Origin of the sequence: Pseudomonas sp. UMAB-40 (assembly GCF_900095275.1) — a bacterium.
Lineage (GTDB): Bacteria > Pseudomonadota > Gammaproteobacteria > Pseudomonadales > Pseudomonadaceae > Aquipseudomonas > Aquipseudomonas mandelii_B.
In genome coordinates this window covers 107,768-161,466 of sequence record NZ_LT607564.1, presented here as the reverse complement: position 1 = coordinate 161,466, position 53,699 = coordinate 107,768, and the positions used below count along the sequence as shown (strand labels likewise).

71 protein-coding genes (2 of these 71 running past the window's edge) are annotated in these 53,699 nt (G+C 53.8%); 23 read left to right on the top strand and 48 right to left on the bottom strand.

The genetic code is table 11. The annotated features are described in order from the left end of the window. The 3 genes in view from K0F88_RS20455 to K0F88_RS20445 are tightly spaced (at most 3 nt apart) and all read right to left on the bottom strand, a layout consistent with a single transcriptional unit that may run on beyond the window. Positions 1-427, bottom strand: partial view of a DotG/IcmE/VirB10 family protein gene (locus tag K0F88_RS20455; RefSeq protein ID WP_219096315.1) — the 5' end (the start) only. 848 nt of this gene lie to the left of the window's left edge; the window shows 427 of its 1,275 coding nt (coding positions 1-427); the start codon lies at positions 425-427; its stop codon lies beyond the left edge, outside the window. Continuing rightward, positions 427-1,413 (bottom strand): DotH/IcmK family type IV secretion protein, encoded by a 987-nt coding sequence (locus K0F88_RS20450; RefSeq protein ID WP_219096314.1) that lies wholly within the window; start codon positions 1,411-1,413, stop codon positions 427-429. The genes K0F88_RS20455 and K0F88_RS20450 overlap by 1 nt, the downstream gene beginning before the upstream one ends. A 3-nt stretch (positions 1,414-1,416) precedes the next feature. Continuing rightward, complete coding sequence (locus tag K0F88_RS20445) at positions 1,417-2,151, bottom strand: DotI/IcmL family type IV secretion protein (protein WP_219096313.1); 735 nt, start codon at positions 2,149-2,151, stop codon at positions 1,417-1,419. A gap of 184 nt (positions 2,152-2,335) precedes the next feature. Between K0F88_RS20445 and K0F88_RS20440 the strand changes: the two genes are divergently transcribed. After that, positions 2,336-3,361, top strand: coding sequence for a DsbA family protein (locus K0F88_RS20440; RefSeq protein WP_219096312.1), 1,026 nt, complete (start codon positions 2,336-2,338; stop codon positions 3,359-3,361). Positions 3,362-3,434: 73 nt separating this feature from the next. Here K0F88_RS20440 and K0F88_RS20435 read toward each other — a convergent pair whose 3' ends face one another. The 5 genes from K0F88_RS20435 to K0F88_RS20415 are packed head-to-tail and all read right to left on the bottom strand — an operon-like array spanning position 3,435 to position 11,458. Beyond that, positions 3,435-7,907, bottom strand: coding sequence for an LPD1 domain-containing protein (locus K0F88_RS20435; RefSeq protein WP_219096311.1), 4,473 nt, complete (start codon positions 7,905-7,907; stop codon positions 3,435-3,437). 10 nt (positions 7,908-7,917) lie between these two features. After that, the gene (locus tag K0F88_RS20430; RefSeq protein WP_219096310.1) at positions 7,918-9,249 is read right to left on the bottom strand and encodes a hypothetical protein; all 1,332 of its coding nucleotides are present in this window, start codon (positions 9,247-9,249) and stop codon (positions 7,918-7,920) included. A gap of 10 nt (positions 9,250-9,259) precedes the next feature. After that, positions 9,260-10,324 carry a hypothetical protein gene (locus tag K0F88_RS20425; protein WP_219096309.1) on the bottom strand — a complete coding sequence of 355 codons (1,065 nt, stop codon included), beginning with the start codon at positions 10,322-10,324 and terminating at the stop codon, positions 9,260-9,262. After that, positions 10,314-10,952 (bottom strand): hypothetical protein, encoded by a 639-nt coding sequence (locus K0F88_RS20420; protein ID WP_219096308.1) that lies wholly within the window; start codon positions 10,950-10,952, stop codon positions 10,314-10,316. Before K0F88_RS20420 ends, K0F88_RS20425 begins: the two co-directional genes overlap by 11 nt. Next, positions 10,949-11,458 carry a hypothetical protein gene (locus K0F88_RS20415; RefSeq protein WP_219096307.1) on the bottom strand — a complete coding sequence of 170 codons (510 nt, stop codon included), beginning with the start codon at positions 11,456-11,458 and terminating at the stop codon, positions 10,949-10,951. The genes K0F88_RS20420 and K0F88_RS20415 overlap by 4 nt, the downstream gene beginning before the upstream one ends. 102 nt (positions 11,459-11,560) lie before the next feature. Here K0F88_RS20415 and K0F88_RS20410 point away from each other — a divergent pair, with 102 nt between their 5' ends. After that, a complete protein-coding gene (locus tag K0F88_RS20410; RefSeq protein ID WP_219096306.1) occupies positions 11,561-12,088 on the top strand; it encodes a hypothetical protein in 528 nt (175 codons plus the stop codon). Then, positions 12,075-14,468, top strand: a complete 2,394-nt coding sequence (locus K0F88_RS20405; protein WP_219096305.1) for a DotA/TraY family protein — start codon at positions 12,075-12,077, stop codon at positions 14,466-14,468. The genes K0F88_RS20410 and K0F88_RS20405 overlap by 14 nt, the downstream gene beginning before the upstream one ends. Before the next feature lie 79 nt (positions 14,469-14,547). On the opposite strand, the gene K0F88_RS20400 is transcribed toward K0F88_RS20405, so the two are convergent. Further along, entirely contained in the window at positions 14,548-15,423 is an 876-nt protein-coding gene (locus tag K0F88_RS20400) for a hypothetical protein (protein WP_219096304.1), read from the bottom strand. Positions 15,424-15,575: 152 nt separating this feature from the next. Here K0F88_RS20400 and K0F88_RS20395 point away from each other — a divergent pair, with 152 nt between their 5' ends. Next, entirely contained in the window at positions 15,576-16,043 is a 468-nt protein-coding gene (locus K0F88_RS20395) for a hypothetical protein (RefSeq protein WP_219096303.1), read from the top strand. Between the two features lie 34 nt (positions 16,044-16,077). Here the strand turns inward: K0F88_RS20395 and K0F88_RS20390 are convergent, their stop codons facing one another. From K0F88_RS20390 to K0F88_RS20370, 5 genes are all read right to left on the bottom strand, one after another. Then, on the bottom strand, positions 16,078-16,599 hold the full coding sequence (locus K0F88_RS20390; protein ID WP_219096302.1) for a hypothetical protein: 522 nt from the start codon (positions 16,597-16,599) through the stop codon (positions 16,078-16,080). Between the two features lie 28 nt (positions 16,600-16,627). Continuing rightward, positions 16,628-17,692, bottom strand: a complete 1,065-nt coding sequence (gene parM / locus K0F88_RS20385) for a ParM/StbA family protein (RefSeq protein WP_219096301.1) — start codon at positions 17,690-17,692, stop codon at positions 16,628-16,630. Between the two features lie 22 nt (positions 17,693-17,714). After that, complete coding sequence (locus K0F88_RS20380; protein WP_219096300.1) at positions 17,715-18,014, bottom strand: hypothetical protein; 300 nt, start codon at positions 18,012-18,014, stop codon at positions 17,715-17,717. Further along, a complete protein-coding gene (locus K0F88_RS33015) occupies positions 18,011-18,727 on the bottom strand; it encodes an ATPase, T2SS/T4P/T4SS family (protein WP_374039729.1) in 717 nt (238 codons plus the stop codon). The genes K0F88_RS20380 and K0F88_RS33015 overlap by 4 nt, the downstream gene beginning before the upstream one ends. 479 nt (positions 18,728-19,206) lie before the next feature. Then, positions 19,207-19,971, bottom strand: a complete 765-nt coding sequence (locus K0F88_RS20370) for a type IV secretory system conjugative DNA transfer family protein (protein ID WP_219096298.1) — start codon at positions 19,969-19,971, stop codon at positions 19,207-19,209. Between the two features lie 1,001 nt (positions 19,972-20,972). Between K0F88_RS20370 and K0F88_RS20365 the strand changes: the two genes are divergently transcribed. Together K0F88_RS20365 and K0F88_RS20360 are read left to right on the top strand one after the other, a co-directional pair. Next, positions 20,973-22,304 carry a hypothetical protein gene (locus K0F88_RS20365; protein ID WP_219096297.1) on the top strand — a complete coding sequence of 444 codons (1,332 nt, stop codon included), beginning with the start codon at positions 20,973-20,975 and terminating at the stop codon, positions 22,302-22,304. A gap of 1,030 nt (positions 22,305-23,334) precedes the next feature. Beyond that, entirely contained in the window at positions 23,335-24,060 is a 726-nt protein-coding gene (locus K0F88_RS20360; protein WP_219096296.1) for a hypothetical protein, read from the top strand. A gap of 3,478 nt (positions 24,061-27,538) precedes the next feature. Here the strand turns inward: K0F88_RS20360 and K0F88_RS20355 are convergent. Then, positions 27,539-28,477, bottom strand: coding sequence for a helix-turn-helix domain-containing protein (locus K0F88_RS20355; protein ID WP_219096295.1), 939 nt, complete (start codon positions 28,475-28,477; stop codon positions 27,539-27,541). 629 nt (positions 28,478-29,106) lie between these two features. Between K0F88_RS20355 and K0F88_RS20350 the strand changes: the two genes are divergently transcribed. Beyond that, positions 29,107-29,592 carry a hypothetical protein gene (locus tag K0F88_RS20350; protein WP_219096294.1) on the top strand — a complete coding sequence of 162 codons (486 nt, stop codon included), beginning with the start codon at positions 29,107-29,109 and terminating at the stop codon, positions 29,590-29,592. A 48-nt stretch (positions 29,593-29,640) separates the two neighbouring features. Here the strand turns inward: K0F88_RS20350 and K0F88_RS20345 are convergent, their stop codons facing one another. Further along, entirely contained in the window at positions 29,641-30,204 is a 564-nt protein-coding gene (locus tag K0F88_RS20345) for a hypothetical protein (protein ID WP_219096293.1), read from the bottom strand. Positions 30,205-30,207: 3 nt separating this feature from the next. On the opposite strand from K0F88_RS20345, the gene K0F88_RS20340 reads away from it, so the two are divergent. Beyond that, positions 30,208-31,224: a hypothetical protein gene (locus K0F88_RS20340; RefSeq protein ID WP_219096292.1), complete on the top strand. Its 1,017-nt coding sequence runs from the start codon at positions 30,208-30,210 to the stop codon at positions 31,222-31,224. A gap of 24 nt (positions 31,225-31,248) precedes the next feature. Here K0F88_RS20340 and K0F88_RS20335 read toward each other — a convergent pair whose 3' ends face one another. From K0F88_RS20335 to K0F88_RS20305, 7 genes are all read right to left on the bottom strand, one after another. Next, the gene (locus K0F88_RS20335; RefSeq protein WP_219096291.1) at positions 31,249-31,611 is read right to left on the bottom strand and encodes a hypothetical protein; all 363 of its coding nucleotides are present in this window, start codon (positions 31,609-31,611) and stop codon (positions 31,249-31,251) included. A gap of 41 nt (positions 31,612-31,652) precedes the next feature. Continuing rightward, positions 31,653-31,931: a hypothetical protein gene (locus tag K0F88_RS20330; protein WP_219096290.1), complete on the bottom strand. Its 279-nt coding sequence runs from the start codon at positions 31,929-31,931 to the stop codon at positions 31,653-31,655. Between the two features lie 104 nt (positions 31,932-32,035). Next, positions 32,036-32,218: a hypothetical protein gene (locus K0F88_RS20325; RefSeq protein ID WP_219096289.1), complete on the bottom strand. Its 183-nt coding sequence runs from the start codon at positions 32,216-32,218 to the stop codon at positions 32,036-32,038. Positions 32,219-32,244: 26 nt separating this feature from the next. Next, positions 32,245-32,490: a hypothetical protein gene (locus K0F88_RS20320; protein ID WP_219096288.1), complete on the bottom strand. Its 246-nt coding sequence runs from the start codon at positions 32,488-32,490 to the stop codon at positions 32,245-32,247. Positions 32,491-32,537: 47 nt separating this feature from the next. Continuing rightward, complete coding sequence (locus K0F88_RS20315) at positions 32,538-32,759, bottom strand: hypothetical protein (RefSeq protein ID WP_219096287.1); 222 nt, start codon at positions 32,757-32,759, stop codon at positions 32,538-32,540. A 63-nt stretch (positions 32,760-32,822) separates the two neighbouring features. Continuing rightward, positions 32,823-33,125 (bottom strand): hypothetical protein, encoded by a 303-nt coding sequence (locus K0F88_RS20310; RefSeq protein ID WP_219096286.1) that lies wholly within the window; start codon positions 33,123-33,125, stop codon positions 32,823-32,825. A gap of 56 nt (positions 33,126-33,181) precedes the next feature. Next, complete coding sequence (locus K0F88_RS20305; protein ID WP_219096285.1) at positions 33,182-33,355, bottom strand: hypothetical protein; 174 nt, start codon at positions 33,353-33,355, stop codon at positions 33,182-33,184. Between the two features lie 160 nt (positions 33,356-33,515). Between K0F88_RS20305 and K0F88_RS20300 the strand changes: the two genes are divergently transcribed. Next, complete coding sequence (locus K0F88_RS20300) at positions 33,516-33,821, top strand: hypothetical protein (protein ID WP_219096284.1); 306 nt, start codon at positions 33,516-33,518, stop codon at positions 33,819-33,821. A 51-nt stretch (positions 33,822-33,872) separates the two neighbouring features. Continuing rightward, positions 33,873-34,115 (top strand): hypothetical protein, encoded by a 243-nt coding sequence (locus tag K0F88_RS20295; protein WP_219096283.1) that lies wholly within the window; start codon positions 33,873-33,875, stop codon positions 34,113-34,115. Positions 34,116-34,220: 105 nt separating this feature from the next. Here the strand turns inward: K0F88_RS20295 and K0F88_RS20290 are convergent, their stop codons facing one another. Further along, entirely contained in the window at positions 34,221-35,048 is an 828-nt protein-coding gene (locus K0F88_RS20290) for a hypothetical protein (protein ID WP_219096282.1), read from the bottom strand. Between the two features lie 188 nt (positions 35,049-35,236). On the opposite strand from K0F88_RS20290, the gene K0F88_RS20285 reads away from it, so the two are divergent. Beyond that, positions 35,237-36,253 carry a hypothetical protein gene (locus K0F88_RS20285; RefSeq protein ID WP_219096281.1) on the top strand — a complete coding sequence of 339 codons (1,017 nt, stop codon included), beginning with the start codon at positions 35,237-35,239 and terminating at the stop codon, positions 36,251-36,253. Positions 36,254-36,273: 20 nt separating this feature from the next. On the opposite strand, the gene K0F88_RS20280 is transcribed toward K0F88_RS20285, so the two are convergent. The 5 genes from K0F88_RS20280 to K0F88_RS20260 all read right to left on the bottom strand — a co-directional run bounded on the left by K0F88_RS20280 (position 36,274) and on the right by K0F88_RS20260 (position 38,508). Further along, the gene (locus K0F88_RS20280) at positions 36,274-36,522 is read right to left on the bottom strand and encodes an antirestriction protein ArdR (protein ID WP_219096280.1); all 249 of its coding nucleotides are present in this window, start codon (positions 36,520-36,522) and stop codon (positions 36,274-36,276) included. A 109-nt stretch (positions 36,523-36,631) separates the two neighbouring features. Further along, a complete protein-coding gene (locus K0F88_RS20275; protein ID WP_219096279.1) occupies positions 36,632-37,135 on the bottom strand; it encodes a hypothetical protein in 504 nt (167 codons plus the stop codon). A 13-nt stretch (positions 37,136-37,148) separates the two neighbouring features. Then, positions 37,149-37,793: a hypothetical protein gene (locus K0F88_RS20270; protein WP_219096278.1), complete on the bottom strand. Its 645-nt coding sequence runs from the start codon at positions 37,791-37,793 to the stop codon at positions 37,149-37,151. A gap of 37 nt (positions 37,794-37,830) precedes the next feature. Further along, positions 37,831-38,085, bottom strand: a complete 255-nt coding sequence (locus K0F88_RS20265; RefSeq protein WP_219096277.1) for a hypothetical protein — start codon at positions 38,083-38,085, stop codon at positions 37,831-37,833. Between the two features lie 132 nt (positions 38,086-38,217). Beyond that, complete coding sequence (locus K0F88_RS20260; RefSeq protein ID WP_219096276.1) at positions 38,218-38,508, bottom strand: hypothetical protein; 291 nt, start codon at positions 38,506-38,508, stop codon at positions 38,218-38,220. Positions 38,509-38,510: 2 nt separating this feature from the next. Between K0F88_RS20260 and K0F88_RS20255 the strand changes: the two genes are divergently transcribed. The 10 genes from K0F88_RS20255 (at position 38,511) to K0F88_RS20210 (ending at position 43,339) form a co-directional block, all read left to right on the top strand. Continuing rightward, positions 38,511-38,804: a hypothetical protein gene (locus K0F88_RS20255; RefSeq protein WP_219096275.1), complete on the top strand. Its 294-nt coding sequence runs from the start codon at positions 38,511-38,513 to the stop codon at positions 38,802-38,804. Between the two features lie 478 nt (positions 38,805-39,282). Continuing rightward, the gene (locus K0F88_RS20250) at positions 39,283-39,588 is read left to right on the top strand and encodes a hypothetical protein (RefSeq protein ID WP_219096274.1); all 306 of its coding nucleotides are present in this window, start codon (positions 39,283-39,285) and stop codon (positions 39,586-39,588) included. A gap of 87 nt (positions 39,589-39,675) precedes the next feature. Continuing rightward, positions 39,676-39,930, top strand: coding sequence for a hypothetical protein (locus K0F88_RS20245; protein ID WP_219096273.1), 255 nt, complete (start codon positions 39,676-39,678; stop codon positions 39,928-39,930). Further along, complete coding sequence (locus K0F88_RS20240; protein ID WP_219096272.1) at positions 39,927-40,472, top strand: hypothetical protein; 546 nt, start codon at positions 39,927-39,929, stop codon at positions 40,470-40,472. Before K0F88_RS20245 ends, K0F88_RS20240 begins: the two co-directional genes overlap by 4 nt. Positions 40,473-40,640: 168 nt before the next feature. After that, positions 40,641-40,964, top strand: a complete 324-nt coding sequence (locus K0F88_RS20235) for an adhesin biosynthesis transcription regulatory family protein (protein ID WP_219096271.1) — start codon at positions 40,641-40,643, stop codon at positions 40,962-40,964. 89 nt (positions 40,965-41,053) lie between these two features. Next, positions 41,054-41,416 (top strand): TrfB-related DNA-binding protein, encoded by a 363-nt coding sequence (locus tag K0F88_RS20230; RefSeq protein ID WP_219096270.1) that lies wholly within the window; start codon positions 41,054-41,056, stop codon positions 41,414-41,416. 114 nt (positions 41,417-41,530) lie between these two features. After that, positions 41,531-41,779, top strand: a complete 249-nt coding sequence (locus K0F88_RS20225; protein WP_219096269.1) for a hypothetical protein — start codon at positions 41,531-41,533, stop codon at positions 41,777-41,779. Between the two features lie 107 nt (positions 41,780-41,886). Continuing rightward, entirely contained in the window at positions 41,887-42,375 is a 489-nt protein-coding gene (locus tag K0F88_RS20220; protein WP_219096268.1) for a hypothetical protein, read from the top strand. Positions 42,376-42,501: 126 nt separating this feature from the next. Beyond that, the gene (locus tag K0F88_RS20215) at positions 42,502-42,723 is read left to right on the top strand and encodes a hypothetical protein (protein ID WP_219096267.1); all 222 of its coding nucleotides are present in this window, start codon (positions 42,502-42,504) and stop codon (positions 42,721-42,723) included. Between the two features lie 313 nt (positions 42,724-43,036). After that, entirely contained in the window at positions 43,037-43,339 is a 303-nt protein-coding gene (locus K0F88_RS20210; protein ID WP_219096266.1) for a hypothetical protein, read from the top strand. A 128-nt stretch (positions 43,340-43,467) separates the two neighbouring features. On the opposite strand, the gene K0F88_RS20205 is transcribed toward K0F88_RS20210, so the two are convergent. The 11 genes from K0F88_RS20205 to K0F88_RS20155 all read right to left on the bottom strand — a co-directional run bounded on the left by K0F88_RS20205 (position 43,468) and on the right by K0F88_RS20155 (position 48,323). Continuing rightward, positions 43,468-43,902 (bottom strand): hypothetical protein, encoded by a 435-nt coding sequence (locus tag K0F88_RS20205; protein ID WP_219096265.1) that lies wholly within the window; start codon positions 43,900-43,902, stop codon positions 43,468-43,470. Positions 43,903-44,019: 117 nt separating this feature from the next. Then, complete coding sequence (locus K0F88_RS20200) at positions 44,020-44,283, bottom strand: hypothetical protein (protein WP_219096264.1); 264 nt, start codon at positions 44,281-44,283, stop codon at positions 44,020-44,022. Between the two features lie 113 nt (positions 44,284-44,396). Further along, positions 44,397-44,849 carry a hypothetical protein gene (locus K0F88_RS20195; protein ID WP_219096263.1) on the bottom strand — a complete coding sequence of 151 codons (453 nt, stop codon included), beginning with the start codon at positions 44,847-44,849 and terminating at the stop codon, positions 44,397-44,399. 106 nt (positions 44,850-44,955) lie between these two features. Further along, positions 44,956-45,228 (bottom strand): hypothetical protein, encoded by a 273-nt coding sequence (locus tag K0F88_RS20190; protein ID WP_219096262.1) that lies wholly within the window; start codon positions 45,226-45,228, stop codon positions 44,956-44,958. 12 nt (positions 45,229-45,240) lie between these two features. Then, positions 45,241-45,426 carry a hypothetical protein gene (locus K0F88_RS20185; protein WP_219096261.1) on the bottom strand — a complete coding sequence of 62 codons (186 nt, stop codon included), beginning with the start codon at positions 45,424-45,426 and terminating at the stop codon, positions 45,241-45,243. A gap of 182 nt (positions 45,427-45,608) precedes the next feature. Then, positions 45,609-45,815: a hypothetical protein gene (locus tag K0F88_RS20180; protein ID WP_219096260.1), complete on the bottom strand. Its 207-nt coding sequence runs from the start codon at positions 45,813-45,815 to the stop codon at positions 45,609-45,611. 141 nt (positions 45,816-45,956) lie between these two features. Beyond that, positions 45,957-46,421 carry a hypothetical protein gene (locus K0F88_RS20175; RefSeq protein ID WP_219096259.1) on the bottom strand — a complete coding sequence of 155 codons (465 nt, stop codon included), beginning with the start codon at positions 46,419-46,421 and terminating at the stop codon, positions 45,957-45,959. A 35-nt stretch (positions 46,422-46,456) separates the two neighbouring features. Then, positions 46,457-46,717: a hypothetical protein gene (locus K0F88_RS20170; protein ID WP_219096258.1), complete on the bottom strand. Its 261-nt coding sequence runs from the start codon at positions 46,715-46,717 to the stop codon at positions 46,457-46,459. Between the two features lie 12 nt (positions 46,718-46,729). Continuing rightward, on the bottom strand, positions 46,730-47,266 hold the full coding sequence (locus tag K0F88_RS20165) for a hypothetical protein (protein WP_219096257.1): 537 nt from the start codon (positions 47,264-47,266) through the stop codon (positions 46,730-46,732). Positions 47,267-47,321: 55 nt separating this feature from the next. Then, positions 47,322-47,594: a hypothetical protein gene (locus tag K0F88_RS20160; RefSeq protein WP_219096256.1), complete on the bottom strand. Its 273-nt coding sequence runs from the start codon at positions 47,592-47,594 to the stop codon at positions 47,322-47,324. 402 nt (positions 47,595-47,996) lie between these two features. After that, the gene (locus K0F88_RS20155; protein ID WP_219096255.1) at positions 47,997-48,323 is read right to left on the bottom strand and encodes a hypothetical protein; all 327 of its coding nucleotides are present in this window, start codon (positions 48,321-48,323) and stop codon (positions 47,997-47,999) included. Between the two features lie 251 nt (positions 48,324-48,574). Between K0F88_RS20155 and K0F88_RS20150 the strand changes: the two genes are divergently transcribed. Continuing rightward, entirely contained in the window at positions 48,575-48,913 is a 339-nt protein-coding gene (locus K0F88_RS20150; RefSeq protein WP_219096254.1) for a hypothetical protein, read from the top strand. A 97-nt stretch (positions 48,914-49,010) separates the two neighbouring features. On the opposite strand, the gene K0F88_RS32490 is transcribed toward K0F88_RS20150, so the two are convergent. From K0F88_RS32490 to rdgC, 7 genes are all read right to left on the bottom strand, one after another. Further along, on the bottom strand, positions 49,011-49,244 hold the full coding sequence (locus K0F88_RS32490; RefSeq protein ID WP_257605311.1) for a hypothetical protein: 234 nt from the start codon (positions 49,242-49,244) through the stop codon (positions 49,011-49,013). After that, positions 49,244-49,864 (bottom strand): hypothetical protein, encoded by a 621-nt coding sequence (locus tag K0F88_RS20145; RefSeq protein WP_257605310.1) that lies wholly within the window; start codon positions 49,862-49,864, stop codon positions 49,244-49,246. The genes K0F88_RS32490 and K0F88_RS20145 overlap by 1 nt, the downstream gene beginning before the upstream one ends. Positions 49,865-49,895: 31 nt before the next feature. Further along, complete coding sequence (locus K0F88_RS20140; protein ID WP_219096253.1) at positions 49,896-50,429, bottom strand: hypothetical protein; 534 nt, start codon at positions 50,427-50,429, stop codon at positions 49,896-49,898. 88 nt (positions 50,430-50,517) lie between these two features. Continuing rightward, entirely contained in the window at positions 50,518-50,967 is a 450-nt protein-coding gene (locus tag K0F88_RS20135; RefSeq protein ID WP_219096252.1) for a hypothetical protein, read from the bottom strand. Positions 50,968-50,997: 30 nt separating this feature from the next. Beyond that, entirely contained in the window at positions 50,998-51,294 is a 297-nt protein-coding gene (locus tag K0F88_RS20130) for a hypothetical protein (RefSeq protein ID WP_257605309.1), read from the bottom strand. Positions 51,295-51,343: 49 nt separating this feature from the next. Continuing rightward, positions 51,344-51,610, bottom strand: coding sequence for a hypothetical protein (locus tag K0F88_RS20125; RefSeq protein ID WP_219096251.1), 267 nt, complete (start codon positions 51,608-51,610; stop codon positions 51,344-51,346). Positions 51,611-51,694: 84 nt separating this feature from the next. Further along, complete coding sequence (rdgC, locus tag K0F88_RS20120) at positions 51,695-52,624, bottom strand: recombination-associated protein RdgC (RefSeq protein ID WP_257605308.1); 930 nt, start codon at positions 52,622-52,624, stop codon at positions 51,695-51,697. 181 nt (positions 52,625-52,805) lie between these two features. Between rdgC and K0F88_RS20115 the strand changes: the two genes are divergently transcribed. Continuing rightward, positions 52,806-53,381 carry a type I-F CRISPR-associated endoribonuclease Cas6/Csy4 gene (locus K0F88_RS20115; protein WP_219096249.1) on the top strand — a complete coding sequence of 192 codons (576 nt, stop codon included), beginning with the start codon at positions 52,806-52,808 and terminating at the stop codon, positions 53,379-53,381. 312 nt (positions 53,382-53,693) lie between these two features. Here K0F88_RS20115 and K0F88_RS20110 read toward each other — a convergent pair whose 3' ends face one another. Further along, a protein-coding gene (locus K0F88_RS20110) for an endonuclease domain-containing protein (RefSeq protein WP_219096248.1) crosses the window boundary here: on the bottom strand, positions 53,694-53,699 show its final stretch. It continues 573 nt past the right edge of the window; only the last 6 of its 579 coding nucleotides appear in the window; the start codon falls outside the window, past its right edge — the gene reads right to left on this strand; its stop codon occupies positions 53,694-53,696.

The following is a 53,699-nucleotide window of genomic DNA, read 5'->3' as shown; positions in this document are numbered from 1 at the left end:
ACTTTCTTTGAGGCACATAGGGATTGCCATCATCCTCTTCTGTCAACATTACTGGATGCGCAGTTGGATCAGTCTCTTGAGCTTTTTTCAATCCCTCATCGTTATATCGTGCGGCTTCTTCTTTCTGCAAAGTACTTGGCTTTGCGCTCCTACCGGACCTAAGACTGCCACCATCAGTTACGCCGCCACCAACCGCCTTGGCATCATCTGACGTTGTACTGATGTAGGCGTACACGGCGGCGCTGCACACGATTAAACCAGCGCCTATCGCTATGATTACGCGAAATCTGTTTTTTGGATTGAACAGAGCTTTTACAGCTCCGGCGCCGTGTGAACCTGGAATTTCTACAGTGCCTCTGCTCGCGATTCGATCACCGCTCGCGCCACCAATATTTTCCAAATCCAAATCGTTTATCTTATCGCTCATTAGTGGCCGCTTCCCGACATCGATTCTGCAAAAGCGCTTGCTTGCGCGCTGCGCTTAATAAGCAGGGTCACAGTTTTCCCTTCGTTATTTGAAGCCATAATCGTCGGGCTCGCTGGTAATTTGTACGCTCTATAACGGCCGTTCGCGTGAGTTACCTTGGTGACCTTTGGAGAAAACACTGACAATGGCGTTTGCAGGAAAACGGCGTTGTCTTTCAACCATGCTTTTCCTTCGCCGCCCTCGACAACCATTTGTTGACTACCTTGTGGACCTATACCGTACAGTGCGTTATTAAGATCTGCGTCTGTCTGAGTTCCGACGATTACTTCGTCCCCGCGATTGATAGTCTTCAAATCAGTTTGCGGGCCGACTTCTGAAATCTTTACCGTTGCTTCTTTGTGATACACACCAGACTTCGTTGAAACAGACAATGAAATGGGCGTCGACCGGTTTACAAGGTAAACAGTAATATTTCCCGTGGCACCGTGTTTTAAAGCTGAGATATTTAGCGAACCGGCCTGGGGGTCTTGTGGGTCAATCCCTGCGGATTCTCCATCCTTCTGCGTAGGGGCTTGCGGTTCGGCAACTCTCACAACCTCTACACGCTTCTTCAAGAAGTTTATTTGACGACGAATTGGCCAAGGCTTGCCGTATGCATCTACAAAGTTGACGGATGTGCTTAGATAGCGGGCGATCAGAATTTCTGGAGTTTTGCTTTCCGGATCACTGCCAACATTGAACGTTTCTTCGATGTCTATTAAAGGCTCTGCAAGTTTGTCATATGTATCGACAACAGGAAGGCGGTGGGCCGCTGCGTTTTCGGTAATATCTTTTCTTATTTCTAAGATAGCTTCAGGGCTTGCCAATAGGATTCCTTTAGCAGCCTCCTGCGGATCTGAAACTGTAACGACTTCTTCTTGCTCGGCCGCAAAACTCAGCGTACTTGCAATAAGACATGCTGCACCAATGAGAGTAGTAATTTTCATAGATTACTTACCTAGCGCATCAGAACGCGGTCGAATTCGGAAACTTTCAACCCACAGGCCATCGCCTCGAATAACCAATGAAACCCTTCTGATTTTCATGGCGATTGTCAGATCCATAGTTCCGCGTGATTTACCGTCAATATTTACGCGATAAGGGAGATACACTACCCACTCGTAATAACCTTTGTTGCCAAGCAGGTTAGAGCGCATTTCCGCCATGCCTGTTGTAGCGAACATTGTTCCTTGTCGTTCTCTTGTCAAATAGTCAGTGAGCCCAACTTTTTTGAGGCTTTTGCCGAAGGCGCTGATCCCGCCATCCGACAAGCACAGAGCGTTATTCTTCAGCGATGCGTCCCATTCTTCTACATAGGAAAGGCGGTACATGCTTTGCACGCACTTGGTTGCCCATTCAAGAATTTGTTTGTGCTCATAGATCGGCTCGCTGAGAAGCGGTAGATCACGAATCCGCCCATCAATGGTCTCGCCAAGTAATTTGGTCGGTGGCTGGTACGCGTACTGAACAGCATTTCCACCCATGGAAAACCCGAGAAACACCAGCAATGTTGCGATGATTCGATTCTTGACTGTCTTGTCTTCCCGTGCCGAAAGGCCGGCTTCAATCGTGGCTAGCAAGCCATTCATGTCCAGCAACTTTTCTAATGCGGCCGAGATGCGTGACTGCTCAGATGCCGAATTTTGCCGAGCCGTATCTTTGGCCTGTTCATTCGTATTTGCCACGTACTTTTCCTTGGTTCGAGTCGCGCTGCCGACTCCAGATTTTCGTATCCTAGCAGGATTCGTTAACTGCGTGTAGTATCATTAAACGATGTCACCACTGACAACGCAATTCCAAATTTTCTTCTAGGGCGCCCATTCGCAGCGGGCTCTCTGCCTTTTTGATCATTGCAAGTAGGAGTCATGAATGCCCCATATGTCACAGGGTAAAAAGTACGCGATCATTGCTGCTGCTTTGTTCGTATGCGTAGCCGCAGGTGCTGCCACAACGCGCATTTGGCAGAAGGCGCCAGAGCCTGTTCAAGCCGATTCAGCAGTGGTCGTCGAGACACCATCGTTGAAAGCGGACACCTCGCTCATCACGCGCCTGATCCCGTCTTCGGAAATCCGGAGCGTCGAAAAGCTTGATATGGGTATGGGCACCTGGATGTGGGAGGTGGACATGCTGGCTGATAAGGCGAACCCTAAAACGTCCGGCTTTGTGTATCTCTCTGCCGATGGCACCAAGATCCTCAATGGCCCATTGATGGATAAGCGAAGCCGGATTATGTCGCTGCCCGAGGGTAGCGCCGCTGCGGCGTCTGCTTCCCATGACTCTGCCAACGACCCTGAGCCGGCAGATGAAGGCTCGTCGAGTCCTCAGCAGAGCGCGGCGATTCAGCAGAGCGAATCACCTGGTGCCGAAGCCATTGCGAAGAAAGTGAAGCACGCGGCCGAACAGCGTGAGATGTTCCTGTCAGGAATCGAAAAACTGCCGTATTTCAGCACCACCAAAGGTAAGAACCCGGTTTACGTGTTGTTTGATCCACTCTGCTCTGCTTGCCAAAAGCTCTACAAGCAGCACAAGGCAATTGCTCAAGCCTATGACGCCGAATTCCGCTGGATTCCTATTTTCAATAATGAGCAGAGCTACCCGCTTTCTGCGCTGCTGCGGAAGACTTACGACAAAGATCCGGTACTGGGCAGTGAAATGCTCGACCAGATGCTTTCCAAAACCTGGAACGCTGAAGACCACTTCACTGATATCGCAGGCCTGACTGAAGGCGACTACGGGCTGGTCAAACCAGCTGCTGCGGTCTACTTGGCAATTACACGCGAAATGCCAGGGATCGGAACTCCGTTTGTGATGTTCCGGAACGCCAATGAACATGCTGAGGCGTTCGGTGGCGTTCCGTACTCCACTGATTGGGCTTTATTGAAGACGGCCAACTAATCGGCACACTGATGCCCGAGCAACACTGACTCACGCAACTCAAAAAAAGCCCCGATCTTGTCGGGGCTTTTTATTACATCCGCATTGACGGTCCAGACGGGATTGGTTGTCGCTCTTCTAACACTGGCGCCCGCGCGAGATGCACGGACACTCCTGCACTCGCCTCCAACCCAGAAGCGAACCGGCTTGAAAAGTCACCCCGTAGGAACTGACTGAAAATTGCTGTCGCCTTCTCTGATCCCAGCATTGCAGCGACCTCTACCACACCATCTGCAAAACCCTTGACCCGGTAGAATTCTGAAATTCGTTTTTCGCTCAGGTCTAGTTTGTCCGCCGCCCACAATTGAAATGCGTAAGCCTGCATTTCGGAATGGTTGTTCATCGCCGCTGCAACACATCCTTCCGATAGTCCCTCGGCGCGCATTGCGTCGATCACAATGGCGCTCAATGCACCTCTGGGAGCGAAAACCTCACGCATGGTGGATCGCTCTTCGGAAGTGAGCAGCGTCGCTTCACATGCGTGCCATGCCTCGTGATAGAACGTGTCACGATCCGCATGTGCATCATTGAGCGCCATGAGATTTATTGCTGCTTTGTACAGACCAGCTTTCCCCCCTGGCTCAGATATGAACATCAGCCGAGGCGCCGCTCTACTGAAAAGGCGATCCAGCTCGCTGAGCGCCAGGTCAACCAAATCCTGCGGAGGCAGTGGTGTTGCGCTTCTGTGCTCCGAATGCAGGATAGGAATTTCGATATCGCCGAGCAGTGGATGCGAAACTTTGCGAACCTCAAGCTCAATCGATTCAAGCAACGGTTCAACCCATTTACTGATCCGCTCCAGATGCTCAGGCGTCGGATATTGCCCGCCACCCTTCCCTGCTCTGACTAGGTAATCATTGCGGTAGCCCTGGTGCTCCATCTGATCGACAACCCACATCTCCATGGCGCGGGCGAACATCTCTGCCGGCTCTGCCCAATACTCGCCCATCTCGATTGAGCACTTCATCATTGCCGACAGGTCGGTGTAGTCCTCGATGTTGTTTACATCTCCACCTGGCTTTACATCACGCATGATCGCGACCTGAAGATCCCTGAATGCTTTTCGCACAGGCTCACGCAAAGATGACCCGGTGAGCGTTGGCAGCGGTCCTTTAATTTGCAATGCATAGCCAAAGTTGTTCAGCAGATCCGTTGGGCGGCCGGTATGGATGTGTCCGAAATGGTTGGCTACGGCGTGCCAGTACTCGTGGGCGAGTGAGCCGTCACCGGACAAGCGAGTAAGGTTCATTGCGTAGTTTACCGGCTCAAAGTGAGCAGCAAATGAGTTAGCACCGCCATGACCGCGTGAACCAATACACAACCCGAGCCTCCCACCCAAACTCAACGCCATGGGCTCCCAACCAACTAATTTGGCAAAGTCCATCATGGAGTCATAGGAAAGGTTCAGGTGTGCTTCGCGCTCCTTCTGGTTCGTCCAGTTCCCATATTCAACCCCGCTGAAGGCAAAGGTTTTTAGGAAGTCCTCTGTGACAACAGAAACGCCGTTCCGGTAGTCCTCGCCCTCGCGAACAACCTCCCCGCGCTGGACTCTGGATTTCGCAGCCGGTCGGGCTACTTTCTTTTCCTTCAAGTACTTAGCCCATGTCGCGCCGTTCAAAAGTCTGGTCATAGAAAGTGACCGCTGGGAAAAAGGTTCGAAGCCGCTCAGCGACATCCCTGATACGCCGCGAACCTTAAAGTCTTGCACCCGATAAGTTTCTTTCACCACATCTGCTTGGCAAATGCTTTTTGTTATTTGCTTGAATTCGTCATTCAGCAAAAGCTTGCGACTGGCGTAGTCTGCCGAACCTGGGTTTGCATCCTGCTGATCGCCTGACCGTATACGCCCCATCAAATTCGTAATTTCGTCACGCATCATCGACACAAGCTCAGTGAAGCTTCTCACGTGTTTGATCGCTGGTGATTTGGGGGCCTTAGGGAGCGCTTTCCAGAGGATATCGACTGCGATAGCTGTCTGGAGCAGCACACCTTCATCACGCATTTCTTCGAAGCTTTTGCGAGGCCAAATCAACTCGCGCTTCAGATACTTCTCTTTTTGTTCAGTGCTCATACGGCTGGCGTGATCGATCAGCGCATCACGACTGAATGCGCGGATATCTTTTCTTGCAAAGCCTGCCACTACTCCGGCGTCCTCATAAACCTGCCCAGCGTTAACGCGGTCTTTTTCTACGGCCGCTCGCTCGCCTGCCAATAGAGAACAGAGTGCAGGATCAGAAAATGAGATGGCATCCAGAGCAATGGTCGACCCCTTCATTCTGTGACGTTCTTTCACTTTAACAATTGCGGCACCGAGCGTTGCCTCACGACTTTCCGCCAACGATGAATCGCTCGCCGATACTGGATAGCGCCTTACGCTACGCGTCGAGCCAGTACTCAGACTTACAACAACCCCTTCGTTTCCACGAATTTCATCCGCGATGTAGGCAACTTGTCGTTTAAAAAACTCGGTGGAAAGCTGGTTGATTTTCCCTTTAAATCCGTTTCGTAGCTCGTTCTCAACCCACGCCCTTAGCTCATCAGGATCGGCAAGTTTGGTTGCCACAATCGCTGCGTAATAACGGCTGGTGAGCGGGAACGAATTCAGCTTTTTAGCAGCCACCTGCAACTCATCGTGCTGATCGCCTACCAACCTGTTCACGTCCAAGAAGTCGATAGCGGCGGTCATGGCCTGCTCCGCCATCTCGAAGCTTGGGAGCGGTTGCACTTCTACTGCCATGCTTGAAAAAAACGAAAGTCCTGGGATCGCCTCGGCCATTTCAAGATGGCGTGAACCCGGATACTGCATATACGCAACAGCAAGTGAATATTTCGCCTGCGTGCATTCAGCTATACCGACACCTGATCCGTGGAGCTTTCGAAGAACAGCATCCAGCGTCGTGATCGGCTGGGATATGTTCGTAATGCTCAAGGCTAGAGAGCTACGGGGGGTTATTTGGTTGTCGGTTGAAACAGGAATCATCAACAGTTCGATCGACGATGTATCGTCATTTCGTGCGGGCTCGGCTATGTGCTTTGCCAACAGATTACGCCCACTCACTGTGGCCAGGATGGAAGCAAGCTGATCAACCGTTATCGTGTCAGCGAATCCTGACGCTCCAAGCTCATTGAGTACATTGGTGACTCTGTAGCTGCTAATAAATTCAGACGGCATGGCGGGCGACGTTTCTGCGCTTAAACCGAGGGCAGTAGTCCCGCGTATAAAGCGCTGAACATTTTTTCGATGCTGCGCATCTAGCGCCTCAGCTATCACCCCGTAGTCAATGCGCTCAGCCTTGAGGACTGGAAGTCCGTCAATGCCATCATCTATCGAATAGAAGCCATCTCGATTGTAGTTCCCGAGGCTCATTTCTATGTTGCTTTCATCTTCAACGGAACTGAAGTGCCTGGACAAGCAGAACCCGACACCGGTGTTGCCGTAGTAGTGCTTTGAGAGCGAGTACAGGTCACTTTCTACACGCTCAAGCGCTTCAAAAATCTCAACGCCAAGTGGCCCGCTTTCTGGAAGAGCAAAAAGTTTCTGCTGGAGCTCTTCACGCCATCCTTCAGATGGAAATATTGCGTCAGCAAGGATTCGCTTAACCTCGTCCCCAGCCTCCTCCGTGTAGCCGGCAAGCGAGAAATAGCTCGGCACTTCATCGCGAGTCAGTTCCGGCGCCAACGCTTGCATCGCAGGCCTTTCAGGCTCGATGGCAGCGCCATAATCTGCCGAAGACACTTGCCAGTTTTGGCCAGCATCAAGGAACTGGATCTGCTGACGGCCAACCTTGCTGAGCGAGGCAATGGCCACACCTCCCACAAACCTTGGCCCCTCCTCGTAGACCCATGCATCCACGTCGGCCTGGCGCAACGTCATTGCCAATCGGCCCTTGTGGAACACGCCGTCATGATCGGCCCAGTGCACAGATTCACCGCTGCTGATTACGATTCCGCCGCGCACTTGAAGTTGCTCGGGTGTTACGCCCACCCAGCCCTTCAGTGCCGCATAATCCAAAGCTGCATCAAGCAGAGTGCCAAGCTTTTGCATTCTCGCGAACGCGAGTTCAGTGACGGCTAATGCCTCAGGGGTTTCATCCCCCTGCATGGCCGCCTCAACATGGCTCCATGCTGCTGAACGTGAGCCGACACCAAGCATGCTCAACTCGAACAGCACACCATCCAAGTTGTTTTGCCACAGACTTGCGATGGCATCCTGCACGGTGAGCGGAACGGGATTCTCGTTGAATTCCGCCTCGGTATTTAGGACGTCCTCTGGCTTAAAGGCCTTCAGCAAGATTGCTGGCGAAATGTACTCGTACTCCGAGGGGGCGGTAGCCCCCATTCGAAGCCATGCACGACTCCCCTTTTTAAACCCCAGTTCTTCCAGCCGATCACTCCAAGCTGCCGGCGCAGACTCGACCGCTGTAACCAGTCGGCCACGCACCAGAACGGGATTAAAAAGGGCTTCATTGTGAACGCCCCAAATAGATGGATATTCAGAGTCATGCATCACGGTTTACTCACATGCCAGGGCGAGGGCTGAGGCCCAACGCTTGCGATGCACGCTGAAAGAGCTTGTCGATTGCTGCGGCCAGTTGCTGCGCAATGTTGGTCAAGCGATCACTCAGCGAAACGCCGTTATGGTCAGTCATGGTTTCAAGCAACGATTTGTGCTTCTGCTGAACGTCGGTGATGCGCCGAGTAATCTCTGTGTCAATTTGGTCAGGAGACAAGCCTGCTGCCGCGCCGACTACAGCCGCCTCGGTCGCTTTGGTTGCGAGGTTGCCGACCGAGCCGAGCAATTCATTGAACATCCCTTTGTTTGTCGGGTTTTCAAAGAACTCTTTAACGAACTCGCTGCGCTGATCACCCTTCAAACCATCCAATCCCGCCGCAAGTCCATTGGCGTTCATCTTGCCCATCAACGAATCCATGTTTTGGGTGATCTGGTCAATTTGAGTTGAAAGCTTGCCGTACTGACGCTGGCGAAGTTGGTTGTTGATTGTGGAACCACCGGAATGGATCATTTTTGCCAACCCGGCGAGACCGGCACCACCAAGCATGCTCAGCCCCTGAATCAGGCCAACCCGGATTTGCTGATCTGGGTAATTCCCCGCTGGGCCTGCGGATTGCACTGCTTGGAGCCCATCCACCAATTCTGCCCCGTTTTTATCGCGTGCCAAAGACAGTTCGGCGTGCGCCCTTTTGCCGTCAAGAGAGGCCTCATTCTGCTCGGGAATTTCGCCGGCCGCCGCTGTCAGTTTTTCATCGTCAACAGCAGAAGATATCTGCGAATCTGCACCAGCGACAGGTGTGAACACCTCGCTTTCCGGTCGGAAATCGTCGTCAAAATCCAAGCCTGGATCAGCGGTTTGGTTATCGCTTGGCAGTGGCGGCGTGCCTGGAATGGTCGCTTCGACACCTTCAACGACAGGTGTTTCTTGCGATGGCGCGCTAATTTCACCATCTACACCGGCTTCCGGCGCTACTGGGGTGATTTTGGGTGAGCCAAGCGCCCCGAGTTCTGGGTCGCGGCCCGCTTCGGCTTCAAGCATGCCCAGATCTGGATCTGTATCAAAACCATCAAGCTCATCAAACAGCAAGTCGTCGCCTTGCCGCTCGGCGGTTAACCCTTCTTCCATTCTTATTTTTGAAAAGGCAATCTCCAGCAGTCCGGCGACATCCAGCTTATCAAGAGCGGGGTCATTCAGATCCAACCCCTCTCCCAGGCCTGACGATACAACCGCAGTATCTTCGAAAGCAGTGAAATTCAATGCCGGCGTTTCCGCTGCTGCCTCTGCAAGAACCGTGGTTTCTTTGACAGATTCAACGTGAGCGTGTGCTTCGTTCATTTATTCGTCCTTACCGAGTCTGTAAGCCAGTTGTGGATACTTCGCGACTTTCTTTCAGTGCCGACAAAATATTGCCTTGGCGCTGTAGGTCATTGGCAATGCCCTGCTGGTGAAGCATTTCTGCCATTTCCAACATGATTTCTTTTTGAATCGCCTCTGGACTTGCCGCAGAGGACATTTGCTTTATCCACGTCGGCGACATCGCGCGGTAACTAGCGCCAAGTTTTTCCACTTGGTAGTTGGATAATTGACCGCTGCTCCAAAGCTTTTTGGTGTCATCGTCCATCCCCTCAGTCATGTAGCTGAGTTGATCTTTGAAGGGATCTGATTTGACGAACTGGATTCGGTTACTCTCGTCCTCATCCAGTACCGACTGAGCGCTGATCTGCCTGGCCATCAGCGCATAGGAACGAGCGAGGTTTTCGCGCTCACCTTGGGAACCCTTCTTCTTGATGCGCTGAATTTCCTCTTCCGGAGGAAGCTCAACTGGGAAAGGGTTTACGGTCGCGTCCTTGATTTTGCGGTGCTCAGCGATTGCCGAAGCCTCGTTCGGAATTGGAGCCCGCGACGTTAAAACCTCGGCCGGATCTGCATCTTCTTCGCCGAGAACATCGATAACTTTCTGCACTGAGTATTCTTTGCGGCTCTCGCCTGGCGGCAAGTTTGCGCCTCGGTAGTTGTTAGCCGAGGTTTTCGCTACCAGTGCTTGGCGAAGCTTGTTCGAGGCGCCAGTTGAACCTGAGCGCACACCAGCGGTGGCAGCCTGCGAGCACGCCAAGCGCGGCTTGGCGATTGTTGGATCCATCTTGTAGGCGTTCTGAATGCGTTGCTGAGTAACGCCGGCACCAGACGCTATTGCGGTATTGAATCCGCTGTTGGTCCGCAAGATGTAATCCATGCCGTTGAGCAGCGCCTCAGTTTGCAGGCGCAGGCCATCAAGATTGCTATGCGCGGCGTTATTAGTGGCCTCTTGGCAGTTGTAGCAATAGACAGGAATACCAGTAGCTGAGCTTTCCCCTGCAAGCGCAAGCAGCGCAGCTGTAACCGCACCTCGCAGCAAATTATTAGAGACCATTGAGTGAGTCCTTCAGACCATTTTTGATCTGGCTGTCTACACGCGGAGTTCGGTCACTTGCTGGGTTTGGTAGATATTTTGTTGCGTTGCCAACGCCTTCACGGGCGTACTCCATGGCTTTTTCTTTAGCCACCTGCTGCACTTGGTCGCTAACAACTTTGCTGAAGTCATAGCGTTCAACTTGTGTGCCGCCAGTTCCATCGGTTGTGCCGCCAATACCGACAGAAGCGATGCCCATTGGATCGCTGATGTTATATTGAAGTTTGCCAACGGTGCTGGCAATGAAGTCGTTCGCATACTTACAGGCCATATCACGAATTTTCGCCATTAGTCCACCCATAAGTGCGCCCAATGAAGGAATCCGCAATCTGATCAGCGTGTCCATGGTGTCGAGGATTGGAAGGCAGCTTGCGTCCTTTACCGTTGGGGCGCTTTCAATCATTTTCGCCATGGGCTTTGATAAATTATTTTCGTACTCATTGCGGGCCAACTCGTCCATTTTCTTACGGTTGGAAGTCATCATTTCATCGATATCGCATGCGCCATCGGTAGGAGCTGCATAAACCGGTTGATACGGAAAAGCCACACAGGCGACCAGCGCCAGCGCGACTAAAGATTTTTTCTTCATGCACGCGTTTCTCTGATAGTTCGGATTGCCTCGGCAATCGCATTTGTCCGATGGCCACCAAAAACGCGACCTAACAGCTCGCTTCGATGGATCACCATCACGCGCTCGAAAAACAGGTCCGCGTACACACCCGCTTCCCCGCCGACACGCCCGAGCGCCAATACAAATCGATTTACGAAATTCGGTGAGTTTCGATCCATTACCTCAAGCAGCCGAAAGAACCGGCTCGACTCAACCCAAGCCAACACCTGGGCAAGTTGTCCCGCCACGTATGGCTTGTGCATTTCCCTCACAGCGTCATCGTTTTCGCTCAACGCTATGAGGTGGTGCAAAATCTCAAGCAGTTCGTTATCACCCTTCTGCTGAAGCCAATTCTCCTGGCTGTCCATCCACGTCATTAACCTGGCCAGCTCAGCACTAAGCTCCCGCCAGCGTGTCGCCACCATTTCACTGTCCAGCAACTCACTCGTTTCGGACGCTATGCGCTGGCCCGCCATCTCACTCACCACGATCACCATAAAAGACTTTGACTAGGTATCATGATTTTATACCATAATGAAACAAGCTTTCCTAAACCGCATTCAGGAGACGCTCTCAGGGAATTGACTATGGCTAAATCACACGAAACCGAAGAAGTCACTCAGCCGGATGGCGCTGGTGTCGAGCAGAAACAGGCGCCGAACAAATCCGGAAAGATAATCGGTGCCGCGAAGTGGGTGCTTGCAGTCAACGCGTGGAAAAAACATGCGGGGAATTTGAAAAAACGCGCGTCCTTCCCACTGCTGCGGCAAGTGGTCAAGAACAGTTCCATGGCGAACAAAATCCTTATCCCAGTCGAAATCATCGACGACGTGTACGTCGCCAAGTCGATTCTGGGTCACCGGATAATCATGTGGTCCACCACCGCCGTGTTCTGCTATTTCCTGACGATATTGGCCAAAGGTTTGGCGGTCGCAATTAAATTTGGTGACCCATGGAACACATGGCTTCTGTCATCGATCCCCATGCTCCTGTTCACGAGCTTTCGTGCGATATACAGCTACAAGGTGCTTGGTGCCTTTGTTGCCGAGCGGAACCTGCGTTTGAGTAAATTGAATGATTTGCCTCAGGAGAGCGCAGTCCATGAAGCTGCATAACACCTATCTTCTGAAGACGGTTGCAGCGGCTGCGGGTATGGCCTTACTCCTGCATTCCGGCCTGTCGTTCGCCGCCGACACATACACCATTGAGCCACTGAACGGACAATCGAACGCCGGATACGACTTTGGGCAAAAAATCATCAATTGGGTTGCCTACGGATCTGAGACCGGATCGCACGGCGAGAAGTCGCTCATGTCCGTTCTATCGGCGACTCTGAACACAATTGCTCTATTCATGATGGCTTTCTTGGCAATGTTTGGTGGGCTGAACTACATCATCCAGACCGCCAACAAAGGCGTGCCTGGTGGTCAGGTCATATCCTCCTTCTGGATGCCGCTGCGCATTAGTGTGGCCACCATTTTAATGGTGCCGCTGACGTCTGGATTTTCTGCTTTGCAGTACGGCGTTACCTCCGTAGCCGAAACCGGAAACAAACACGCCAACATTCTTATGGAGAAAGGACTCAACTACATTTACGACTACGGCGTTTACAGACCAATTTCTTTGGTCAACGGCGACGACATCGTTTTCAGTTGGATTGGGTCCGAGGTCTGCAAGCAATACATCAATGCCTACACCGGCTCGAACACAATCCAGTTTCAGACAGCCTCATCGGGGGATGTGATCAAAGGGTTCGAGACCAAATTCCAATACGCCTATGTTGAGTCAAACAGCTCGGCTCGCGCCGCCAATCCGCGCTCAAATTATTGCGGCAGCATCACCATCGCCAGTCCTGGCAAAGGTAAAATTCCGGATTCAACCGGTCCATTCAACATTTCGGGGCGCAATGCGGTATCTACCGATATGGCTACGCAAGCGCAAAGCCAACTGATTTCGGTGATCACCGGACTGCAACCGGCTGTAGCCGCTATTGCGGGCAAAATTTTAGCGGATCAGTCGGCCTTACAATCCATGCAGTCCAACGGGTCAGGTGCTCAATCCTCTTTCGAAAACGCTCTGAAAGAAGTTAGGGGAAATGTTCCTGGCTTGGTCGGAGAAATCAATAGCGTTATCGCGTCATACAACGATGGACGCCAACGAATTGTTGCTCAGGCAGTGAGCAACGCAAACACTGCGGGTACTGACGGGGCCGACTGGAAAACACAAACCATTGATGGAGGATGGCCATTGTTGGGCACCATTTTCTGGAAGGTGAGCATCAATCAAGCCCAGATCAACAGCCTCGCTCAGCTCATGCTGGCCACCACTACAGACCCGCAGATTGACAATGAATGGGCTCAAGATGAGCGGCTTCAGGAAATCTCTCAGCGGCTACTTGCAGCGAAAAAAGCATACGGAGGAAGCGGCTCCAGCGTTCTGCAAAACTCCACATCAGTGGATGCACCGATACCATCGCTGTCAGCTATTGCCCTGTCCGGCGCTGAAGGCGCCGATATGTTCGACTCTATGAAAATGGCCTTGTACTCTGGATTATCCTGGGTCACTCGATCAGCGCTACAGCGCAACTCTCCTGACGACCTAATAGTGAATATCCAGTACATGGGTTCGGCAATTGGTACAGCAGCTGAAGTCATGTACTTGGTCAAGGGCACAACCTTGACAGGCATCCAAGCTGCCGCAAGTGCTGCCGAGCAAGCAGGGGAAATCGCTACAACGTCCAACTTTTGGACAATGGTTTTTCCTGTTGGACTTGGCGTCAGAGCAGTTGGCGCTGGCGGGTCGATCACGAAAGACATTCTGTCAGCGCTTAGCCAATTTTTGCTTCCAATGGTTGATAGCATTCTAACCATTTTGATTGGGATCGGATTTGTTGCCGGCGTGGTTCTGCCAACTATTCCCCTGAGCATTTGGTTCATGGGGGTCATATCGTGGACGCTGTTTTACATCGAATGCCTTTTGGTTTCACCCTTCTGGCTCGCTGCGCACGGCACCGCTGAAAAAGAAGGCTGGGGCACGGAACATACTCGTCAGGGCTACATGCTGATGATTGGCCTATACCTGAACCCAATTTTGCGCGTAACCGGGTTTTTCGCCATTTTCATTGCACTCAAACCTGTGGCATACCTTGTTGCCTGGTTCTTTGACTACGTTCATGGGGTACTTGAGTCTGGATTTGTCTTCTTGTTTAGCTCGGTGGGTGGCGTGGTCGTCTGCGTCATGTTCGGCTACTCAGGCATCGTTCGTGTCTTTGGCTTGCCTTCTGAATTGTTCGAGCGCGGATTGCGCTGGATCAACGGTGGCAGCGAAGTAACAGGTGACGGGCATAGTGAAGAGAAGGTGCGTAGCAACTTCATGGCCTTCGTTAGCAAGGCCGAGCACACCGGCCAGCGGATGTCGCAGGGCAGCACCTCTCCTGCAAACCCCGGAAAAAATCAGGGTGACACGTCAAAGGGGGGCAAACCATCCGGCGCATGACTTAGAAATCGTAGACAAAAAAAACCAGCCTCATCGGCTGGTTTTTTATTGGTGAGTAGCTTGGCGGGATTGACACTCGTCACTGCAACAGCGGAACAGCGATACCGCACGCCGCCAGCAAGAGGAATCCGAACATGAAGTACCCGGAAGCGGCGTTATAACCAGTGGTGCGCAGCTTATGGAACCAAGTGCCAGGCTCAGGTTCAACAAACACCAGACCATCACGGAATGCAGTATCCAGCCACCCTTTCATCATCCCACCTGCCATTACCTGGTAGACCAACACCGAACCCACCGCGAAGACCAGACCAGTAAAGCCAGCCTTCACAACGCGCATGGCGAAGTCTGCCACTCCGTAGTCCATTGCCAGAAGACCAACCAGCCCCGAAACCGACGAATAGAACTTCCCAGCGTTCCAGGGCAGTACATACGCCCACTCCAGCATCACTACTCCGGCGACAGCACCTGCCAGGACCATAGGGAACGATTCGCGTGCATACGAGTAGCCCGAAAGGCGGCCGGCAACTACCGAGTTGCGCATGGCAGCGACAGCGCGAGGACCGAAAGCCAGCAGACCAACTACACCCACCAGCAAGCAACCAACACCGCTTTTAACTGAGTGAAAGCCAAACGCGAAGAAGGCCATCACAACAAACCACACGACCACTTTCCACATTGGCCACACCTCGGTGAACCAGCTACCGGTAGTGGCACGGCTGTAGTAGAACTTGAATTTACGACCAGCACCCTGACCTTTTGCGGCCACGCCCATTGCACCGTAACGCTGAGCAAGCAACATCAGAGTTTTGGCTTCCGCACCCAGACCACCAGCGATCCACGGCACACTCACCGAACCATATGGGTTAGCAAGCACCTGGCCCGCAGCAGCGTCAACCAGATCGTTGCATGGCAGGTAGCGCGAACTGCCAGTTTTTTGTACTTTTCCGTTAGCCATCTCCAATCCCTCCAGCAAGAAATTCACCTGATTCTATAGTGCACCATAAGCCATCGCCCGTCAATAGTTTACGAGTAAAATACTTATATATTTTTGCTGGTGCGGATATATGGGTGTTATCCTTACCCACTCCAGACCCCCAAGGACTCCACATGGCAAACAAGGTTGGAAGACCAGCTGTTCCTGGCATAAACGTAACCTTTAGATTCCCCCCCCATCTGTTTGACCTGATTCACTCAGGAGCCGACATCCAAGCCAGTCAACGATCCCGCGCACACCCTAAGGGACATCATTTCTCCCAAAGTTACGGCCTGTGGCTACGGTCACTGATTGACTTCGGATACAAGAATCGGAAAGACATTCCTGCCGACCTGGTGCGAGCGGCAATGGTCGACGTGACAAGCCAGCAAGAAGACACCCTAAAGAAGCTGTCGATGATTTTGATGGAAGAGCAGAGGGTGAAGTTGCGCAAATACGAATGCGCCTGCCAGGCACTCAATTGGTCGCTTGACCTTCATAGAAACGCCGCCGTGAACCTGATGGTCAAATTGCACGCCACCGCCTTCAATGAAACACTACGAGAAAGCTCTCCCCTTGCACACTCGCAGCGCGAGTCCTGATTTCCAGTCATAAAAAAACGGGGCTAAGCCCCGTTCAGTCTACTGTCCCCATCGCCGTCATCGCATTCCCGCCCATCCTTCTTTTCGGTCGGGTAGGAACTTCGCTTTGCACCTCACTTCGTTGCGTCTCAAGTGATTGCATTGCACTTTCTATGATCATTTCCGCCGTTGGTAACTGTAGAGCCGGCACAACCGGATCAGGAGCAGCGCGAGGCTGCTCTTGATCAAGTGTTGCCGCAGCCTGCATGTAGCTTTGCAGTTGCACAACTGAGCCTTGCGGTTGTTCTTCCTGCACAGCCAATGGTCGCGGTTGGACCTGGGCACTCCCAGCTTGTGGCGCGTCTGAGCTTTGTTCCTCTCTCTGCATCTGATTCAGCAAAGCTCGCATTACGAACTTGTTCAGGCTTCCTTCTGACTTGAGCTGCTCGATCAACTCAGACAGACGCACCACGTCGGTCCGGTTCTCGATGTCTACTGCGGTTGCACGCAGAATCACCTGACTCCGGACTTTCATGAAAATTGCAGAGTTGAGCGGTTTACGTCCTGCCATTGCCATTGTCAGCCTCTTCTTTCAGTCGGGCGAATCAGTTGGTTTCCAATTGCGCGACCATGTACTTGAGAACGCCGCGAGCGTTGGCAAACTCATCTCCAATCGTTGCAAAGTTCACCACCTTCTGAAGTGCGTCTTTAAACACTACTGCCCCGCCGCCGACGAAATGGATCGCTTCGTAGTCGCCGATTTTTCCTGCTTTCGCCTCTACATACGAAACAATCCGCTGGGCAACCTGGCCAACAATGGCTTGCAGTTCAGCAACCAAATCGAGTTCGCGGCCGCCGCTTCGGTGCCGACCTGTTTCGAGGATTTTGGTAACTGCACGACTCGACAGAACCGATTCATGACCACCAGCACCGAATTTTTTCTGGTACACCAGATTGATCATCTCTTTCACATCGAGAACGCCATGCTTCTCGGTGCCCGAGTGTGCATGGTCAATCATCATGTTGCCGTCGACCATGCGGATACACACCATATCCGTCGTCGATCCGCCGATGTCGACGATCAGAATGCTTCCATCGTTCTCTTCAAGGGATTCGTAGCAAGGCAAGACGCTGCCTGTCTCATCCAGCCCCCAGTCATAAAACGCACTAAGCGCTTCTGGAAACACATGCGCAGATGCAACAACGACCTTCTGCATATCTTTTTCAGTAGTCACGTTGTTTTGATTGAAGTTCTCAACGGCCCTCGCGTGGAACTCTTTGTTGTAAGAGCCGTCAGCACTGAAGTAATCGCTGAATGGAAGCGTCACACCGAGCTTGACGGTCTTGCCAGCCAATCCGGCCTTAACCATCGTGTGGTGGACCAATACTCGGTTAGGTTCGACAAATGGGTAATTGGCGTTACGCAGATTCAATGGCTGCGTCACTGCACCGCTGCACGTGTAAGTGTTGAGTACCTGACTGTCCGCGCCTACTACGTGGTAAACGCCCTCCCTATCACCGGACACACTGGTCAGGGTGCTGCCGCCAACCTGGATGCTGGTAGGAACCTTGATGCACTCAATTTTCCCCTCCGGAGTGAAGTACGCCAATTTGTGATCGGCATAGCCGTTGTCGTCTGCTGCCAAAATTACTTGTTGGAGTTTTTTCATAAGTGCACCTTTCCTTAAATTTTCAGTATTTCGCCAAGCGTGCGAGCTTGCGGCGTGTGTGTTTTGTTCTGTACGAGCCGGCGAAATACCGGCGAAGTCTTTTCAGTGTGTAGCTAACGGTCCACCCCTTACGCTCAAGAAGGACCAACGCTAGAACTACCCAAAAGCAAATTTTTACCGTGATCCAGAACGGTGCTACGGGCAGAACCATGAAGGGCACCAGAACGCTTGTATGAGCCTCAAAAATCTTGATGCTGATGCGAGATTGTTTGCTGGCAAAAGCCGTGTTGACGCTCTCTCCCTTCTCCGTCTTCAAGATCATGCAAAACGCCCCGACCCAAGCTCTTGCTCGATGGAATCAATGGCGCGCTGAGGAATGCTTCCCGCTTCATAGAGAGATTGGGCCGATTTCAAAAGTGAAATGCCGTATTGCTCCGTCATGGATTTTAAAAATGAAGGGAGGCTGTCAACCGGCATACGGCTTGCCTCGTCTCGCATGTCGTTGGTCACCGCGAGTGCAGATCGTGCGGCCACTCGACCAAAGCCACTAGTTGTTGGAAGCAGGCGTTGATGGACAATCAGCCTTGTGTTTTCCATCAATGAGTTCGTCATCCTCACACGGTCATCTGAGCCGAAAGCATCGACCATTCTCGGAATAGTCATATGCACGCTCGAAACGTGACTTGTCGTGTAGGTAGGGTGAGATGACATCGCCGATAGAACGGCACCTTCAATCGTCTCTCGATCACGTGCCTCACCAAGCACGGTTGCATGCGGGTGACGTCGCAACATGTTTCGAATCGCATCCGCATAGCTTATGAGGTGTGCACCGCGCCCTGGCCTGCCGACTTCGGACTGAATTACTTGACCTACGCGACCTGGGATGTCGCGCAGATCATTTTCAATCGGCGAGTTGAAAGTGATTACTCGCTTGGCCGGCAGAGAGGTGAGCACTTGTCGAATCACTGAATCCAGCAACGTGGTTTTGCCAGAGCCCGTAGGACCGGTGATGATCACGATTCCAGCAGAAGGCATGCAGTGATCAATAATGTATTGCTCGATGCCGAGTTCAATTAATGAGGGAATAGGTTTGCCCACGGGACGAAAGATAATTTCCAACCCGTTACCGCCGTCGACAAGACAACCGGTAGCTGCACAGCGGAATCTGATGCGTTTGTTCCTATCAACCCTTACTGAGTAGTTGAAATCGATAGGTTCGGCACGGGCTACGTCCATTGGCGCGTTGGGGTCATTCACGAGCTTTACCAACAGATCGGTAAGCTCAGTGAATTGCAACAGGCGCCCTGGCATACCGTGAATCGCATCTGCCCACATGACACTGACAGGCTCACCGTTTGTCAGGATCAAGTCCTCGCATTTGTTTTCAACGCAATAAAGAAGCAGCTGGTCGAGATAGTCCATGTCGATGCGAACCGGCAATTCGAACGCCGGTGGCTCAAGCTTTTTGGAAGAAACCAGAGATGCAACGATGCCGGTTTTATCTGGGCTGACAGTCAGCGCGTCCATACCGGCTCCCACGTTTTGACTTCGGTGAAGTTGCCCAGCTGACCAATGCCGATGATCTGTTCACCGACATTCATAGTTCGTCCACGGAAGGTGACTTGTGAATTCACTACCTTCAAATCCGCAGGCGTAAACATGTTGCGGTTCTCAAGGGTGATGTACTCATATCGTCCCTCGACTGCCCTTACGAGCTGGCTGAGCCGATCCGAGTAGTTTGCGTTTGCCTGATAGACGCCCGCATTCCAACCGTTCAGAAGCGCCTTTTTCCAAGCGGCGACTTCAGCGTCGTTTTTTGGGTACAACGTTTCATGTGGCAGGTCCGGCTTTTCGTAACGCTGGTACAGGTAGTCACGCCAAGTCGGGACGGAAGAAATCACCTGAGCTTCTTCCTGGATGGTGACCCCCGCCTTCACCACTCGGACCTCATCACCTTCTTTCGAGTACTGGTTACGGACCTCGATAACGGAAGGGATCAGCAAATGGCCGTCACGAACGAACTGCGCCATGTTGTAGGTCACGTTCATTTTCCGCTCTACAGCATCCAAATAGTCCATGAGCATGTCGTAGCGGTAGGCAAGGCCAGACTGCGCGCCCACCCGCAGACCCTCTTGGCTGATTGCATCGGTGCGAAGTTGGCTTGCCTCATCAGCGTTAAGCTCCTTCTGGTCCCTCCCCTTCAGTTCGGAAATCGGGCGCAGCTCAGCTGGCACCTCGACCTGCGAAGAAGGCATTTCTGCAACGGGAAAATCTATCATCGGTCTCACCGTATAGAATTATTAAACCTTGTTAACGCTGCCAGTATGACACCCCTGTACACCGACAACAAAAAACAGGGTGCGTGGTACAATACCACGATACCTTGCATTATAGTGCCACACAAATTGTGTGCAGCCAAGAATCCCTTGCTACTCGGCCGCCCCTCGTTCAGCGCTCCAGTTCCCCCGCTTCATTCACGCGCCTGGTACTCGTGCGCAAGGCTTCTCAGCATCCGCCGCGCGCTTGGGTTTGCTTCAATTCGCAAGTTTTCGTCGCCGCGCGCGTCTGTGAAGCCCTCCAATAAATGTGGCACACATTTAAATTGGCTCTATTTACGTGCCACACAAATGAAAATCCCCTGCATATCCGTGGCACATAAATAGGTAAATCTATATTTGTGTGCCACAACAAACACAAAAACCGTTATTTGTGTGCCACAACAATCAAATTTTTGGCATTTCTGTGGCATAACAATTCGAAAATGGGCTATTTCAATGCCACATAATTAACGGCAGCCAATTTATGTGGCATACAAATAGGTTGGGTCTTGTTCATATGCAGTCGGAACGCGCGATTCTTCAATTTGCCGGCCCTGGCAATCCGGCACTCAATGTCCCGCCACCCCCAAGTCCTATCGCACACCTTTTTCCTTGTGCCCCGTTTTGAGTTCGAACCCCCTCTTCTGCATTCATTCCGCCTTCCGCGCCTACACGCCCAGCCCCTCCTTTGCTGACTGCTTTGGCAGTGTTTTTTCATATGCGTACCCACACAGGGATTTTATTCGTACCTATGCTGGGACGAATTGCGTATCTAGGGTAGGATTTACATCGTACCCAGGGTGGGACGCGCTTTGAAAATGTCCGCAATGTATTACGCTGTTGGTTTTTAAGGTGGTACAGAGATTTATGTTTCTCCCTCTGGTCTCAGGTCTTTTTTTAGGTTTTTTTGCTTTGTTTTCTGTTTTTGATCCGGCGTTAACCACCAACCTCAGGCGTTAACCATGTCCATCAGTAACGACATTCAGATCCGCGCAATCGGTATCCTCAAAAGTTACCGTTCTGAACAAGTTTCCCCGTCAACGAGTCATTCCCTGCCCGTTAACGCCCCCCTTCCTCACGCAGACGATTCCCTTAGCCATTCCGCTAACCTGGATCTTTCCGTCGACGTGTCAGACTTCGTTCGCTGGCTGGATAACCGCGTCACCGTGAAGGGGCTTGGTGAGTCGACAGCGCGTTGCTATCGCAAATGGGTATCCGCACACCTTGAGAGCCTTGGACACACATCCACCGCTGAACTTAGGGAGTGGATCCCCCCGAACAAACGTGCACGCATAGCTGCCGCTGCCGAGGTAGATCCCGACAACGTGTTGCAGAACGACGTGGACGATTCCAAATTGTTTGTGTCGTCAACGAGTACAAACCAGCGTTACCTCTCCTTCATCAGCGAGAGCGTGCTGGAACTCGTTAAAGCGGACCTTATGCCGCCAGCGCGCACGAAACACGAAGACGAAAACCCTTCCCGTAACCGGATAGCGAGCACTGAAACCGCGATGTGGTTTATGTGTACGTTGTGGACTGGTTTGCGCCCGCGTGAGTGGCCGTATGCGCGTTACCTGGAAGAACACTTTGACCCGGATACCGCGTTAACGCAGAAGCAAGTGCTCGAAGTCCGCACGCTGAAGCAAGCCGGCAGGCGCGAGGACAATCCGTTGAAGGAAAAACGCTACCTTGTTCTCGAAAACTGGCCCGATAACCAGATTGCCGCGCTGAAGATGTTTCTGGAGATGGTTTACAAGCATGAAGACGCTGGCGAGTTCGATAGCTTCTACGAACGACGCCGTAAGCTCTTGCAGCGGTCGTGGCGTCGAATCGTCAAAGCTCACTCCGCTGACATAGAGCACATTGGCGTTGAGCTTTCGGTTGAGAATAAGGCCAAGCTCAAGGCCATCGCCAAAACCACAAGTAGCCCCGTCGTGTTCGATGGCAACGCCCTCACCTTCTACACGGCGCGGCATGCTTTTGCGGAAGAGGCGCGCCGATCCGGCCAGTTCAGTCGATTTGAGATTGCAGCGGTGCTCGGGCATTCGATGATCACGAACCAGAGCTACTACGGACCACGCAAAGAAAGCCTGGATCGCGAACATAGCTTCACATTGCCGAAGGCTTGGCCTGGTGATGCTGATGCTATTGAGATGTGGGATAACACTGCGAATCCGTTGCGCGGCAAGTTCATGAACCGCGAAGACCTCTCACAGTCGATTCTGGACGTAGAGAGCCGAAACCGTGAGCGTGATACCAAAGATGGCGTGGCGGGCTTCTTTCAGGGCCAGTAGGGGCTCAGTGAGCCTCAATGGAAGTTGCGTAGCTACTTCCATTGAGGCTTCAAAATCCGCATACTGTGGATCTGCTTCAGGCACCCTCCCAGCGGTGCATTAAAAATGGATTGTACAATCCACTCCTGCAAGATAATCCCCATCGCTTTTGGTTCGTACTGCGTATAGCAGTTCATGAACAGTGCCACGCCTCCCCCCCAGAACGCTCTTTCCTCCGTTGCCGGATAAAGCGTTTTCAACGCCACCGGGTAAAGCGCTTTGAGCGTTGACGATGTACAGCATTGCCCCGCTACCGGGTAAAGGCTTTCCCCGTGAACATATAAAGCGCTTTTGGCGCTACCGTGTAGAGCGCTGTGTAACGCTACCGTCCAGGGCGCTCTTGCTCCGTTGAACGGGGGTCGCTGTTACTCGTTGGCGGTACAGCGCATTTACTCGCTACCGGTACAAACCAGTTATTCCGCTACCGTTGAACAGCGCTTTACTCGCGAGCGTGTACAGCCCTACCTGGCGCGAGCGTAAAAAGGCTTTTTGGCGAAAACGTCGCACCGCTTCTTCGTGAACGTGGAAGCAAGCGCCGCGTGGGGGGCTGCCAGATTTGTGACTTTGCGCTGTTGCTGTTCTGAGTAGGTGGTGTAAGGCAGGCAATATGCCCTGCCCTGCCGTCTGAGATGTTGCAGGCATGGGCATTGATGCCATGTACCTGCCAGGATGATGTACGAGCCCCATCGGGGCGAGTTCGATTCTTTCAGGAAGGCTGTGCTGGTATGTGGCGCCGGCCAGCGGGCCGGCGCCACTTAGACAAAATCGGGTCTAAAATCCAAAAGTTCCAGCCTGGAATTTTTGGATTATGGATTCGGATGAATCATGTTTGGCATTTTGGTGCCTACATCAGGTGTTCAGAATGATGTGCGGCAGGCGCATGCCCGTAAATCGAGCACGAGCGCAGCGAGTGCGAGACGTCAGATTTTGCGCCGACAAGGCCTCATTCAGAATCCAGCGCGGCCCGACAATCAATCAGGAGGGAGTGCACTTGGACATTCTTGATTTGATGATGGGGAAGACTCCTATACCCAATCGCGAGCACAGCTTTCTGATCAGCAAGTCCAAGCACCTGTATCTCACAAGAGATGGACTGATCAAACATCAGAAAAAGGAAATAGATCCACGGGTGCCGGGTGCCAAAACACTCTTGGAGCGATTGGTAATTGTCGATGTAGATACGGGCGTTGCTTATTGCGAGATGCAGCCTGCCGATGAGCCACCAGATATCGTTGGCTTCCTTGCACGCGCCTGGTCGATTAAGCCCAACCATCCCATGCGAGGGTTTCCTCAACGGCTCAATGTGCCAAAGAAGCTAATGGAAGATCCTGCGTATCGCCGTGATCTTTGGATGCTTTCGGCGTGGGGAGAGTTTGAATTGTGGTCAATACCGTCGGGGTTTGGTCCGGGTATCTATGCCGTGAAGAAATTCGAAACCGTATTGAGGGGGCTACCGAGGCGCGACTGCCCCCTGAGCTTGGACTTGGTGATTAGGTTGTCGGCATTAATCAGTCGACAGGCTTCATCAAAGTTATCCTGGCGCTTCGATAAACTTTGGGAATCGGTCAAAGGACCAGAGTCAGCTTTTAGTGAAATGATCGATCAGCTTTACGAGCCGCCAGATGGATGGCGGATCAATGAATATGCTGAAGTTCTCAACGGCGTCGAAGGGATAGAGGACTTGGACAGCCCCATGTTTCAAGTCGATTACCTGTAGCTGCCATAGAGGGTTACAGCACTCACGCGACTTGGCCAGTGAACCGGTAACGGTAGCAGTGCGGCGACCGCCTCACTTGCGATCCGCATCAGTCGGTGGGTAACGCCATAGGTGCATTGCGGTCTTCTGCATAAAGGGTCAGATGATCGTAGGCGATGGTAAATGCCACCGCTGACTAGCACCATCGAATACAGCGCCACACTCCCCGCCCCCAGTCATCCAGTAAAGAGTAATGAATTGGATCGCCTGTTTTTGATGGGGCGGTTGTCTCTCCGATGGCTCGGTGCTTCGCGCATAAGCACCCAGCGCCAGTTGCCAAGGGTGATCAAGCCATTACGGTGCAATGGGCAAAGACAGTAGGCCGGCCGCTCGCTTTTTCTTCGTGAATCGCCTCGGCTAAATAAGCGCCTATTCGCGAGCGGCACGGCAAACTGACAGAGTAGAGTCAGCATGGTTAAGGCCCTGCATCACTGGTGTGTGCTATTGACCTGATACAGATCAACTAGGTGCGTTCAGCGTGTGCGCGGCCGACCTACGAGGAAAGTTCCACGCTGGAACTTTTGGCTTTCATTTCCAGAGTGACTGCCAATTTGATTGCACGAAGAAATAAGCAGTCGTGGTTCCAGTGCTTACTGGTGCAAACGCCCCCATCGTTTCGGCCAGAGCACGCGTAACGGTTCTGATTCTATCCAAGGATTGATTGCCTGCTTTGTCAGGCCTGATGTCAGGGGTGATGTTAAGAGTGGGGCCTCCTGCCGATTCCAATGGTGCGCGCCAGCGGGATTGCTACGACCAATAGGGTGCGCGGGCCACGCTGTTTGCACTCAACGTTTATGGCGCATCGCAAAGGCGCCCTCGCCTGCGTGATGGTTCTAGCCCGAGTGGTGTGACTCGCGGTCAGGTTTGCTCATCATGCACAACTGTTCTACGTCAGCGCGCAATAGACTTGTGTGTCGCCCCTGTCACGGAAGATGGTAAAGCCCAGTAGACGTCGCACAGCGTGAACTGCGAATGCAGCACTTTTCGAGATTGGCTCAGCGGGCTGTGTCTTGAACCAGATTGGGCAGCGCCCGACCTGGTGAGAGCCCGAAGGATTGGCAGCAAAGTTCCAGCGTGGAACTTTGGTTAGAGGATCCTTAACCGAGAGCTAGCGCGCATGGCAAGTCGATGCCATGCGCGCCAGCGCTATAGTGCTGCGTTGGGACTTGAGAGAGATGGCGGCATATACGCCATGTACGGCCGATATGACACCATTGCAATGGAGTGGTACAGGCAAAGCATATTGAATGCTTGCGCGGGCAGAACAGCGCTTTAGGCTCCCTTCTGTACTCGACAAGCTGGTCAAAAGTTCCAGCGTGGAACTTTACGTTTCGCGATGTCCAAAGGGGGCGGCGGTAACAGGTTTACCGTCTGCGAGTGAGTACGCTGGCCAGCACCAATCCATCAGATGGAAAGTCAGTCGAGAGCGGTTCTGCCTCGTGCGGCCAGGTACTTCGTAAAACTCAAAAGTTCCAGCGTGGAACTTTGTGATTAGAGGTTCTGTTACTGACTCGAATGCTGACGCATGCGTAGGGTCGGAGCCTTGGGCTCTGCAAAAGTTCCACGCTGGAACTTTTCTTCAAGGGCGTCGAGGCCTTGAAGAAAACCAAACAACTTGGTGACTGTTGAGGATTTTCAGGGTCCTAATTAAGCTCGCGAATGTCGGACATGCGACACCCCTACTACCTTGGCGCCAGCAATGAGCGCTTAGTGAGCGCCGCAAGATGGGCAAACATTGCCGTCAGCAGTTCATGAAGTTCCAGCCTGGAACTTTCAAGCAGCGCCGAACTGGTGTTCCAAGGCGCAGCCGTTGCCGTTGCCGTTGCCGTTGCCGTTAAGCATTATCGAATTTCACGACCGGCTCCAGACTGAAAAAGTTCCAGCGTGGAACTTTTCCAGCCCGTGTGTGGGAGGTCTCAACATCCTGTTACGGCCGTTAAGGCGCCCTCGCCGGCTTCAAATTCAACCATCAAGTCATAGCCATCAACGCCCACGGAGACGGCTCAACGCCGCCATGCCGTCGTGTACTCAGCGGCTGCCCTGATCGGCTTCACAGGGTGAAGCCAACAAGGATCAAGGCGCCCGTGATGAAAGTTCCAGCGTGGAACTTTTGATTCGCAGCCGAACGTGACTGGGCTTAGTGCCGCGCGGACAATGACGTTGGGCTCGGATGGGATAGGCGAAAGTTCCAGCTGGTTCTTGAGTGCTCTACATCGGACTGACCAGCGCCAGCAGTTGGAGGCTGCGCCGAAATCAAATGTGCAGTCCTCCAGCGCGATGTTTCAAATGCGCTCCACGTCTGAAACAGACCAGTCCTGCTGATAATGTAAGACAACTATAACTACAACCGGGATCGCACCTGGGCGGCAAAGCATGCGTTCCAAATGATGGCATTGGCGAGTCAGCACAAGCGGCAAGGCAAAAGTTCCAGCGTGGAACTTTTATGCAGTTCAGATCTTCATGGCGCTGACCATGGTTATTTTGAGCAGACCTGAATCAGCGGGATACCTGAAAAGTACTCATCGGCGAACGCTGCGGCTCGGGATGATTGAAGTGAAGGCGCGGAAATAATCACTGCTTACCAGTGGGTGATCCGTGTTTAGTGAAGAAGTCTCAGGCATCTGAAACGATTAAGAAATGTGAAAAAAGTTCCAGCGTGGAACTTTTGACTTTTGACACGAGTAAAAAACAGGGTCGGAAGCAACCATTTTTGACGTTATTCATTCGTGCGCTACGTGAAAGAAACCAATGTCGTCAGTACCAATGCCAGCAGATTTTAAATTGAGCACTCACGATAAATTGGCATTTTGTCGTGATTTTGGGTGAGTGGGCGAGATGGGCAAGCAAGATTGGCTGGTATTCGTAACGACCGGTCATGTGTCTTACGTCCCTGGTATGCATGTCGGGCCGAGCCCTCATGAAAGTTCCACGCTGGAACTTTTCTTTTGCTGCTGATCAGGAAGCAGTCGGTCGTAAAGATTGGAAGGCATTGAGCCAAGACCTGGCGCACAGGGCAATGCCAATAATCCAGCGCCAGCATCTGGTCAATTGGACGTCTGCGTATCATCACACTCTACGTTGTGCGACATGGGCAAGATGCCATGCCGGGGTCCGCTTCGTTCAACCAAAAAACAATCAATGTGAATAGCCTGGTAGCGGTGGTTATCAATGAACCCTTATGTAACTGAAGCTACGCTTTTATAGAGTGCCTGATATGCCCCAAAGGAGGTGCCTGATTTAAAGCGAGCATGTTGAATAAAGAGGGCTGCTACCTGCTGGAAATGGGTGTTTTGAAGAGAAGGAATTGGATCGGTGATGTGTTCCGGGTGATAGGGCACCGAGACAGACACGGGAGGAGGGTGGTCGGTAGGGTTGCTTGCGGAAAATGAGGCGGATCGTCAAACAGAGGGCGAGCGGATATCGCCCGGTAGGGGAAGGCTTATTTTTTCAGAAGGTTTCGGATGTTCATCACCGATTCATTGCCTACCGCGCGTTCGCGTGGCGCTGAAGGTGCCTGCACTGGCGGCGGGCCAGTCTTGGGTGGGGGTGACGTAGAACTAGGCTGAGAGTTCCAGCGTGGAACTTTTGGTTGCTTGGCTGGGGCGCCCGTAGCAGTGGCCTGGGCAAGCGTTGAGCAGTCGAGGAGCCGCCGCACAGAAGGTCGCTGTGATGAGCGATGATTGAAGCGATGGAAGTTCTTATGCGGGACCAGTTGCTCAGGTAGCACGCGAGCACCGCGATAGTTGCTCTGCTGGATCAAGGCGCGCAGTGAGGCAACCATGGCGCGAGCAGCTGAATAAATGCCGATGGCCTTATAGAAGGCTGGCGCGATGCAGATCAGCGCCACCCCCCGGTTGATCAGCCCATGACGGGACAGGTTGGAGAGCGCGCGTTGAACGGTGCGCTTGCCAAGGCCAACCTTGGCCGCAATCTCGTCGATGTAAATTTCACGGAAACGATCTTTGCGGACGTCCAGGCACGCACCGGTTACCAAGTCGACTTTATCAATCAGGTAAGACAGCACCTGGACAATGCTGCGCCGCAGCTGGATATGCATGCGGTGATTGCGCAGCGTCTCGCGCTCAATCCGTATCCGCGACTTCAACGGATAGCTGGAAGTGTCTGCTACAGCAAAGTTCCAGCGTGGAACTTTTGTGCCAGCGGCCTTCGCTTCACGCATGACCTTATAGTCGGAGTGGTGCTTACGGTTACCGTAGTAGTCCAGATCGACGTCCCACTTCGAGCGGCGGACGCTGCGCAAATAGGCTAGATCAGCAAGTACGTTGGGATCAGTTTCGAAGCTGGCGAGGCGTTCCTTCAGCATTCGCTTGAAGTTGAGGACGCTGAGTTGCGGGTGCTTTTGAGTAGGGGCGGTCATGGATTAGAGGCATCGGTAAGCCTGCAAAACAATCGGAGGACCGTTTGAACGGAGAGAAGAGAGGGAATTTTGTGACGAAATGCGGAAATTCGCGAAACAGGTATTGACCTAAGTTTCACGATAACGGACTATACGAAGCCTGAGGTTTCGCTAAAAACCTCAGAAGACTTATGCATAATCCGGCTTTGCATTTTGACCACTCAAACACGCCGCCAAGCTCGTTTAAGGTCTCTAATGTATTTGCCGGTTTTTTTTGCCTGCGCCCCCCATGTTTGTTTCGGCCAGTGGCCACTCAAATTCGTCGAACGATGTTCGTTCTGCAAAGTTCCAGCCTGGAACTTTTGAATCAACGTTCCGCTAAAAACGTTGGCTCATAGGCACTTACGGAGCTTCTGCTCTCTGCGTGCAAATTCTGCGTGGTACGTTCCACGTCTGAGCGTGGTACAACACCGCCGGATACTACCCTAGTTTGTGTGATGAACGGTACACTGTTTATTTATACAGTTATGCAGGGTTTAGTATTACGCTACGATGTTGCGGCAGGCATGTAAGCATATGACCCCAGTACGGGTAAAGCTCGCCGCAAAGTAGCCGCCAGACGGCACCCTCCATTCAGGATTGCACCCACCATGTCCAAACGTGAAGAACTTGACAGCCTCCAGTACGGCGCCAGCGTGCGATGCCGTGGATTGCGCTGCACCTGGTTCGCTGTTGAGTTGCTGACAGTGACGGCGGGGGACGGCTCTCCACCTGATACGACCAGAGATCGCTGCACTTCAGGCTGGAGTGGATTGGCACTCAGGTTGCTGGGGCGGACTAACACGGCCGGATACAGCGTTGGTCAGTTTGTGTTCCGCCCTACGCCACGACTGATGGGTGTCAATCACCTACAGTTCACCAGTCACCAGTTACTGACCAGTCAGGCGCGATTCTTGATGATCCGGATCGGCAAGCTGAAAACCCGGCACAAGCTGATTGAGTCCAGCGGCGCACAAGCGGCATGCGTCATGATCGAAGAGGTAAAGGTGAACCTGGGGCGGAAGAGAAAACAGTGGGTCATGTCCGTTGAAAACGATATTGCAGAAATGCTCGAACATGATCCAGAGTTGCTGTAAGGGCAGGGCAGGGGCGCCACTCCGCAGTAAAACCGTTACAGCCTGCCGCTACTCTGCGAGGTTGCCAATCTTGCCAAGGTTGCCGGGGCTCAATCGGCGAGGTGGTTTCACTGGCGCAGCTATTGGTTCAGAAACTGCCGATTCAGGTTGAGCCGCTGATATTTCAGCGCCAGCTGCTGACGTGGATGCGGTCGACGGTGACGGAGCGCCACGAGCAACCTTCGACTGGGCGCTCTTCACAAGGCGGCCCATCCACTTCGGCGCCGGCATCCCTTCAAGCAATCCGCCAGCACGCACAACTTTCATGAAGCACTCAACATCAGCTTCGTGCTTGTAAACAGCAAACCCGTTCTCTGTGAAGAGTTTTGCCCGCATCAGGTTGAACGCGGTCGTGCACGTTTCAATCAGCCACCGTGTCGGGATGTGGTGTTCATCCAGTACGCAGCGTAGGTCAACGAACTCTGCACCATTGGCCAGCGCGTGCTGATGCTGGAGCGCCAGGAACCGATCAGCAATCGCGATCAAGTTCACGGCAGTCGAAGCCTTTTCGAGAATCACGCGCTCGCGCGTCAGGCCGTCAGCCTTGGTCACGCACACCACTTTGATTGGCATTGATTGAAACCTATCGCATCCTCAAGTCACCCTATCTTAGCGATGGGGCAACCCGATCACAAGAAAATTGATTTGCAAATATCGTTGTTTGCTTGCGAAGGCGTTCGCCGCGTATGCTTGCGCGATATAGCGAGAATTTCGACTACTCACTCAGGGCTGATGATGGCTTCATACGACTATGAAAAAGGCTTTGTTGGTGGCCTGAAGGTTGCGCCTGTCTCGCGCGCCGAGGATAGGGTAGGGCGAGCGCCAGCGGTGCACGCCCAGGTTACCGAAGCATTCAAGTTCGGTGAGTTCACGTGTGATGCGTGGGAGTTGCTGTGCGGCTCACCAGCTAAAACCACGCTTTACGAGTTCGAGGGGTCCATCAACGACGTGACCTGCTACCGGTGCATCGCATTGCTGGATCGCTGGTCGCGTGACTCGATCAATGCTCGTTGCACTGGGCATGCGATCACGCGCGATGGCCTAACCCGAGCAGTAGCTGCCAAGTCCGTTCTGTTTGCCGGTGAGCTGCTTGACGTGAATCATCAGCTGCTCGCAAAGCGCGGTCAGGTGAAGATCGATTTGTCTCAAACGGATGTTGGCGATGGCCTCGATCCAATTCGTGTTCTTCTGATGGGCCACGACTACGGCGCTGTGTTCGAGCGTCGTGATGATGAGCAGGAATGGCGCATGATCAAACCTGCGTCTGACGCTGAGCAGGCCCTGCTCAAGCGTAAACTGGGTGAGAGTGCTCGCGGCAATACAGCCAAGCAGGGCGAGGTTCGCCAGAATCACCTGGTGCGATTGACTGAAGCTGAAAGCACTCGCCTGAAGTCCCTCGGCGGCGCGGCGTGGGTGCGCGGTAAACTTGCCAAGGCGCGGATTCCAAAAACGAAAAAGCAATTTGCTTTCGATGATGCCGACAGCCCATCAAAGGGTTTCACTCTGCGCGCTACGGCCGAAGAGTGGGACAAGCTGCTGAAGCTGGGCGGCACTGCCTGGGTGCGCTCGATCATCAATGCTGCTCCAGCGTAGCAGCGCTGGAGCGGGCCTACTGCTTTACCTTTTCGTGAGTGTCGCCAAGTAGCGTGGGCCATCGCAGTTGGGATACTTCGCCATGAAAACTTTGTTGTGAGCTTGGATCAGTTGGGCAGCCTTCTCAGAAATCCCCCACGCTGCGGGCTCTCCCGCCTCACCAAGCATCGTGGAATAGGGGTCGACCAAGCCATCATCCAGATCCTGTTCCTCGTTGCCGTAACTCACAAGCCACTCAGGCGCATCAATTTCGGCGTACTGGTCATAATCCCCGAGCGGGTACACCGCCCACTTGATGTCTGGGTGCATCAACTTAAGCTCGTCGATGAGTGCTTGGGCCTTGTCGATATCGGCTACGGTTGGCAGCGTGCTTGATGATTCGCTCATTCTGAATTCCTTGAAGGGTGACCAGTGAATAGGATGGGTTGTTACGCTTTGCGGGCAGATGCAACGAACGCAATTACACGGCGCAGCCTCAGCTCATCAGGCATCCAGTGAGGCAGCTCCACTTTGATTTCTTCCGGCAAGTAGATATTGCCTCTATAAAAGAATTCGCCATTGCAGTGCTGAATGGTGAACAGCGGCTCGCAGTCGTTGTCACCCTCGAAGACGCTAATAACGTCGTCGCTTGAATCAAATTCCAAGCTGTAGCCGTGGCGCTCGGCAAAGTTCAGAGTGGTCTTGCTCAGTACCGCGTGCTTGGCCATTGCTGGTATCCGTGCTGTCTGTGACTGTTGAAAGCCGACTTGAGAAAGAGAGCTTTCGACAGGCCCCGGCGAACTGGGGCAGGTTGCGCTATCGCTGAGCAGTACTACTGGCGGACTTCTGCAAGAATCTTCTCAGCCGTCTCCTTTGCATCCATCCCTTTGCCCCACGATTGCTGCATGTAAAACGGTTGAGCTTCAACAACGCCTGCGGCGTCAGAGCGGCTGGCATCGAGAGCTTCAGCGACTAACTCGATAATTGCCTCTTCCCAAACGGTGTATTCACTCATCTGTATCTTCCTGATGGTTAGCTGATCTAGCTGGTTTTCGTAACCTTCAACCCGCAAGTAATTTGTTTCGCCCTGTACGCACGCTGAACCAGCCTATCAAGTCGTCGTCGGGCCTCTTTAGCAATAAAGGTGCGTGTCGACTCGTCCGGCTGCGTCTCCAGCTCAGTCAGCAACCGGGCGAGGTTGCTGAACTCCCAATCCATCGCATCGATTTCTTCACCCACTGTGGATCGGGTTTTATCAAGCGGATGAATGCTATGAATATTCGTCATGCAGCAGCTCCCTTAGTGAGCCCCGGCGAACCGGGGCAGGCCGCGCTTCAGTAAGCTTGCGTTCCATTGTGCTCTTTGACGACGATGCCTTCCTTGTAATCGCGGATCGGCGTCCAGTTCCGCCATACCGATGACTCGATGACGTCAGCCGACAAGGATGCCTTTTCAGCCTTTTCGCACGCAGCGGAGAAACCTTGGATGAGGTCGTTGTCTGCCGAGCCGTCTTTGTACGAGATGCCCACCAAATACCGTTTCACTATTCTTGCCATCGTCTTGTGCTCCTGGGGCCGTAACTTGATTCGGTGACCCGGCGAACCGGGTCGGTATTCATTTCAATCGTGGCAGTAGAAGCGCGAGGCTCGGCGGCCGCAGGCGCTGTACGGGGTCTCACTGTGCTGGGTGACCTCGAAACCGCTGTAGGTGACGCCGTAAACGTCCGGGTCATTGAACTCGTGGGCCTCCTCATCAATGCACAGGGAAGCTTCGTTGCCAGCGGCGACAACCGCACTCATGAAGCGATCAGCATCAGAGCGGTCGCTGAACCAGAGAGTGTCGGTGGACGCCATCGCAGCGACTTCAAAATTCACGACAGGACCAACGAGCGCAACTTTCGAGACATTCAATTCTGTGTTCATCATCTTTCCCTCTCTCATCAGGCCCCGTAGGCGAGGCCTGATTGACGTTTGGCGGTTTAGTTGTGGACGACGTTGGCTTCTTGAGAGACCGGCTCAAAAGTGCAATCCCAATCCCCTGCGTCGTAGTCGGCCAGCGAGTTCACCGCTGAATCAATCGCTTCCTTTTCGTTGGTGTCAGGCACGTCGATAACGATGGTGCGGGTCAGTGTTTGGGTGATTTGAACTTTCATCAGATTTCGCCTCAGCGGTTCGCTCTAGTAAGTTCAGTTTACCATAAAGGGTAAACCATACAAGTATTGGTTTACCTTTTATGGTAAATTGTTTTGCTTGATATGTTTACCCTTTATGGTAAAGTAAAGGCCACCCAAACGATCTGCTGGAGACACCCGCATGAGCCTCCCAACCCTGCACCAACAGGCACCGCTGACCCACAAACAACAGTACTTCGCCCTGCAAGCCGATCTTGAGGCTCTTGAGAAGAAGACCGGCGCGTACCTGGCTGATCAGTGCGTCGACGCCGAGAACGTCTTTGAAGGCAAATCGCAAGAAGACAAGACTGCATTCGCCCATGGCTACATGCGCGAAGACAGTCCGCTTTGGCTGGAGCTGGTGCGTGCGGCTGGCATGGCTGCCGGTATGCGCGGTGAGGATGCCGGTCTCGACATCAATGGCCTGATCGGTCGCAGCATCTACTAACGCCTCCGCCCGACTACAGGGCGCAGTATCAATGTTCGGAGAGTAAGAGCCATGAACCTACAAACAATGCACACCCAAGACATCAGCGATGTTCTCACCGCCGCTCGCATTTTATTCGGCTCGGAAACCGTGACAGACACCCATAGCGAAATGTTCCAATCTTCGTTCGGTGGTGTAGTTCTGGGCGTGCGAAAAAGCTTCAATGAGAGAGTTGCAGCTTATGAGGCCAACAAGCACCGCGTTCCAGAAGTACTCGCCGAGCTTGATGCGGAGCTTTTGCGTCGAGGCTTTTAACCCGCTTCACCCCCGGCAAGCCGGGGCCTGTTCTGCACCGATATTGTAAGTCGGTCGCCGAGAGCAACAGTTGACCACATGCCCAGCCTTGCGCTGGGCATTGTCTTATTTGTTGGCGATGGATTTGGCCTTGCGTGGGCCAACAGCGCCAGCAGCAGTAATCATCGCTACGGTGGACGTCAGGTAAAGAAACATCTCCACCGTGCTGGACTCCCAGAGCTTTGGAGCGAGCAGGGATCCGGCGAACGCTACAGCCGACAGCGCCACTAGCTCGAATGTGTGAAGCAACGGGAGTGGCGGTGTTGGTCCGTCGAGGAGGGCGAGTTTATAGCCGGCCACTGCACCAACATGCTTGGCACATCGCGCCGACACCGCTACCGCGACGGCCAACACGCCGGTCTTGGTTAGTTCGTCCAGATCAAGCGATGGACTACTGAAAAAACCCCGCACAAGACCGACAAGCATGCTGACGAATAACAGAAGCGAAACAGCGTTGGCGATCAGCCGCCAGTTCCCGCTCAGGGTCTGGCAAAGGTTCCACCTGGTGCGCGGCGTGAATCGCTCTGCTGTGGTTTTGGTTGTCGCTGCCTTGGCGCCAGCGGCGGTGTGAATGAAGACCTCGCGCTGTAGGAACGCCAGCACAACGCCATGGTGGCGCTCGACCTCCTCCTCTGCGCCAGTGAGGCCGTAACCCGGTATCGCGTACAGGTACAGGATCAGCTGCGCTTGTCGATCCGATGGAAGTTCATCAGAAGATGCAAGCCGGACCAGCTCACTCAATGTCGCCTTGCCTGCAAGCTCGCTCGATGGCGCTGACGGCCAGATCGCTGTAACCAGCTCATACAGCTGAGCCTGTTGCGGTGAAAGCTTGCTCAGGTGGGCTGGAGCATCTTCCGTGGGGCTGCGGTTACTTCCGGGGGAGGTCGTAGACATTCTCTTTCCTTCGTCGTCTGGCTTATGGCTACAGGTCGTTGGCATGCATTGCGTCGACATCGAGCAATGCCCTGGAGCGTACTCGTCGATGTTCGGGTAACATGGTATAGGATTATTTTACGTTGCTGAGCAAAGCGCCAGCACGGAACGCAAATAAAGTGGATTGTACGATCCAGAAGGAGGGCGACTTGAAGCCGACACGCGAGACCTACTCAGAATTGCAGCAAGCCTACGACTTTCTGAACACCGAGCTGTTCGAGTCGCGCCTTCCTGAAACGATGATTACGCTCCAGCGCCAGCACGATACCTATGGGTACTTCAGCGCCAACCAATTTGTGAACATGGGAAGCGGCGAAAACACGCATGAAATTGCGCTGAATCCAATTTACTTTGTGGTTCGGTCAATTCCGGAAACGCTGAGTGTGCTTGCCCGAGAAATGGTGACGTTGGATCTGCTGCTGAATTCCGGCTCTAAGCCACCGCGCCGGCGTTACCGCAACAAGGAATGGGCCGACATGTGTGAGTCCATTGGACTGATGCCGACCGATACCGGCAAGCCTGGCGGCAGGCGCACTGGTGATAGCGTCGAAACGTACATCATCGAAGGCGGCCTGTTTGACCTAGCAACTCAACGCCTACTTGAAACCGACTTCCAACTTTCGTGGATGGACCGCTTCCCGCCGCAGATGCCGGCCGATGAGGAGTTGCCCTTTGAGCGTGATGAGTCCATTAAAAGTTTAGCCCATGCTGAGGCACCAGCTGAGGGCACGAAGACATCGCTCGATACTCTGATCGCGGCGTATGAGGCGGAAGGTGAGGAGGGTGGTGAGACCACCTCCGTTGATGGTCCGGACAAAGAACTGCCCCAAGGTCCAAATATCAACGCATTCGCGCCTGAGCACAATCCAGCGCCAGCGGCGGACAGTAAACAAGCCCCTGATGCACCCAAGATGAAAGTCTTCGTCCACGCTCAGCCGGATCAATTGGCCCAGCTTGGTATTGAGCAGCGCACGGCGCCGAAAAACCTCAGTAAAAGCAAATTCCAATGTCCGCATCCGCCGTGCAAAGGCAATGCCTGGGGGCGCCCCGCACTACGGTTCTGGTGCACAGGGACTGAAAAGAAGCCGCACGAGATTATGCAGATGAATCCGGACGGGGTTGAGACGTCTGCCGAGGAGCAACCTGAAGGTGGTGATGGGGAGTGAATCGGTGGGTTCGTTTGTGCTCAGATATCCGGGTTTACCGCGACCCAAGCCTTTGCGCCATTCTGGTAGTCACCGCCCTCGGCGATGAACACATGACCAGCCTCGTCGACGGCATAGACGCCGGGGCGCTCATGGCTCGCATCACGAACGCAATCCTTCCAGCCATACACTTCGCCCTGCCAGATCAGTACAACGCCGCCACGGTGCTCCTGATTGGCTTTGCGCCAATGAGTCGCGGTAGTGTGTAGCGCTCGAATGAGTTCGCTCATTATTTCCCCGAGTATTTGAGTTTGCGGCATCGGCGTTGCAGCGAGTCGCCACAATAGGCACGCGTGCCTATAACAGCCAAATAGGCACACGTGCCTATTCGCGGATGGCTTAGCCCTTCAAGACCATTCTCAAGCATCCGTCCGCTTCCAAGCTCAGCAGGTAGTCGTAAGGATCCGGGTGACTCAGCACATCCAGCAGGCCAATAAAGCTTTCTGGCAGCCACTCCGTTTCACTCCTAAGCAGCTTCGATAGCAACACATAGACTTCATCGAACAAACCGTATTGCATCTGATCGAGTGGCGGTAATTCGACGGCACGCCCTTCGGCCAGCGCACAGCAATACTCAAATAGGCCGCGTACCTGGTTCAACAAGTAATTAGTGTTGCGGCCCTTTGATTGGTGTAGCCACTCGATACTCACCCGCTGGATGTCGTCGATCAGATCTACGAACCGCTTCCACTCAAGCTCGCTCAGCGCGCTTTGGTTGGTCGCCGCTGCGCGCTCATGCATCAAACGGTCGCGGGCTTGGTCCCAGCTTTCACCTGGGCGAGCGCCAGCTTCAACTTGGGCATCTGTAAGCGGCGGTAAGCTGTCGCCCAGCAATCGATTCATTGCCTTCACCTAATCAATTCCCATGCTTGATCGAACGTACAGAAAATTCATTTAACTCTTCATGGGTCACAATCCCGGTGAAGACTGAAGCACCTTCCGAAACCTTGCCAACCATCACTTGCCATCCGTCCTGCTGTCTCGCAATTACGATTTGCTCTTCAGGATCCAGAGACTCCATCGCTTCGAATTGGCCAAACGATTGACCTGGTGGAAGTCCGGTCAAGCTTGACGGATGCACACGAACAAATTGAACGACGTCCTTAAAGGGGTCCGCAATAGCATCTCTGACGATCCCTTTGAAGTAGCAGGTCGCTGCATTCTGACCGCCCGTGTTCGCCGCAAGAGGTAATGTGAAGGGGTCGTATGCAGTCACGCTGGCCGACTTGGGACTGCCGTAGTTGATCACATCAAAATCATGTGCCCTGCCGAGGTGGAGCATTTCTACGAAAGTGGGCGACGACTCAACAAAACCCTCATCTCGCACGCTAGCAGCCTCTTGCGCTTGCAGGACCGCGCCAAGTTCATCATCACCTTCAAACCAGCCGTTGCCTGACAATTCCATTTCTTGATTCAGCAGGACGCAAACGTTCATCGCCGCTTCTTTGTTATCGCCCTGCGCTGCGGTAATGGCCGCCTCGATCTTATCTCGCAAAAACATGTGCATCTCCATTGGAACGGTGGTGGTCGATTAGATGCTATTCCAGCGTGAACGAACCAGTCAGCGGGCGTTCTTCGTTATCGAGACGCATGGCCTCGATCAGCGCCTGAAGCGCAACGATAGTTCTGGGGCTTCGGGCGCAATGGGTAACGAATTCGACAGAAGGGGCGTAGTCGTCTTTGCGCTCCATCGGGGGGAGCACCTTCACATGGATATCACCATCTACATCCATGAACAGGGACAACCTGCCATCAGGGCTCATGTCTTCGCTGCGCTCTACAAGCAAGGTCATATCCTCAGCCCTCGAAGTCAGGGTCGATAACCCAAGTGCGGCCCTTGCTCGCAACGGCGACCGGCTTTACGCGCAGTGCGTAAATGGCATGCCTTGCGGTGAGCTTTCCTGTCAGATAATGCTTCGCAACGCTCAGCGCATATCGCATGGCTCGCTCTCTTCTTCGTCTGTTTGAATAATCGCAGTGTGGTTGAAGCGGCGACTTTTGCCGGTTGAAACGTTATCGCCAATCAGAACACCTGGCGACGACCAGTTGGCTCCGTAGCCCGTCACACAAACCGTCAGCTTGCGCTCGCCAATCTTCGCAATGATCTTGGTGCCGAGTGGGTAGGCCTGCTTGATCGCAAGGCTCAGGCTTATTTGCGCCTCTCTTAGTGCAGCGGCCGCCTGCTGAACATCATGCAAAAGGAATTGGCGCGACATGTGTGATTTCCATTTTGATTGTGGCTGTTGAAAGCCGACTTTTGAAAGAGGACTTTCGACAGGCCCCGCGCAAGCAGGGCAGGTCGTTAACAGGTGAGATTCACCGTATACCCGCGAGGAACATTCAGCTCAAAGGCGGCACTACCGTGGCTTACCTGGAAGGTGCGAATTGTCACCCCTTCGGTAATCTCGCCTACAACGACAACCTTGGGGGCATCCTCAAGCCAAACCTCAATTCTGTCGCCTTTCTCTACCGTCTCGACTGGGATGCTCATGACCATTATTTTTCTCCTTGAGGTCCGGCGACCGGACGTGCGTTATTGACCAGCTGGGGGAGCATTCATTGAAGCCTTTCTACTGAGCTGCCTGTCGCGCCTCGTTTCGTAGTGCGACTGCACGCTCCATGAAATCGATGGCCTTCTCTAGCGCCTTCACTGCCCAGTCTGGGCAGCCTCGCGAACTGGGCTTTAGCGGATCATTCAGCCAAGACCGTACAGCGCGTTCAGAGCAGGGGCAGCCTGTAACGGCCGCTATCAATTCGGCGCATCGCTTCTGTTTTATATCGTGCACTTCTAGCAAGTGCTTAAGACGTTCTCGATTGTTCATGTGCTTGTCTGCGCGCGGTGGGTGTATAGGCACACGTGCCTAAGACAGATAATAGGCACACGTGCCTATCATGTCCACGAAATATTACAGTTTGTTTATACCATGATCTATACCAGTATATATTTATGTGTATACTCGTGGCAGATCAACGCCATCAGGAATTAGCTCATGAATTCGTTTACCTTCGCCAAGATGCGTACCCAAATCGAGGTTATTCAATCCCGTCACCCAGTCGGTTTCCGCGTTCAGGTGCAAGTGCTGCCTGGCTCCGATGAGTCGTGGGAGCAACTGATCCATGAAGAGCTGTTCTCCTCGTCCGTGAATGCTGAGCGCCTGCTTGTCGCAGTAAGTACTCGCGGCACGCTGAATCTCGATCACTGGGTCTGGTCGGCGAGCAAGGCAAGCCCGTTCGGGCAACTTCAGGTCGCGCCCACCGCCACACTGAAAAAAGAGTTTTATACCCCCGCGTTCTGATCGCCTTGGCCGGTGCGCCGGCCCTGTTAGGAGCCGATTCAGTTTGTGAGTCGGCTGCTAAGAGATGGCACCTTCACGGAGAGCGATATGGAAGCAGCCCAGACGGAACACAAGGTATTCACCACGCCCTATAGCATCGAAGGCGGGGAGCGTCGCGAAGCCACAACACAGAGCGATGAGTCAATTGTCGACTCCATCATGCGTGACGCCGCTTGCTTTCTCGGGCAGCCCGTCAAGAGCATGCGTATTCACCATCGCGGCGACGTCTATCGCTACAAGGCCATTCTTGCGTCTGGTCGCACCGTGACCTTCACTCTGCTCACGAAGGGTGCTCAGTCATGACCGAACTCAACCGGTACACCGTGCTTCCTTTCAGTGGTGCGAGGTTCCATGAAAACGAATCGCGCCTTGGCGACGGCGAGTTACCCTGCGCCATTTGTGGCAAGGTCGTTGCGCAACCATTCGCTCACACCGCTACGGTGGTCGGCGGGGGAGCATGGGCGGAAACAGCTGAAGATGCCGCGAACACGACGGACGCAGGTTACATGGGCGTCTGGGGCATTGGGCCTAACTGCCATGCAAAGTATTTGGTAAAGGCCGCCAATGGGCGCACGTCGCCGCTCAAGGTGTTTCTCGGCCTCACCTACACGCAAGGTAAGCAACTCAGAACTATCGTAGCGGCGCGCACGCAAAAGACCGCTGCGCAGCTGCTCGGCATCCCGCTCAATCACCTCCAGCGCTATTGGTCGGTGTCCGGCAACAAAGTCGACCTGGATACCGCGCTGGCGTCACCTGAGGTTGTGTTCCTCGCCTCAGACTCGGTGAGGCGCGACTACTCGCCTGCGCCCACAAGCACCAGCAATGCGAAGGCTGCTGGGCAATGACGCTTCGCGGGGGAGGGAAACAGCGGGATGCAGGCGAGCCGCACAAATATTCGGCAACTGGCCAACTTGCTTTCAGCGCCAGCTCTACAATGCGATCATTGCATAGAATTTGTATTGGCAAATCCAGCTTGGGGTTCTGAGCTGGCTCGTGTGAGTAGGGAGTTATGAATGTCTGAGGTAATTGAACCGCTCATTGTGGGTTCCGTGACAGAGGAGCATTTCTTGATGCTTCTGGACGGGACAAAGATCAGTGGCGAGGCGGTTGTCGCTGCTTTGCGCGATCACCTGGTAGGCGGAATGACGGCAAAGGCTGTCATTGAAAAACACGACCTCAACAAGTCGCACTTTTACACCCGGCTGACGAAAATCAAGGCAGCACATGAATACGCGGCACGCATCAGCAAGTTTTACACGGTCGTCCCGACAAGCACGGTAGTCGCCGCAAGCGACCCTCGACCGGTAGATGCTACTGAGGACGGCGAACAGAACTGAAGCGCCAGCCAATTATCACCACTCGGCTCCATGGGATCTTCCGCAACACTGGCCCTGCGATTCCGATTAGCAAATGTTCGAGGTCACACATGACAACCCGTAAATTGTCGCCAGCAGAACAAGCATGGCAGGAGGAGGCTCTTAAACTGGCGCCCACCAGCATGACGGCGCAAGAGTTCGAAGACAGCCGAGACAAGTTCTACTCGCTGACCCTGCAAACGGTGGATCTGGCCCGCCTGGTGCTTGTAGAGAGGAAAGGGCTGACAGTCGCGGCGGCCCTGTGTGGCATGTCCAAACAAAGCGCCAATGGCGCCATGAACCGTGTCCGTGCCGCCCTGGTGGGCGTGCCCAATGACTGGGTGCTGTATCAGGGCATGATGTCCAAAGAAATGTCAGTAAAGGTGCGTGCCGAGGTCAATGCCGAGCTTGAAAAATGGAAGGGCGAAAAATAATTTAGTAAATCCTGTAAATAAACAGTTTACGGGGTTTACAGGCTCGCAGAATCTCCTTAGAATGGGGCCATCAGCGACAAACAGTCTCTGAATCTCAATCCTAGGAGCAACACCATGAAAGCACTGACCAAAATCGCAGCATTCGGCCTCGTAGCAATGTTCGCTCTGGCAAACACAGGCTGCACCACCATCGACAAGCTGCACGCCGATGCCGTCGCTGATCGCGCTGCGAACCCGGAGAAGTACACCGAGATTCCAGACGTTCGCATCGCTCAACTGACCATGGGTGAAGCTCCGATCTACCAAGATTCGTGCGCCTTCGGCTGCCCTGACGGCCTGCCTGAACTGACCCGCAGCCACTAATCGGCAACGGCAAAACACTAAACCCCGCCATCGAATGCGGGGTTTTTTTCAACCTCGATCATCAGTCTGCGAGCGCCTCCTCGGGTCAAGCAGCCACGGAGTCAGTCATGGAACTCAACGAAACGCTCAAGGTATTGGCCTGTACTCGCCCTGATGGCGTGCGCGAGACATACCCGGAATACGACGTCCACTACCACCGGATGCAGCAGGTGGCGTTCGTGGTGGCCAAGCAGCTTATGTCCATGCCTCAGGGCACGCTTGCCAATTTCGATGGCTGCAATTACCTGGGTGTGGCGCCATACGCGGGCAAACTGGAAGTCGTGGTAATTCAAGACTCCGACGGCAAGAGCATTGATGGGGAGGTCTCTGAGGAGTTCTCTTGGCATTACCTCGGGCCGGTGCCTTTTGAAGACTTGGACATGGGCGGCGAGGAGGAGATTGATGAGTTCTCCGCGCTCATGGAGAAGTGGCTCGAATCACCAAAGTTCCACCAACTGGTGCCGGCCGATAAGCTGGATCTGGAGAGCAAGGCAGCTGAGGAGTGGGCTATCGCCTACGCCGCCGAGCGTGAACGGGAAAAGCTGGGCAAGGCCTGACGCCTTAGATCTTTCCCCCCACCCGGCAAAGCCGGCCTCTACCCGCTGATGTCTTTAGCCCGCGCCTGCGGGCTTTCGCCGTAAAGGGATGCGCGTTTAGCGTCCGGCACTGACAGGTACAGAAACATGAGCCAAGACATTACACCGGCGTCGATTCAGACGAACAAGAAGAAGGCCACAGTGCTCAGTGTGGTGGCGTTTGTAATTCTCTCGGTTGCGATCCTGCTGACGGTTCTTCGGGCCGACGTTCCAGGCAATAGCCAACTCGCAGGGCTGATCATCTTTGTCGCCTACCTGTGCAAATACGCAGAAGCAAACTATCTGCGCCGCTGCATCCGACAACAATAAACGTCTACCCCAACTGATCGCTTAGAGGGCTACCTGATGCCTGTATTCTCATTTCGCGCAGAGTGTCACCATGACGCTGACGCATTCATTCGTGCCGCTGAGCATGCTGGTATCGCCGCGAGCTGGACGACTCACCCGGACGCGTCCGGCTTTCCTGATGTCGACGTCGAAGCCTCCTTCGATGCCTCGAACAACTGCGCTCCGTGCTGCGCCAGGTTCCAGATAGCCACGTTATCCTCCAGACGCTGCGTGAGCAGCCATTGGCCGACAACACGCTTATGCGTGACTACGATGTTTCCTGAAGGGGTCAACCGTGAAGAAAGGTCCGCGCGGTAATTTGAGATTGATCCAGGGTAACGGCGGCAACGCGATGCCGACGGCGCCGGTTGAGCAGAAACCCAAACCGTATGCGCTAATCGGTTTCGCTGCCGTTTTGTGCACAGCGGCTATCGGTGCTTTGATCTGCTCTGGCATCTGGTGGGGTGCTAGCCATTTCTTGGTCGCCAACCAGATGATGCCGTTGCAAACTGCTTCAATCTGCGGAGCGATTGTTTTTGGCAGCGCTGCGTGGCTCTGGTGTCATTTTGAAGAGCTGGAACGCGAACGGAATCGCTGAACAGCCAGCGCAGGCTTAAGAGTTTGCATTCGAACCTAGCGGCGTAGTGATGGTGGGGCTGGGCGCCCGCCGCGCCCGCCATTCGCCTTTTGTTGTAGCGGCGGCAGATGCACCGCTATCGGCCTTGACTAGTTGAAAACACCCGCCAGATGCCGAGGGATGGTGATGCGCTTGATGAACTCAGGCCAAGTGAATTTCTCTTCGGGAGTTTCCTCGAAGCACCACGTCCGATTCATGAACCCGTTGTCATCAACTCGATCAATGCACTCGGGATAGTGTGCGCGCTCAGGGTATTCGGCCTTGAGGATCGCGAGGGTCTGATCAGCTGAACGGGCCGCCACCAGATCGCTTACTTCGTTGTCGTTGTAGGTCCAGCCGACAAGGGGGCTGTCGGCCAGCTCGACCTCCAATTGCAGAACGTCTTCGGCGCCCCTGAGCGCTACCTCCAGCACCACCGGATCCAAGTCCGACTTACCTATCGCGACCGCCGCTCGCAGCGCTTCCGCACGCTCAGCCCAGTAGTTGGATGTAAAAGTCGCAGGTTCTCTCAAAGGGTTTGTCATGACGCCTCCACAAAAAGTCGATATCCGACCGTTGCTGACTGTCATACGGGCACCGGATCGGCGCCCTAACGACTCAGCCCCGCTTACGCGTGGCTTGTGTACCTGGTGCACTTCCTGTCAAGGGTAACGCTGTTTGCCGTAATGCGGGCTATCTGCTTCTTCGTCCCACTGGGCCACCGGCTTGTGGCAAGTTGCGCAGTACGCTCGCTTGCTTACTTTCGCGCTGAGGCAGTCGTACATATCCGTGTTGTCGGTGACATAGCCGTCAAAGCCCCGCCGATAAACGCCACGCCCGCTGTAGGTCTGCATGACGTAAAACTCATCGTCATTTCCGCAATGCGGGCAGGCTTTAACCTCGTGAATCGGGGGCAGGGTAGCCATGGCGAATGCTGATTCCTTGAGATAGATAGCGGGTTAACGACCACCGCGCGACAACTGCGCCCTGGCACTGCGAAGCCCGCGACGATGGCGGGCTGATGGTGCGGCGGAAATCCCTAGGCTTTTACGTCCTTCTTGCCAGGCCAAAATGCGCAGATGACTGCAATGAGTAAAATCACCGCGAGCAGGATTAAATGAAGTCGCAGTAAAACTGTACCGATTGTTTGGCGAGCGAAAAACCCGTGCCACGACTCGGGAAAAGTAAAAGCGTTGTAACCCATGGTGTGCAAGCCTGCGAGGTCGCAAAGGACCAGCAGCAAGAAGACAACAGCCGCCAGGACTGCCCATAAGCCCAATGCAGCAAGAAGAATATGCGGATCCGTATCTGCGCTCAGGTGCACTTTAGAACCTGGTGCCAGTGAGGCCGCTAGATCTTCACGAACTGCATCGGCGGTGATGTCATTGCTGGCCTCAACACTGATTTTCATGCGGCGTCCGCCGCTCGTCACAGATATGAAGTCATGGGTCGTAGTCGTACCCTGTACTATAGGGACAATCGTCACGGTCATTGCTGCGTCCTTCTGACGTTCACGCGGATGCGATAATGGGCATCCTTCTATGCACCTTGCCCCACGTTTGACGGCGGGGCTTGTGATGTACCTTAGGCGACCTTTCCTAATCGCCATCTTCTTCATCGTCGTTAACGAGCATGTGACGGACGAAGATTTCGTGAGCTTCTGGAATCTCGCGCAGTGATTCGCCCTGTGGCCCGCCGAGATCAAAGTAGAATTCGATCAGCTGGCAAAGATGCTTTGTCGCTTCCTTCGCAGTCGGGCGACTGAGCATCTTGTTACCGATCTGTTCGAGGATTTCACCTGCATCGTGAGGTTCACCAATCGCGATGGCGCGTAACGTCTCGTAGTCCGAAAGAGCTTGCTTGTGATTCATTTCACGCTTCCTTTAGCCAGCCAAAGGCAGGCGGTTGTTCAACTCGGTCAGCTTTTGGTCGTACTGCTCAACCAGTGCGCTGTACTCCTTGGATTGCCAACTTTCAAAACCACCGGCAGACAACACGCTCAGGCAGTAGTCTTTCTGGCCTTGCACTGAAAGGATTTCGTCTGCGATCAGTTGCTGGTAGTGATTCATCGCTTCGCGCCTTCGATTTCACGGACGCGAAAATGAGCGTCCCTTTACTGGTTTGGCCCGCACGGGGCGGGCTTGATAGGGATGATTAGGAGTTCAACCACTCATCGACGGTTTTCACCTCCCAGCCAAGCTGGGTGGCTTGCTGGACGTAGATTTCGTAACGGTCGCGCAAAGTGCCCATATCAAAACCCCCGGCGCTGCATGACAACCGACGTGGCCGAACGCATCGGCTCAACCATGTAATCCAACAAGTGCTCGGCATCTGCGCCAACAACTTCTGCAAAGATTTCCTGGGTAGTTTTTCCGTAATGAACAGCGATGGACTCAAGAATCGCGTTTTTTGTGGCGCTATCGATCACGGATAGAAACTGTTCGTTGCGGTTGGCCATGACTACATCCTATCGGTAAATGAGTGTTTGATAGGGGTATTCTAGTTCTGATAAACAGAACCGTCAACAACTGTCGAGCATGTCTGAAGCGAACAATCCTTACTGTGCTGATCAGGCCAAATTACATTGGCGCGCGGCTCATCACTGCGCCGATGCGCTCAAAACGATTGAGTGGGAACAGGTCGTTGGAGTCTTGCAGTCGCCAAACGGAAACACCGTAGGCTGCCCCTGTGGGATTTCGACCGTCTGGGAGAAATAGTTCGTATCGGAGATGGGGCCTGGAACTACATCACCCGTGTGTTTGCCAGTGCCTGGGTATTGGATCAAGTATCCAGTCACCACAACCAGCACGTTGTTGCCTACGACACCCTTCGGCGTGATGGTTACATTGACCTCAGAAAGCAACTTACCCGCGCCATTACCGACCTCAGCCTTTACGGGAAAGGTGCCACCAATACGAATGGGCGCAGCAAATGAATTGATCGCAGTATCGCCTTTCATGACCTGCCCGCTGAGGAACACGTTGTAAGGGGCACCAGCGAATGCTGACCCAGCCATCATTGGCAACAGCACGGCGAGCAACAGATTGTTCAGTTTGAATTTCAAGGTTGATTCCTTCCTGTAATTTGAAACATGGATGATCAGCTATGGTGGTCTTGCCATTTACCTGGTGGCCACGTCTTGTCGGCGTGGGCCATTGCGGCTTCTTTGGTTTTGAAGCGGCGCTTGAAAATCTGTGTTGGGTGACCGACATCGGAACTGTCGCCAGTGATGTAGGGCGCCCACGCCAGCCAATAGTCCGCTTCAGGCTGATCGTCCGGACCATGTGGCTGCGAGGCACCAGCGCCGTCGGCACGCGCCCAGCTGCTAGTCCTGAACTCGCGCCACAATGGTTCGACCATCTGCAAGCCCTCTTAGCTGGCGCGGTGAGCTTCGTGTACTTCAGCGGCGATGATCGCAGTGCGTAATTTGGCAATGACCAAGCCGGATGCATAGGCGTGTGTAGCCTTGGCAACTTTCACCACTTCCGTTTGTTCTTTCAGGGCCAGGGTGTCGGCCGGATCCGGTGGAATCGCGAACGATTTTTCTTGAATCACGTGCCAGTACTCATCTTCCCTGATCACTGTCTGCCAAGCATTGTCGGCATCCTGAACACAGAGCTTTAGCTCAGATGCATCGATCATCAATGGTGGGGTGGGAGGGGTAGGTGGTTTAACCAATTCGCCGGCATCCTCAGCGTTCAGTTTTTCAACGGCTACATTCAAGCGATCAGCAGCGCGCTTGAGCGCCAGACGCGTCCGGTACACGGCAGGGATTGGCGGCAAAGGCTCGCCCCGTTCCTGCGCCTGTCCTTGCGCTTCCAGCATTGAGGCAATCTCGGCACCAGTCATGCAGCGCATGATGGCCATTATTTCTTGTACAGCGCTTTCTTCTACAGATGAATAGTCCATTCAGCAGTCCTAAAAAAATGGTGGGGCGCAGACATCGCGCGCTGGTGTTGTAGTGCTACGGCGATACGGCACCGTTTAATGCAAGGCCAGTTTGATCTTCATACAGCTCAACGCAGCAGGGGCAGAGCCAACCCTTCGAGCCCTGTTCGAGTTTTGCCCAGCGCCAGCCATGTGTATGCGCCAGCACCTGGAGCAACTTGTACTGCCGAGCAACATCCGCCTGCGAGTCGTCAGCGACCGCGCTGAGGCCCTTCTCGTTCATGCTGTAGCAGTCATCGGTGGAAGGATCGTTCAGGTTGATGCACTGCAACTCCAAGCGAATGCTCATAGTAATCTGTCCGTCAGCCGGTTACCGCCCAATGAGGGCGAACAAATGGTGATTTGAAAGGCCGGACACGAGCACTTCAGTGCGGGTGTGGATGGCCAGATTTGGTGAGCACGACGACCGCACTCTATTACCGACAAAACCCCGAAGAACGGGGTTGGGGGGACGTGCTTGCGGGCTATATAGGGGGCGTTTCTCGTGGCTTGAGACGGTGACGCATGTCGCGAAGATTCTGGATGATCTGACAACACCTCGGGCAGGTAACGACCTGTCTGCGACCGGCGCAGTTGTGCTCCTCCTTTGCAAAGCCACTTGCGAATGCATCGAAGGCGTCACCGCACAGCGAGAACTCACCATTCACGGCGTTTTGCGCACAGATCCTGATAGCCATATCGGGCGTACCCACTACTTCGCCGGCTGCTCGATGCTCTGCTCATCAACGAGCAAAGCTGGAGCTTCATGCTCAAAGGTGCGGCCATAGCAGCCTTTCCAGACACCCTCAGCGCCCTCTGCGTACATGAACCCGACTTTCACACCGTCAAAGTAATTTGAGCGCATGGCGGGCTCACTAAGCGCCAGCATTTTTGATTCGCCGGCCAGCATTGGGTCAGCGGAGTTCTCAGCGTTTGCCAGCAGCTCTTGGCTCAGTTCCGGCTGGCATATCTCGCACAGCCCAATCTGTCCTGGCTCAAGCTCAGCGTTGCAGCAATCACACACTTCGTTGAGGTCCATCGGCAGTGCACTCCAAGTTCATTAGATGCTAGCAGTTTACCCTATACGGTAAACCTGTAAAGCAATTGATCTGGCTTATTTTCTGCGAAAAATGAATGGACGATGTTTCTGAAGCGGTCACTGCTGGTCGGCAGCTGATCGCTCGCATATGCTGGCCCAGCCATGTCGGATCTAACACTAAAGAAGGGCGTCGGCAGCATAGGGCCGTGACTTCCACGCGCTCGGCATCAGTAAGGCAGTAAGGTACAAACATGAACGACACAAACCACGGCCTCGTCATTGAAGGCTTCGTACAGGGCTCTTACAACCGCATGTTCGATAACAAAATCGAGGTGCGTCACCATCCGCTGACGGGCTGGGCTCAGGCCACTGTCTCGGGTAGCCAGCACAACTTTGAAGAGACCAAAAGCAACGTCCTTCGCACACTGGAAGGCGTTCAGCACACCCTTTACCATGCAGGCAACAACGATGGGGTGCTGACTGAGCTGGGCGATTTTCAAGCGCGCGCTGAAGCCGCCAAAACCGTAGATGACCTGGGCATTGCCATTGCCGAATCACGCCCACTTCTGGATCGTGCATTCAGCCGTTAATCGACGGTGTTTAAGCATTCAGGGAAATGCCCTGATACACCTGGCTCCGTCAGTCGCGGGGCCAGGCTCCCAACGTAATGCCGGACGTAGGGGCACCCTAGAACAGGGTAAGCGCCTTTTGCGGCTCAGCCGCGAGATTCATCAGCGCCAGTTCGTACATGTCGGGGTGCTGCTTATCGAAAGCTGGCATGTGTTCTGTCTCTACCCACAACCCGCGCGCACTGCCCTTGGCCAACCATGCAGGCTTGGAGCCCGCTGGCTGTGTCCAAGACGTTGTCGATATGCCGAATGAAGCAATCTGCTCGGCCGTGATGTGGCCTTGGCTGCGCATCAGCGCAACGACCTTAAGTGCAGACTCTTTCCATGGCGTGAGCCGCACGGGGGAGGCACACCAGCAGGCAGGTCCGTGACAAGGGCAGGGACACGGCACCGCTCTTCGGGGGACCAGTCGAATAGTCGCTCATTGCCGAAGAACGTAACGCCGCTTTCGTAACACAGCAGCTGGTGCTTGAGGTCGAATGTCCACTCATAACCGGTCCTTTCCCACGATTGCCGTGGCTGCAACACCTTCACGACTAGGCGCCGCAACATCTTCGCGATGCCGGCATTGGCATCAGTAATTTTGCTGACGATCACAAGTCGATGATCCGGCCCTGCGCGCCCGTAAAACTCATCACCACAGTTCGGCAGGATCTGGTCAGCCACCTTCGCATTGAGCGCCAGCTTTGCTTCAACGCCAATCTGTCGGCCATCCGAGTGAACGACCAGCACATCAAAACCAGCAGCCTCCGGGTAGCAGGTCCAGCCCGCAATCGAATTGAACTCACGAATGAAGACATCGCACAGCTCGGATTCCTTCTTGATGGTTTCTCGTTCTTTCCGCGCAGCGGCGACGGGAGCAACATAATCATCAATGCTGCCCTGATCTTTCTTCTTGAGGATGGTGGCCATGGCTGTCTCCGAGGGGGCTTACTGTCGCAGTTCAGACACCGAGGTAACCGGGTGGGGAAGTGACCAGATTGGAAAACCATTGAACTGTGCTATCCCCTCCGTGAATATCAATGGTCCGTAGGTACTTGCCGTTAACACTGATATCGATCCCACCGAAAGTAGGATCGACAAGGCGAGCAGACATCACCTGGTCTTGATCATTACCAGATAGGGCATAAGGTACGCAGGCTCCAAGTTTGAAGAACGCAATCTGCGCCTCGGCTGCGTGCTGCTGAGCAAATAGAATCGCACCACACGCTGCGGTATCCCACAGATCCTGATTGGCGTCGCCCCACTCAGGATTGCACTCATCAAACTCATCTGCATAGGCGTATGCGGCTTCACCTATCGAGCTGAATTCGGATGCTTCTAGTAGGCGTTGCTTCATTTGCTCCACTAACTTCAGCGCTGATTGTTCGGCCTTGATTGCGCGAGCTTCCAGTTGGGCGCTGAACGTGATGCTCTCAGCCAGCATGGCTTCCAGCGCTGACATTAGTTGTTCGTGTTTCCGCTTCTTGATGAACATTCATCAGTCCTGTGAGTACGTGTGTTTTGTGATTGGGGCGTCTGAACTGCGGAGCAAGTCTTGATGGTTCAAGATACGACAGCTCAGGTCAGTGGCACGCGGCTTCAGCGCGTTGAACTTCATCGCGTCGATACTGCTCGGCGGCGGCGATATCGGTAGCTGTGACGGTGTAGGGCTCAGGTTGAGTGACCGAGAAGAACGAGACACTGCAATGACGATCAGCCCATGCCTTCAGGGGCTCCAGCAGCGCTTCCAGCTCTTTTTGTGCTTCATCGGACACCGTAGGGAAGTCGTCCGCAAACTCGCTGTAGTCGGAGCCCTGCGCCTCTTCAGCCATGACTTCAATGATCTTGTCTGCGTCCGGCAGAAAATGACTTGCCTGGGGGCGTTCGATGATTGCTCGGGCAATTACGGTGCCCACAAGGGCTTCTCCGTCGCTGAGGTATGCCGCAAGGCTGTCGTCAACCCACACGTCAGCTTCAACGCGTCGCGCGTAGGCGTATTCAGGTGCGCTATCCACCGCTGAAATTGGCGTCATCTTAAATCCCTCTTTTAAGGTAAAAAACTGTTAGCGCGAATGTTCGGTTTCACGTTCAGGCAGAAGCGACACATTTTGCAGGCCAAGCGCGTTTTTCAGTTTCTGCTGGCGCCGCAATGTCTGGATGTTCTGGCTCTCGATCTGCTGGGCAACCTGTGTTTTTTGCAGAGCGATCGATTCAACCTGGTTGGCTTGCATTTGGGTCAGGGTCAGCTCTATTGCGGCGAGCTGCTGGCTCTGCGCGTTCAATTGCGATTGAGAGGCGCAGCCGCCGAGTGACAGCAGGGACAGGGCAGATACAGCAACAACAATATTAAATTTGGGCATGCCTGAGGATCCTGATCTCGCGGTTGTTAATGTGATTGCGGGCGCCGACTTACTGAGGTTGGTCGCTAGCTGGCGCTGGCGAATCGTCGCGAGCTGCGCGTTCGAATTTCTGGCGCATGTCCTCTACGCCCATTTCACCAATGTGCTCAGCCAGCTCGGTTGCGAGCAAATCGGCATAGCCCATTTCATCGTTCATAGAACCTGAAATGAAAGTGACACCGCACTCTTCTTCGAGGGCTTTGAGGCCAGTAACAAACTTGTCTCTGGCGACGTCATCAGCTGGCAGCTGGTAAACGCGCGTCGTGATTTTGGACATGAAAGAATTCCTATCGCTGGGAGGTTGCTTGGCAAGAGGGCGGGGGCGATGGCTCCCCCCGCGCGTACCGGCTTGGGACGGGCGTTAGATCGACTGGTGGTCCGGCTCGCCGCCGAAGGCCTGGGTCAATTCACCAATGAATTTGGTAAAGGTGCCGATCATGATCGTCAGCGAAGCATCGAACGTCTGGCTCACGTCATCACCGGCGCTCGTTTTGGCGTCCTGCATGATCACGTCCTCGAAACGGATCTGCTCGATCTGAAGCTTGTCGCTGAGTCGGTACGAGAACTGGTCGCCGAAGGCCAGCAACAGATTCGACACGCTCATACCCGAAGTCAGGTGCATCAGGACTTCTTCACCGGCCATGTCCATGTCCTTGAGTTGTGCGCGGCTTTTTTCATCGCCAACAAGCAGTGCATCGCCGAGGGTGAAAAAGTTCTCCGGCATGCTCTCTTTATCCCTGAGCCAGCCTGTCATGACTGCGGAGGGTGCATCCACCGTCGTCAGTGGGCGGACTGGAAGCGAGCCCATAACTTCACGCAGGCTGCTCAACAAGTCTTCTGCGTCGGCCGCTTTGGTGGTGTTCACCAGAATCAGATTTTGCGCCGGCAGTATCAGTGCGGTGGTCCGCTTCTGCTTTGGCAGCACGCGCGGCATCAGGTGCTGAATTACCAGATCTTTCAGATCGGCACGCTCTTTTCCCCGCACCTTGCGAGACTGCTCGCGCTCGATCACTGCGATTCGGCTGTTCAGTTCATCTTTGACTGCATCACCTGGGATCTGGCGGAAGTTGCACACAGCGCTCACCAGAATGGCGCCAGCGACCGGATGAGCCAGAATCGTAGATTCCACGCCGTCTTGAGCAGGAAGAGGGGAAGCGAAGCCGTAGTGCTTCATTTCCAGATCAGCCAGTTTACGCGCCGGCTTCGTGGCCATGGCCGCTTCCAGCGTCTCAATTTCAAAGTTTGCAGCGCCAGTGATGCGGTACATCGACAGTTTTCTGAACCAAGTCATAACGGACAGTACTCAAGAGTGGTTTGGTGAGCGAAAGCGTTGCTTTGAAGTTGCGATCATACTCGATCAACAATGTTTCATACTATTGCACGTTGTTGATTTATGCGTAAAATCAAATCACTTATTGGCGCGCCTTCTGGTTGACCAATGCCGGATGAAACCCATGTGAACGAGCCAGACCATGATTCTCAAACGATTCGTCGAAGTACGTGCTTCTGATCCAGTGATCGCAAAGCGGCACTTCGTCCGCGTGATGCTGGCCGTCCACAGCCTAAACAGCGGCGGCGCAAAACTTGTGGTCGATTGGCCGAAATGGGCATCGTCGGCAAACTACTTTGGCGTAGTGATGCGCGTGTTTGGCACCGACGAAGAATTGCAGCAGCTCAAGCCTGAGCTTGATAACGAGGCTATGAAGGCGAGCCGAGTGAAAGGCGCGAAGAAAACCATGATCGTCAGCCCTATCAACGACGTGCCGAACGAAGCCAAAATAACTTGGATCTTCAAGCGCCATCGCCAACCTGGGCGAAGCAAAAGCGCGTCAAGTGCTGCGCGACTGGTCCGTCGTGCGATTGCGCGCGGTGAAGAGCCGAAGGAATACACCCAGCACGAAGTCGAGACGCACACGCTGATGCTGGTTTCACTGTCGACCAACAAAATGTTTCCGCTGGATATTTGCCGTGAGCGGCCGACACATCAGGACGTCATCGACAACACCCCGAACTCCTATGGCCTGGGAGTTCCGGTCCCGCGTTTTTGAGCGGTGCACGCATCGCCTACACGTTTTGAATCAGTGCCACTATTCCCCTCGCGCCATCTGCTGATATGATGCGCCGCGAAACGGATAGTGGCATTTCGATATGATTCGCTATCCGCTTCACCTGAGGCAGTACGCTTGGTTGAAGAGGGAGCTTAGGCCAAGAATTCCGCAGAATATGCGGCGTTCACACCTCGCTGAATAAGCGCCTCCTGTGACCCTGACCTCCCACCGTCAGCGTCGCAATTTTCCACTGAATAAGTGGGTGCTACACCGGCTGGCAGCTGCGTGCAGCTGCCACCACCCCTCTCTCCCTCATTG

Bases quoted from the DNA above. Each gene is read 5' to 3' on its own strand.
- K0F88_RS20450 (WP_219096314.1), bottom strand. From the start codon at position 1,413: ATGAAAATTACTACTCTCATTGGTGCAGCATGTCTTATTGCAAGTACG.
- K0F88_RS20440 (WP_219096312.1), top strand. From the start codon at position 2,336: ATGCCCCATATGTCACAGGGTAAAAAGTACGCGATCATTGCTGCTGCT.
- K0F88_RS20435 (WP_219096311.1), bottom strand. From the start codon at position 7,907: ATGCATGACTCTGAATATCCATCTATTTGGGGCGTTCACAATGAAGCC.
- K0F88_RS20430 (WP_219096310.1), bottom strand. From the start codon at position 9,249: ATGAACGAAGCACACGCTCACGTTGAATCTGTCAAAGAAACCACGGTT.
- K0F88_RS20425 (WP_219096309.1), bottom strand. From the start codon at position 10,324: ATGGTCTCTAATAATTTGCTGCGAGGTGCGGTTACAGCTGCGCTGCTT.
- K0F88_RS20420 (WP_219096308.1), bottom strand. From the start codon at position 10,952: ATGAAGAAAAAATCTTTAGTCGCGCTGGCGCTGGTCGCCTGTGTGGCT.
- K0F88_RS20410 (WP_219096306.1), top strand. From the start codon at position 11,561: ATGGCTAAATCACACGAAACCGAAGAAGTCACTCAGCCGGATGGCGCT.
- K0F88_RS20405 (WP_219096305.1), top strand. From the start codon at position 12,075: ATGAAGCTGCATAACACCTATCTTCTGAAGACGGTTGCAGCGGCTGCG.
- K0F88_RS20400 (WP_219096304.1), bottom strand. From the start codon at position 15,423: ATGGCTAACGGAAAAGTACAAAAAACTGGCAGTTCGCGCTACCTGCCA.
- K0F88_RS20395 (WP_219096303.1), top strand. From the start codon at position 15,576: ATGGCAAACAAGGTTGGAAGACCAGCTGTTCCTGGCATAAACGTAACC.
- K0F88_RS20390 (WP_219096302.1), bottom strand. From the start codon at position 16,599: ATGGCAATGGCAGGACGTAAACCGCTCAACTCTGCAATTTTCATGAAA.
- parM (WP_219096301.1), bottom strand. From the start codon at position 17,692: ATGAAAAAACTCCAACAAGTAATTTTGGCAGCAGACGACAACGGCTAT.
- K0F88_RS20380 (WP_219096300.1), bottom strand. From the start codon at position 18,014: ATGATCTTGAAGACGGAGAAGGGAGAGAGCGTCAACACGGCTTTTGCC.
- K0F88_RS33015 (WP_374039729.1), bottom strand. From the start codon at position 18,727: ATGCCTTCTGCTGGAATCGTGATCATCACCGGTCCTACGGGCTCTGGC.
- K0F88_RS20370 (WP_219096298.1), bottom strand. From the start codon at position 19,971: ATGATAGATTTTCCCGTTGCAGAAATGCCTTCTTCGCAGGTCGAGGTG.
- K0F88_RS20365 (WP_219096297.1), top strand. From the start codon at position 20,973: ATGTCCATCAGTAACGACATTCAGATCCGCGCAATCGGTATCCTCAAA.
- K0F88_RS20355 (WP_219096295.1), bottom strand. From the start codon at position 28,477: ATGACCGCCCCTACTCAAAAGCACCCGCAACTCAGCGTCCTCAACTTC.
- K0F88_RS20350 (WP_219096294.1), top strand. From the start codon at position 29,107: ATGTCCAAACGTGAAGAACTTGACAGCCTCCAGTACGGCGCCAGCGTG.
- K0F88_RS20345 (WP_219096293.1), bottom strand. From the start codon at position 30,204: ATGCCAATCAAAGTGGTGTGCGTGACCAAGGCTGACGGCCTGACGCGC.
- K0F88_RS20335 (WP_219096291.1), bottom strand. From the start codon at position 31,611: ATGAGCGAATCATCAAGCACGCTGCCAACCGTAGCCGATATCGACAAG.
- K0F88_RS20330 (WP_219096290.1), bottom strand. From the start codon at position 31,931: ATGGCCAAGCACGCGGTACTGAGCAAGACCACTCTGAACTTTGCCGAG.
- K0F88_RS20325 (WP_219096289.1), bottom strand. From the start codon at position 32,218: ATGAGTGAATACACCGTTTGGGAAGAGGCAATTATCGAGTTAGTCGCT.
- K0F88_RS20320 (WP_219096288.1), bottom strand. From the start codon at position 32,490: ATGACGAATATTCATAGCATTCATCCGCTTGATAAAACCCGATCCACA.
- K0F88_RS20315 (WP_219096287.1), bottom strand. From the start codon at position 32,759: ATGGCAAGAATAGTGAAACGGTATTTGGTGGGCATCTCGTACAAAGAC.
- K0F88_RS20310 (WP_219096286.1), bottom strand. From the start codon at position 33,125: ATGAACACAGAATTGAATGTCTCGAAAGTTGCGCTCGTTGGTCCTGTC.
- K0F88_RS20305 (WP_219096285.1), bottom strand. From the start codon at position 33,355: ATGAAAGTTCAAATCACCCAAACACTGACCCGCACCATCGTTATCGAC.
- K0F88_RS20300 (WP_219096284.1), top strand. From the start codon at position 33,516: ATGAGCCTCCCAACCCTGCACCAACAGGCACCGCTGACCCACAAACAA.
- K0F88_RS20295 (WP_219096283.1), top strand. From the start codon at position 33,873: ATGAACCTACAAACAATGCACACCCAAGACATCAGCGATGTTCTCACC.
- K0F88_RS20290 (WP_219096282.1), bottom strand. From the start codon at position 35,048: ATGTCTACGACCTCCCCCGGAAGTAACCGCAGCCCCACGGAAGATGCT.
- K0F88_RS20280 (WP_219096280.1), bottom strand. From the start codon at position 36,522: ATGAGCGAACTCATTCGAGCGCTACACACTACCGCGACTCATTGGCGC.
- K0F88_RS20275 (WP_219096279.1), bottom strand. From the start codon at position 37,135: ATGAATCGATTGCTGGGCGACAGCTTACCGCCGCTTACAGATGCCCAA.
- K0F88_RS20270 (WP_219096278.1), bottom strand. From the start codon at position 37,793: ATGTTTTTGCGAGATAAGATCGAGGCGGCCATTACCGCAGCGCAGGGC.
- K0F88_RS20265 (WP_219096277.1), bottom strand. From the start codon at position 38,085: ATGACCTTGCTTGTAGAGCGCAGCGAAGACATGAGCCCTGATGGCAGG.
- K0F88_RS20260 (WP_219096276.1), bottom strand. From the start codon at position 38,508: ATGTCGCGCCAATTCCTTTTGCATGATGTTCAGCAGGCGGCCGCTGCA.
- K0F88_RS20250 (WP_219096274.1), top strand. From the start codon at position 39,283: ATGAATTCGTTTACCTTCGCCAAGATGCGTACCCAAATCGAGGTTATT.
- K0F88_RS20245 (WP_219096273.1), top strand. From the start codon at position 39,676: ATGGAAGCAGCCCAGACGGAACACAAGGTATTCACCACGCCCTATAGC.
- K0F88_RS20240 (WP_219096272.1), top strand. From the start codon at position 39,927: ATGACCGAACTCAACCGGTACACCGTGCTTCCTTTCAGTGGTGCGAGG.
- K0F88_RS20235 (WP_219096271.1), top strand. From the start codon at position 40,641: ATGTCTGAGGTAATTGAACCGCTCATTGTGGGTTCCGTGACAGAGGAG.
- K0F88_RS20230 (WP_219096270.1), top strand. From the start codon at position 41,054: ATGACAACCCGTAAATTGTCGCCAGCAGAACAAGCATGGCAGGAGGAG.
- K0F88_RS20225 (WP_219096269.1), top strand. From the start codon at position 41,531: ATGAAAGCACTGACCAAAATCGCAGCATTCGGCCTCGTAGCAATGTTC.
- K0F88_RS20220 (WP_219096268.1), top strand. From the start codon at position 41,887: ATGGAACTCAACGAAACGCTCAAGGTATTGGCCTGTACTCGCCCTGAT.
- K0F88_RS20215 (WP_219096267.1), top strand. From the start codon at position 42,502: ATGAGCCAAGACATTACACCGGCGTCGATTCAGACGAACAAGAAGAAG.
- K0F88_RS20205 (WP_219096265.1), bottom strand. From the start codon at position 43,902: ATGACAAACCCTTTGAGAGAACCTGCGACTTTTACATCCAACTACTGG.
- K0F88_RS20200 (WP_219096264.1), bottom strand. From the start codon at position 44,283: ATGGCTACCCTGCCCCCGATTCACGAGGTTAAAGCCTGCCCGCATTGC.
- K0F88_RS20195 (WP_219096263.1), bottom strand. From the start codon at position 44,849: ATGACCGTGACGATTGTCCCTATAGTACAGGGTACGACTACGACCCAT.
- K0F88_RS20190 (WP_219096262.1), bottom strand. From the start codon at position 45,228: ATGAATCACAAGCAAGCTCTTTCGGACTACGAGACGTTACGCGCCATC.
- K0F88_RS20185 (WP_219096261.1), bottom strand. From the start codon at position 45,426: ATGAATCACTACCAGCAACTGATCGCAGACGAAATCCTTTCAGTGCAA.
- K0F88_RS20180 (WP_219096260.1), bottom strand. From the start codon at position 45,815: ATGGCCAACCGCAACGAACAGTTTCTATCCGTGATCGATAGCGCCACA.
- K0F88_RS20170 (WP_219096258.1), bottom strand. From the start codon at position 46,717: ATGGTCGAACCATTGTGGCGCGAGTTCAGGACTAGCAGCTGGGCGCGT.
- K0F88_RS20165 (WP_219096257.1), bottom strand. From the start codon at position 47,266: ATGGACTATTCATCTGTAGAAGAAAGCGCTGTACAAGAAATAATGGCC.
- K0F88_RS20160 (WP_219096256.1), bottom strand. From the start codon at position 47,594: ATGAGCATTCGCTTGGAGTTGCAGTGCATCAACCTGAACGATCCTTCC.
- K0F88_RS20155 (WP_219096255.1), bottom strand. From the start codon at position 48,323: ATGGACCTCAACGAAGTGTGTGATTGCTGCAACGCTGAGCTTGAGCCA.
- K0F88_RS20150 (WP_219096254.1), top strand. From the start codon at position 48,575: ATGAACGACACAAACCACGGCCTCGTCATTGAAGGCTTCGTACAGGGC.
- K0F88_RS32490 (WP_257605311.1), bottom strand. From the start codon at position 49,244: ATGCGCAGCCAAGGCCACATCACGGCCGAGCAGATTGCTTCATTCGGC.
- K0F88_RS20145 (WP_257605310.1), bottom strand. From the start codon at position 49,864: ATGGCCACCATCCTCAAGAAGAAAGATCAGGGCAGCATTGATGATTAT.
- K0F88_RS20140 (WP_219096253.1), bottom strand. From the start codon at position 50,429: ATGTTCATCAAGAAGCGGAAACACGAACAACTAATGTCAGCGCTGGAA.
- K0F88_RS20135 (WP_219096252.1), bottom strand. From the start codon at position 50,967: ATGACGCCAATTTCAGCGGTGGATAGCGCACCTGAATACGCCTACGCG.
- K0F88_RS20130 (WP_257605309.1), bottom strand. From the start codon at position 51,294: ATGCCCAAATTTAATATTGTTGTTGCTGTATCTGCCCTGTCCCTGCTG.
- K0F88_RS20125 (WP_219096251.1), bottom strand. From the start codon at position 51,610: ATGTCCAAAATCACGACGCGCGTTTACCAGCTGCCAGCTGATGACGTC.
- rdgC (WP_257605308.1), bottom strand. From the start codon at position 52,624: ATGACTTGGTTCAGAAAACTGTCGATGTACCGCATCACTGGCGCTGCA.
- K0F88_RS20115 (WP_219096249.1), top strand. From the start codon at position 52,806: ATGATTCTCAAACGATTCGTCGAAGTACGTGCTTCTGATCCAGTGATC.